This window comes from Jiangella mangrovi, assembly GCF_014204975.1.
GTDB lineage: Bacteria > Actinomycetota > Actinomycetes > Jiangellales > Jiangellaceae > Jiangella > Jiangella mangrovi.
This window is the reverse complement of sequence record NZ_JACHMM010000001.1, coordinates 1,148,910-1,206,580: the sequence shown is the minus strand read 5'-3', so window position 1 is coordinate 1,206,580 and position 57,671 is coordinate 1,148,910. Positions and strand designations below refer to the sequence as shown.

48 protein-coding genes and 1 pseudogene (2 of these 49 cut by a window edge) are annotated in these 57,671 nt (G+C 73.4%); 24 read left to right on the top strand and 25 right to left on the bottom strand.

All coding sequences use genetic code 11. The features are described from left to right. From HD601_RS05550 to HD601_RS05540, 3 genes are all read left to right on the top strand, one after another. Nucleotides 1-1,013 carry the 3' portion of a Gfo/Idh/MocA family oxidoreductase gene (locus tag HD601_RS05550; RefSeq protein WP_184820046.1) on the top strand. Its footprint begins 463 nt before the window's first position, so only the last 1,013 of its 1,476 coding nucleotides appear in the window; its start codon lies beyond the left edge, outside the window; the stop codon is at nt 1,011-1,013. A gap of 96 nt (nt 1,014-1,109) precedes the next feature. After that, nucleotides 1,110-1,361: a type II toxin-antitoxin system VapB family antitoxin gene (locus tag HD601_RS05545; RefSeq protein ID WP_184820045.1), complete on the top strand. Its 252-nt coding sequence runs from the start codon at nt 1,110-1,112 to the stop codon at nt 1,359-1,361. After that, complete coding sequence (locus tag HD601_RS05540; RefSeq protein ID WP_184820044.1) at nt 1,358-1,774, top strand: PIN domain-containing protein; 417 nt, start codon at nt 1,358-1,360, stop codon at nt 1,772-1,774. The genes HD601_RS05545 and HD601_RS05540 overlap by 4 nt, the downstream gene beginning before the upstream one ends. A 91-nt stretch (nt 1,775-1,865) precedes the next feature. Here the strand turns inward: HD601_RS05540 and HD601_RS05535 are convergent, their stop codons facing one another. From HD601_RS05535 to HD601_RS05525, 3 genes are all read right to left on the bottom strand, one after another. Beyond that, on the bottom strand, nt 1,866-3,125 hold the full coding sequence (locus HD601_RS05535) for a DUF4143 domain-containing protein (protein WP_184820043.1): 1,260 nt from the start codon (nt 3,123-3,125) through the stop codon (nt 1,866-1,868). 140 nt (nt 3,126-3,265) lie between these two features. After that, nucleotides 3,266-5,959, bottom strand: a complete 2,694-nt coding sequence (locus HD601_RS05530) for a carboxypeptidase regulatory-like domain-containing protein (RefSeq protein ID WP_184820042.1) — start codon at nt 5,957-5,959, stop codon at nt 3,266-3,268. 29 nt (nt 5,960-5,988) lie between these two features. Beyond that, a complete protein-coding gene (locus HD601_RS05525) occupies nt 5,989-10,359 on the bottom strand; it encodes a S8 family serine peptidase (protein WP_184820041.1) in 4,371 nt (1,456 codons plus the stop codon). A gap of 117 nt (nt 10,360-10,476) precedes the next feature. On the opposite strand from HD601_RS05525, the gene HD601_RS05520 reads away from it, so the two are divergent. Continuing rightward, nucleotides 10,477-11,472 (top strand): helix-turn-helix domain-containing protein, encoded by a 996-nt coding sequence (locus HD601_RS05520; protein ID WP_184820040.1) that lies wholly within the window; start codon nt 10,477-10,479, stop codon nt 11,470-11,472. Between the two features lie 307 nt (nt 11,473-11,779). Here the strand turns inward: HD601_RS05520 and HD601_RS05515 are convergent, their stop codons facing one another. The 4 genes from HD601_RS05515 to HD601_RS05500 form a co-directional block, all read right to left on the bottom strand. Further along, nucleotides 11,780-12,274, bottom strand: a complete 495-nt coding sequence (locus HD601_RS05515) for a hypothetical protein (RefSeq protein WP_221440563.1) — start codon at nt 12,272-12,274, stop codon at nt 11,780-11,782. A gap of 230 nt (nt 12,275-12,504) precedes the next feature. After that, a complete protein-coding gene (locus tag HD601_RS05510) occupies nt 12,505-14,892 on the bottom strand; it encodes a helicase C-terminal domain-containing protein (RefSeq protein ID WP_184820039.1) in 2,388 nt (795 codons plus the stop codon). Between the two features lie 38 nt (nt 14,893-14,930). Next, entirely contained in the window at nt 14,931-15,071 is a 141-nt protein-coding gene (locus HD601_RS05505) for a hypothetical protein (RefSeq protein ID WP_157574734.1), read from the bottom strand. A gap of 46 nt (nt 15,072-15,117) precedes the next feature. Further along, entirely contained in the window at nt 15,118-15,702 is a 585-nt protein-coding gene (locus HD601_RS05500; RefSeq protein ID WP_184820037.1) for a TetR/AcrR family transcriptional regulator, read from the bottom strand. 59 nt (nt 15,703-15,761) lie between these two features. Here HD601_RS05500 and HD601_RS05495 point away from each other — a divergent pair, with 59 nt between their 5' ends. Together HD601_RS05495 and HD601_RS05490 are read left to right on the top strand one after the other, a co-directional pair. Further along, nucleotides 15,762-16,982 (top strand): NAD(P)/FAD-dependent oxidoreductase, encoded by a 1,221-nt coding sequence (locus HD601_RS05495; RefSeq protein WP_184820035.1) that lies wholly within the window; start codon nt 15,762-15,764, stop codon nt 16,980-16,982. Nucleotides 16,983-17,099: 117 nt separating this feature from the next. Next, the gene (locus HD601_RS05490; RefSeq protein WP_184820033.1) at nt 17,100-18,329 is read left to right on the top strand and encodes an MFS transporter; all 1,230 of its coding nucleotides are present in this window, start codon (nt 17,100-17,102) and stop codon (nt 18,327-18,329) included. Nucleotides 18,330-18,332: 3 nt separating this feature from the next. Here the strand turns inward: HD601_RS05490 and HD601_RS05485 are convergent, their stop codons facing one another. Then, nucleotides 18,333-19,613, bottom strand: a complete 1,281-nt coding sequence (locus tag HD601_RS05485) for a S8 family peptidase (protein ID WP_184820031.1) — start codon at nt 19,611-19,613, stop codon at nt 18,333-18,335. Between the two features lie 94 nt (nt 19,614-19,707). Further along, the gene (locus HD601_RS05480; protein ID WP_184820029.1) at nt 19,708-20,931 is read right to left on the bottom strand and encodes a S8 family peptidase; all 1,224 of its coding nucleotides are present in this window, start codon (nt 20,929-20,931) and stop codon (nt 19,708-19,710) included. 53 nt (nt 20,932-20,984) lie between these two features. Between HD601_RS05480 and HD601_RS35430 the strand changes: the two genes are divergently transcribed. Then, the gene (locus tag HD601_RS35430) at nt 20,985-23,630 is read left to right on the top strand and encodes a CHAT domain-containing protein (protein ID WP_184820027.1); all 2,646 of its coding nucleotides are present in this window, start codon (nt 20,985-20,987) and stop codon (nt 23,628-23,630) included. A 77-nt stretch (nt 23,631-23,707) separates the two neighbouring features. Then, a complete protein-coding gene (locus tag HD601_RS05470) occupies nt 23,708-24,322 on the top strand; it encodes an HAD family hydrolase (RefSeq protein ID WP_184820025.1) in 615 nt (204 codons plus the stop codon). A gap of 4 nt (nt 24,323-24,326) precedes the next feature. Here the strand turns inward: HD601_RS05470 and HD601_RS05465 are convergent, their stop codons facing one another. Then, nucleotides 24,327-24,698 (bottom strand): DUF3037 domain-containing protein, encoded by a 372-nt coding sequence (locus HD601_RS05465; RefSeq protein ID WP_184820023.1) that lies wholly within the window; start codon nt 24,696-24,698, stop codon nt 24,327-24,329. After that, nucleotides 24,695-25,492 carry a HipA family kinase gene (locus HD601_RS05460; protein WP_184820021.1) on the bottom strand — a complete coding sequence of 266 codons (798 nt, stop codon included), beginning with the start codon at nt 25,490-25,492 and terminating at the stop codon, nt 24,695-24,697. Before HD601_RS05460 ends, HD601_RS05465 begins: the two co-directional genes overlap by 4 nt. Nucleotides 25,493-25,621: 129 nt before the next feature. On the opposite strand from HD601_RS05460, the gene HD601_RS35425 reads away from it, so the two are divergent. Continuing rightward, nucleotides 25,622-26,005 (top strand): cold shock domain-containing protein, encoded by a 384-nt coding sequence (locus HD601_RS35425; RefSeq protein ID WP_184820019.1) that lies wholly within the window; start codon nt 25,622-25,624, stop codon nt 26,003-26,005. Nucleotides 26,006-26,010: 5 nt separating this feature from the next. Here the strand turns inward: HD601_RS35425 and HD601_RS05450 are convergent, their stop codons facing one another. Continuing rightward, entirely contained in the window at nt 26,011-27,630 is a 1,620-nt protein-coding gene (locus HD601_RS05450) for an MFS transporter (RefSeq protein WP_221440560.1), read from the bottom strand. A gap of 98 nt (nt 27,631-27,728) precedes the next feature. Between HD601_RS05450 and HD601_RS05445 the strand changes: the two genes are divergently transcribed. Both HD601_RS05445 and HD601_RS05440 read left to right on the top strand, forming a co-directional pair. Beyond that, nucleotides 27,729-28,502, top strand: coding sequence for a DUF3027 domain-containing protein (locus tag HD601_RS05445; protein WP_221440559.1), 774 nt, complete (start codon nt 27,729-27,731; stop codon nt 28,500-28,502). Nucleotides 28,503-28,512: 10 nt separating this feature from the next. Beyond that, complete coding sequence (locus HD601_RS05440) at nt 28,513-31,491, top strand: sacsin N-terminal ATP-binding-like domain-containing protein (RefSeq protein ID WP_184820015.1); 2,979 nt, start codon at nt 28,513-28,515, stop codon at nt 31,489-31,491. A gap of 646 nt (nt 31,492-32,137) precedes the next feature. Here the strand turns inward: HD601_RS05440 and HD601_RS05435 are convergent. From HD601_RS05435 to HD601_RS05420, 4 genes are read right to left on the bottom strand one after another with little or no spacing between them, the layout of a single operon-like run. After that, nucleotides 32,138-33,574 (bottom strand): hypothetical protein, encoded by a 1,437-nt coding sequence (locus tag HD601_RS05435; RefSeq protein ID WP_184820013.1) that lies wholly within the window; start codon nt 33,572-33,574, stop codon nt 32,138-32,140. Continuing rightward, a complete protein-coding gene (locus HD601_RS05430; RefSeq protein WP_184820011.1) occupies nt 33,571-34,665 on the bottom strand; it encodes a hypothetical protein in 1,095 nt (364 codons plus the stop codon). The genes HD601_RS05435 and HD601_RS05430 overlap by 4 nt, the downstream gene beginning before the upstream one ends. 28 nt (nt 34,666-34,693) lie before the next feature. Then, entirely contained in the window at nt 34,694-35,296 is a 603-nt protein-coding gene (locus HD601_RS05425; protein WP_184820009.1) for a dienelactone hydrolase family protein, read from the bottom strand. Nucleotides 35,297-35,343: 47 nt separating this feature from the next. Next, a complete protein-coding gene (locus HD601_RS05420; RefSeq protein WP_184820007.1) occupies nt 35,344-36,813 on the bottom strand; it encodes an NCS2 family permease in 1,470 nt (489 codons plus the stop codon). Nucleotides 36,814-36,950: 137 nt separating this feature from the next. Between HD601_RS05420 and HD601_RS34590 the strand changes: the two genes are divergently transcribed. The 4 genes from HD601_RS34590 (at nt 36,951) to thpR (ending at nt 40,855) form a co-directional block, all read left to right on the top strand. Continuing rightward, nucleotides 36,951-38,279 carry a DUF2530 domain-containing protein gene (locus HD601_RS34590; RefSeq protein WP_184820005.1) on the top strand — a complete coding sequence of 443 codons (1,329 nt, stop codon included), beginning with the start codon at nt 36,951-36,953 and terminating at the stop codon, nt 38,277-38,279. Between the two features lie 168 nt (nt 38,280-38,447). Continuing rightward, nucleotides 38,448-38,939 (top strand): MarR family transcriptional regulator, encoded by a 492-nt coding sequence (locus HD601_RS33455; protein WP_184820003.1) that lies wholly within the window; start codon nt 38,448-38,450, stop codon nt 38,937-38,939. Beyond that, the gene (locus tag HD601_RS05405) at nt 38,936-40,267 is read left to right on the top strand and encodes an MFS transporter (protein WP_184820001.1); all 1,332 of its coding nucleotides are present in this window, start codon (nt 38,936-38,938) and stop codon (nt 40,265-40,267) included. Before HD601_RS33455 ends, HD601_RS05405 begins: the two co-directional genes overlap by 4 nt. A gap of 39 nt (nt 40,268-40,306) precedes the next feature. Beyond that, nucleotides 40,307-40,855 (top strand): RNA 2',3'-cyclic phosphodiesterase, encoded by a 549-nt coding sequence (gene thpR, locus HD601_RS05400; protein WP_184819999.1) that lies wholly within the window; start codon nt 40,307-40,309, stop codon nt 40,853-40,855. 482 nt (nt 40,856-41,337) lie between these two features. On the opposite strand, the gene serC is transcribed toward thpR, so the two are convergent. Beyond that, entirely contained in the window at nt 41,338-42,465 is a 1,128-nt protein-coding gene (serC, locus tag HD601_RS05395) for a phosphoserine transaminase (RefSeq protein WP_184819997.1), read from the bottom strand. A 146-nt stretch (nt 42,466-42,611) separates the two neighbouring features. Continuing rightward, the gene (locus HD601_RS05390) at nt 42,612-43,718 is read right to left on the bottom strand and encodes a citrate synthase 2 (protein WP_184819995.1); all 1,107 of its coding nucleotides are present in this window, start codon (nt 43,716-43,718) and stop codon (nt 42,612-42,614) included. Nucleotides 43,719-43,908: 190 nt separating this feature from the next. On the opposite strand from HD601_RS05390, the gene pdxH reads away from it, so the two are divergent. Then, the gene (pdxH, locus tag HD601_RS05385) at nt 43,909-44,553 is read left to right on the top strand and encodes a pyridoxamine 5'-phosphate oxidase (protein ID WP_221440558.1); all 645 of its coding nucleotides are present in this window, start codon (nt 43,909-43,911) and stop codon (nt 44,551-44,553) included. Nucleotides 44,554-45,576: 1,023 nt separating this feature from the next. Here pdxH and HD601_RS05380 read toward each other — a convergent pair. After that, nucleotides 45,577-46,263, bottom strand: a complete 687-nt coding sequence (locus HD601_RS05380; protein WP_184819993.1) for a hypothetical protein — start codon at nt 46,261-46,263, stop codon at nt 45,577-45,579. Nucleotides 46,264-46,331: 68 nt separating this feature from the next. On the opposite strand from HD601_RS05380, the gene nagA reads away from it, so the two are divergent. The 4 genes from nagA to HD601_RS05360 all read left to right on the top strand — a co-directional run bounded on the left by nagA (nt 46,332) and on the right by HD601_RS05360 (nt 51,536). Further along, nucleotides 46,332-47,486, top strand: a complete 1,155-nt coding sequence (gene nagA, locus HD601_RS05375) for an N-acetylglucosamine-6-phosphate deacetylase (protein WP_184819991.1) — start codon at nt 46,332-46,334, stop codon at nt 47,484-47,486. A gap of 117 nt (nt 47,487-47,603) precedes the next feature. Next, a complete protein-coding gene (locus HD601_RS05370) occupies nt 47,604-49,181 on the top strand; it encodes an alkaline phosphatase D family protein (RefSeq protein ID WP_184819988.1) in 1,578 nt (525 codons plus the stop codon). Nucleotides 49,182-49,232: 51 nt separating this feature from the next. Further along, the gene (locus HD601_RS05365; protein WP_184819986.1) at nt 49,233-50,024 is read left to right on the top strand and encodes an MmyB family transcriptional regulator; all 792 of its coding nucleotides are present in this window, start codon (nt 49,233-49,235) and stop codon (nt 50,022-50,024) included. A 63-nt stretch (nt 50,025-50,087) separates the two neighbouring features. After that, nucleotides 50,088-51,536 carry an aldehyde dehydrogenase family protein gene (locus tag HD601_RS05360; RefSeq protein ID WP_184819985.1) on the top strand — a complete coding sequence of 483 codons (1,449 nt, stop codon included), beginning with the start codon at nt 50,088-50,090 and terminating at the stop codon, nt 51,534-51,536. Here the strand turns inward: HD601_RS05360 and HD601_RS05355 are convergent. The 3 genes from HD601_RS05355 to HD601_RS05345 all read right to left on the bottom strand — a co-directional run bounded on the left by HD601_RS05355 (nt 51,508) and on the right by HD601_RS05345 (nt 53,184). After that, the gene (locus HD601_RS05355; protein WP_221440557.1) at nt 51,508-52,029 is read right to left on the bottom strand and encodes a 2'-5' RNA ligase family protein; all 522 of its coding nucleotides are present in this window, start codon (nt 52,027-52,029) and stop codon (nt 51,508-51,510) included. The two genes, HD601_RS05360 and HD601_RS05355, sit on opposite strands and share 29 nt — an antisense overlap. Before the next feature lie 82 nt (nt 52,030-52,111). Continuing rightward, nucleotides 52,112-52,396, bottom strand: coding sequence for a hypothetical protein (locus tag HD601_RS05350; RefSeq protein WP_184819983.1), 285 nt, complete (start codon nt 52,394-52,396; stop codon nt 52,112-52,114). After that, the gene (locus HD601_RS05345) at nt 52,393-53,184 is read right to left on the bottom strand and encodes an AAA family ATPase (protein WP_221440556.1); all 792 of its coding nucleotides are present in this window, start codon (nt 53,182-53,184) and stop codon (nt 52,393-52,395) included. Before HD601_RS05345 ends, HD601_RS05350 begins: the two co-directional genes overlap by 4 nt. Nucleotides 53,185-53,385: 201 nt before the next feature. On the opposite strand from HD601_RS05345, the gene HD601_RS05340 reads away from it, so the two are divergent. Together HD601_RS05340 and HD601_RS05335 are read left to right on the top strand one after the other, a co-directional pair. Continuing rightward, complete coding sequence (locus HD601_RS05340) at nt 53,386-54,069, top strand: iron-dependent transcriptional repressor DtxR (protein ID WP_184819979.1); 684 nt, start codon at nt 53,386-53,388, stop codon at nt 54,067-54,069. Continuing rightward, entirely contained in the window at nt 54,066-54,386 is a 321-nt protein-coding gene (locus HD601_RS05335; RefSeq protein WP_221440555.1) for a rhodanese-like domain-containing protein, read from the top strand. Before HD601_RS05340 ends, HD601_RS05335 begins: the two co-directional genes overlap by 4 nt. Nucleotides 54,387-54,465: 79 nt before the next feature. Here the strand turns inward: HD601_RS05335 and HD601_RS05330 are convergent, their stop codons facing one another. The 3 genes from HD601_RS05330 to HD601_RS05320 all read right to left on the bottom strand — a co-directional run bounded on the left by HD601_RS05330 (nt 54,466) and on the right by HD601_RS05320 (nt 56,307). Beyond that, nucleotides 54,466-54,726: a hypothetical protein gene (locus HD601_RS05330; protein WP_184819977.1), complete on the bottom strand. Its 261-nt coding sequence runs from the start codon at nt 54,724-54,726 to the stop codon at nt 54,466-54,468. A gap of 81 nt (nt 54,727-54,807) precedes the next feature. Further along, the gene (locus HD601_RS05325) at nt 54,808-55,752 is read right to left on the bottom strand and encodes a ribose-phosphate diphosphokinase (protein ID WP_184819975.1); all 945 of its coding nucleotides are present in this window, start codon (nt 55,750-55,752) and stop codon (nt 54,808-54,810) included. 84 nt (nt 55,753-55,836) lie between these two features. Continuing rightward, nucleotides 55,837-56,307, bottom strand: a complete 471-nt coding sequence (locus tag HD601_RS05320) for a MarR family transcriptional regulator (RefSeq protein WP_221440554.1) — start codon at nt 56,305-56,307, stop codon at nt 55,837-55,839. A gap of 92 nt (nt 56,308-56,399) precedes the next feature. Here HD601_RS05320 and HD601_RS05315 point away from each other — a divergent pair, with 92 nt between their 5' ends. Next, nucleotides 56,400-56,876 (top strand): VOC family protein, encoded by a 477-nt coding sequence (locus HD601_RS05315; RefSeq protein WP_184819971.1) that lies wholly within the window; start codon nt 56,400-56,402, stop codon nt 56,874-56,876. A gap of 125 nt (nt 56,877-57,001) precedes the next feature. Next, a pseudogene (locus tag HD601_RS35420) lies at nt 57,002-57,671 on the top strand (mechanosensitive ion channel family protein) (it continues 154 nt past the right edge of the window).

The window sequence follows — 57,671 nt, the reverse complement described above, 5'->3', positions numbered from 1 at the left end:
AGTGGCACTACCCGCAGGCCAAGGCCGCCATGGAGCACGGCAAGCACGTCGCCGTCGAGCTGCCCATCTCGCCTCACCTGGACGAGATCTGGGACCTCGTGCGCACCTCGGAGCGCACCGGCAAGCACTGCATGCTGCTCGAGAACGTCAACTACTTCCGGCCCGAGCTGCGGATGTTCAACATGGCCCAGGCCGGGCTGTTCGGCGAGCTGCAGCACGCGTCCGGCGGCTACGTGCATGACCTCCGCTGGCCGTACTTCTTCGGCGGGGCGTACTACCCGGAGTACTGGCGGCGGCACTGGCAGACCCGGATGAACGCCCTGCACTACCCGATGCACGGCCTGGGTCCGGTGTCGGCGACCATGGGCATCAACCGCGGCGACCGCTTCGCCGAGCTGGTCGCCGTCGCGTCGCCGCCGATGAACCTCGCCCTGTTCCGCGAGAACGACCCGCGCGTCGGCCCCGACCACTCCTCCTGGGACGACGACGAGTACATCTCCGGCGACCGCCACACCGCCCTCATCAAGACCGCGAACGGCCGGATGATCCGGGTCGAGCACGACGTCAACTCGCCGCACCCCTACAGCCGCGAGACCACTCTCACCGGCAGCAGTGGTGTCGTCGAGCTGGACAACGCCCGCATCTACCTCGAGTCGCTCGGACACACGAACCACTCGTGGCGCACCGGCTCGGCCTTCAACTCGATCATGGCGGAGCACGACCACTGGCTCTGGCCGGCCCTGGAGGACCTCGCCGACCAGTACGGCGGCCACGGCGGCGGCGACTTCATCGCCATCTTCCGCCTGGTGCAGCTCATGCGGCTGGGCATGACGCCCGACATCGACGTGTACGACTCCGCGGCCTGGTGCTCGGTCATCCCGCTCAGCCACGAGTCGATGAAGGGCGGGCGCATCAAGGCGGTCAAGGTGCCCGACTTCACGCGCGGCTACTGGGAGGACCCCCGGCCCACCTTCGACCGCGAACGCCCGGACGACCCCTGGCTCGACGGCTGACGGGTTTCGTCTCCGCTCTCGGCGGGGTGTGCGGGATGCCGGTCCCGCTCACCCCGCCGCTTTCTAGAATTCTCTTCCTCGCGGTAGAATTCTGGCATGGCCCTGAGTATCAAGAGTGACGAAGCGGATCGGCTGGCCCGCGAACTGTCCGGGGTGACCGGGGAGTCTCTGACGACTGCTGTGGTCATCGCGTTGCGCGAACGACTCGACCGTGAGCGTGGCGGATCTCGCAACCGCATCAGCCGGCGGCTGCGTGCGCTTCAAGCCGATCTTCGTGGTCACGAGGTCGTCGATGCGCGCTCCGCTGAGGAGATCCTCGGCTACGACGAGCACGGCCTGCCCCGGTGACCGATGGCGCCCAGGCACTCGTCGTCGACACTTCGGCGGTCGTCGCCATCCTGACCGGCGAGAACGGAGCCGACTGGCTGATCGACACCCTGTCGGCCACGCGGCACCGATACATGGCGTCGGCCACCTACCTCGAGCTCGGCATCGTGCTCGAGACCCGCATGGGACCCGTCGCGACGGGAGCGGCGGCTCGTTTCGTCCGCGATTCCGACATCGAACTGGTCGAGGTCGATCCGGTCATCGCGGAGCGGGCGCTGGAGGGATGGCGGCTGTTCGGCAAGGGCCGTCACCCGGCCGCACTCAACTATGGGGACTGCTTCACGTACGGCGTAGCCGCCGAACTCGGCATCCCGGTCCTCTGCGTCGGCGACGACTTCGCCCGTACCCACCTCGAGGTGCTCCGCCCGTCATGATCACCCCGAGTGCCGCGTCAAGCCACGTAGCGACCACGCGACGGGACAGCGGTTGTCGAGATCGTCCGCACGGGCCTCGCCGTCACCGCCGTCAGAGGTCGTGGTGGTGCCACATCGCGGAGAGTGGAAGTGCGGTCATGCCGTCTCCGAACGGCAGCGACTCGGTACCCAGGTAGAGGACGTAGCCGCCCGCGAACCGGTCGCCCACTCGGTCGCGGAGCCAGCGGAGGTGCCGGAAGTCGCCCGCACCCACCGACGAAGAGGCCTTGACCTCGATGCCGACGATCTGGCCGTTACGCCGTTCGAGGACGAAGTCGACCTCGCGACCGTCGTGGTCGCGGTAGAAGTGCAGCGAGGCGCCGAGGTCGCTGACGGCGAGCAGCCTCGTGAGCTCCGCGTAGACGAAGCACTCCACCATGGCGCCGAGCGAGGAATGCCCGGGCGCTGTGAGGGCGTCGGCATCGACCTGGAGCAGATGGGCCGCCAGGCCTGCGTCGGTGGGATAGACCTTCGGCGTCTTGACCAGCCTCGTCGTGATGTTCGAGGACCAGGGCGAGACGCGGCCCGTCAGGAAGACGGTGTCGAGATGGGTCAGGTAATCGCGCACGGTGGCCTGATTGAGCTGCAGGCTCTGAGCGACATCGGAGACGACGAGCTGGCTGCCGGCCCGCGCCGTCACCAGGGCGAGCAGTCTTGGCAGGATCTCGGCGTGCCGCACCTGGGCGAAGCTCGCGACGTCTCGCAGGACGACCGTGCTGAGGTATCCGTCGAACCAGCCGTGTCGCAGATTCGCGGCCTGCAATCGCAGGACCTCTGGGTAGCCGCCGGTGCAGAAGAGATCGGCGTAGCGGTCGCGGGTCCATGGTGACGTGGCGGCCTGCGTCAGTTGCGCGCTGTCGCCGAACAGCAGCGCACAGAAGTCGGCCGGTGCTCCCGTGCGTTCCGCTACGGCGAAGGGCCAGACCTCGACGAAGACCGCCCGGCCGGCCAGCGACTCGGAGATGGTCGGGACGGTCAGGAACCGCGTCGACCCGGAGAGGATGAACTGGCCGGGTGTGTCGTCGCGGTCGACCACGTATTTGATGGCGACGACCAGGTCGTCTCCGCCGCGCTGGACCTCGTCGATCATCCTCGGCGTCGCGCCGAATCGCACGAATCCCGCGGGATCGGCGAGCGCCGACCGGAGCGTCGTGGCGTCGTCCAACGAGCGGAGTGAGCCGCCTCGGTTCGCTTCGAACAACCTGAGCAGGGTGGTCTTGCCGGCTTGCCGCGGTCCGTTGACCACGACGACCCGGAAGGCGCCGGTCCGTTCCGCCAGCCGGTCTTGCGCCAGCCTCGGCAGATAATTCACGCCACCATACTAATTGAAATTTGGAGAACGTGCTAACAGATTTTACGATCTTGATTCGACGTCCCGAGCCCTTGATCATCACTGATCCAACCACCCATAGGGGGCCGGATCATTGATGATCAGGGGCCGCAGCCCACCCGTCACGGGCAGGCGATGTGGCGCAACACCAGGTCGAGGTCGGTGACCTTGCCGGGCGCGACCCGGGCCGTCACCGTGTGCGGGATCCAGGTGTCGTCGCCGGCGACGACGCGCAACGGGTTCTGCCGCACCGGGAGCCACAGCACGTACCGGCCCTCGGCGTCGGTGCGCAGGGTGTGCGACTCGTCGCGGCCGTCGATCCAGATCTCTGCCCCGGTCAGCGGCACGACGGAACCAGAGCAGGTCCGGCCGCTCAGCGTCCCCGCCACCGCGCCCCATGTCCGCGGCGCCACCGTGTCGAAGCGCACGCCGATCTCGCGCTGGTCGTACGGGGTGTCGTCGCCGCGGACGAGGACGGCGCCGGAGTACGTGCCCGGCCCGTCGGCCGCCGCGCCCGCCAGCGAGACCGTCACCTCCATGCTCTCGCCCGGCGCCAGCGTCTCCGCGGGCCCCGCCGACCCCGCGAGCGACAGCCACGAGGCGTCCCGGTCGCTGCCGCAGTCGGTGTAGCCGGGCAGCGTCTCGACGAACGGGCGGCCGGCGTAGCCGGCGTCGCCGCCGCCGACGCGGTGGAAGCCGCAGGTGCTGCCGCCCCGGGCCAGCGCGTTGACCGCGGCCGACAGCTCGGACCAGGCGTCCGAGACCGGGTCGTAGGAGAACCCGGCGTTGGTGGAGTCGTGGTACCGCCCGCCGCTGACCCCGCCGGACACCAGCAGCCTCCCGTCGGCGACGGTGTGGGCGGCGCCGGAGAGCTCCATCGGCAACGGCGCCACCGCGGTCCAGGTGCCCATCTTCGGGTCGTACGCGTACGCCGCGGTCTTCGTCGGGCCGCGCTGGACCAGGCCGCCGGCGCAGTAGCCCTTGGCCTCGATCGCGCCGCAGGCCGGCTCGGCGATCGGCTCGGGATAGTCGGCCACCTGCTCCCACTCCCGCGCTGCGGGGTCGTAGCGGAACACGTCGTCGGTGCCGCAGTCCTCGTCCTCGTCGCTGAAGCAGCCGCCGACCACGTACATGAGCCCGTCGAGCACGAAGCTGCCGGCCATCTGGACGGGGACCGGGGAACCCGGCTCGGTGGTCCAGCTGTTCGTCGCCGGGTCGTAGACGTCGGTGCCGGGGGAGATGCCGTTCTCGTAGATGCCCGGCTCCCGCCCGCCGGTCACGTAGAGCCGGCCGCCGACGAACTCGCCGGCGGGAGCGCCGCGGCCGTGCGGCATGGCCGGCAGCGGTTGCCAGCCCTCGCCCGACGCCGGGTCGAGGACGAAGCCACGGGTGGTCGCGTAGTCGAAGCCGGACTCGCCGCCGACGGAGTAGAGGCGCCCCTCGTGCAGTCCGGCGACGTTGTCGACGATGTTGATCGGGTAGTCCGGCAGCGCCTCCCAGGCCGGCGCGCCCGGCCCGGCGGAGATCGACGCCGACGCCGACCCCGTCGTGCGCGGGTGCCCGGTCGTGTTCGGCACGAACGACACCGGCCGCTCCGCCAGCGTGACGGCGGTGGGCGCGGTGCCCTCGTTGGTGACGGTGACAGTGGCGGTCGCGTCCGCGCCGAGGTCCGCCGACGACGACACCGACGACACGCTGGTGGTCAGCAGCCCGGCGCCGAGTGCGAAGTCCGCCGTCGCCGTCGTTCCCGCTGCGATCCGGACCGCCGACGACCCGTCCTGGTACTGCAGCCGGCTCGCCGTCACGTCGTGCGAGCCGGTGCCGGGCACGAACATCCAGTAGAACCCGTCCCCGTCGGTCGTCGCGGCAGCGTCCGACCCGGCCTCCACAAGAGAGCCCGCCACGGCCGCACCCGTGTTGCCGTCCGTCACATGCCCGGCGAGCAGCCCGCCGTCGACGGGGTCGCAGCTGCGGTTGCCGACGAACACGTCGTCGAGCTGCCAGCCGTTCGCCGCGGTGTACGGCCCCTCGTGGTAGCGGAACCGCACCCGCACGTCGGACCGTCCGGCCGCCTGCGGGACCGGCACCAGCTCCGTCGCCGGGCCGTACACCGGCTCGACGCGGTGCCAGACCGTCTCCCAGCTGACGCCGCCGTCCAGCGACAGGTCGACGTCGGCGATGCCGCCGGGCTCGTCCCAGACCCAGGTGTCGAAGTGGTGCGCGAACCCGATCGCCGGCTCCGCCACGCCGGTGAGGTCGAGCACGGGCGTCACCAGCGCGGTGTCCTGCCGGGTCACGTAGCCGTAGAACTCGCCGTCGACGATCGCGAACCCGGACCGCCCGCCGGTGAGGTTGCCGCGCTCGCCGGGGTCGTCGAAGCGCCAGTTCTCGCCGTCGCCGACCTCGTCGGTGACGGTCCAGCCCGCGGGCAGTCCGTCGTCGAAGCTCGCGGCGACGCCGTCGGACGCCAGCGCGTATCCGGGGGCGAAGCAGCGGACCGGGTCGACCTCGAGCGCGACGTCCGCGTCCGAGCCGGAGAGCGACACCGTCGTCGCCGGGTACCCCGGGTAGCGGCTGGTCACCGTCGCCGTGTGCTCACCGGGCGGCAGGTCGAGCGAGAACGCGCCGGTCACCGGGTCGGTCACCGCGCTCATGCCGTCGACCGTCACGTCCGCCCACAGCGGCCAGCCCTGCCCGGACCCGTCGCGGACGGTTCCCTCGACGGTGACGGCGTCGGCTGCGGCCGCCGCCGGGGTCAGGGCCGCGGCCGTCAGCGCGGCCGAGACCACCGCCGTCATGCCTCGCCGTCGGTTCATCGGTGCTCCCTGTCGTTCGCGCCGGGCGGTCATCGGCCGCATCCGGTCTGGCGGAGGGTGAAGTCGCGGACGGTGTCGCGGCCGGCCCGCACCCGCAGCTCGGCGGTCTGCGGCTGGTAGCCGCTCTTGACGACGACGGCGTCGACGGGATTGGCGGCCCGGTCGAACCAGGTCGCGTACCGGCCGTCGGGGCCGGCGACCAGGGTCCGCGAACCGGTCGCGCCGTCCAGCTGTACGACGGCGCCGGGCAGCGGTGCCGTCGCCCCGGCGCAGGACCGGCCGAGCGCGGTCCCAGTGAGCCGGCCCCACGTCGACGGCGCCGACACCGTCAGGTGGACGGGGACCGCGGCGGCGTCGTACGGGGTGTCGTCGCGCAGCACCAGGGCCGCCGACACCGCGCCGGGCTGCTCCAGCGCCGACGCGTCGAACGTCAGCGTGACCTCCGCCGCCTCGCCGGGCGCCAGCGTCAGCGTCGGCGGGTCGGCGGCCAGCCAGCCGACGGCGTCGCCGGAGCCGCAGTTCGCCCAGCCCGGCAGGACGGCCGTGGCGCTGGTCGTGCCGGGGCCGGTGCTGCCGCCGACGGTGTGGAAGCCACAGGCGCTGCCGGCCCGGTACACCGGCTGCGGGGCGTTCGGGATGGGCGCCCAGGTGTCGGTGGCGGGGTCGTAGGCGAACCCCTCGTTCGTGACGACCCCGGCGTCGTCGGTGACGCCGCCGGACACGATCAGCCTGCCGTCGGCCGCCGCGTACGCCGAGCCCCACAACCCGATCGGCAGCTCGGCCAGCTCGGTCCAGGAGTCGGCCGCGGGATCGTACACGTAGGTGGACGTGAGCTCGTTCAGCCCTTCGCCGCGTGCCCCGCCCGCGCAGTAGAGCTTGTGGTCGATGGCGCCGCAGGACACCAGCGCGGTCTCCTCGGGGTAGTCGGCCACCTGCTCCCACCGCCCGGCCGCGGCGTCGAGCCGCAGGACGTCGGTGCTGCCGCAGTCGCCGGGGCAGCCGCCGACGACGTAGAGCATGTCGTCCAGGACCGCCGAGCCCGCGCTGGTCACGGCCTTCGGCATCGCCGGGCCGGGCGACCAGGTGTCGGTGCGCGGGTCGTACACGTCGACGTCGACGCGGGTGGCGCCGGTGCTGCTCCAGCCGCCGGCCGCGTAGAACCGGCCGTGCAGGAAGCCGCCCATCGGCCGCTGCCGGGCCCGTGGCAGCGGTGCGATCGGCTCCCACTCGCCGTCGCCGTCGTGCACGTAGGCGGCGCTCGTCGCGCCGGACCCGGTCGCGCCGCCGACGGAGTACAGGCGCCCGTCCAGCACGTCGACCGCGCTGTCCCAGACGGGGGACGGGTAGTCGGCCAGCAGCGCCCAGGGGGCGATCGGCTCGCCAGCCACTGCGGTGCCGGCGGCGCCGGTCGCTTCGCTGCTGGTCAGCTCGGGTCCGGCGGTGAAGGTGCCGGACACCCGCTGGACCGGCGCGCCGGCACCGGTGGCCGACGGGGCGCTGACGCCGGGCCGCTCGGTGAGGTCCAGCGTGGCCGGGGCGCTGCCGTCGTTGGCGACCGTGACCGTCGCGGTCGCAATCCCGCCGAGGACGACCGCGCCGTCGACCCGGTCCTCGCGGAGGTCCAGCCGCCCGGCCGGCAGCGCGAACTCGACCGGCGTGACGGCGTCCGCCGCGACGTCGACGGTGCGGGTCGCGTCGGTGTATCTGGTCCGCGCGCCGGTGAACGCCTGCTCGCCGGGACCGGGGACGAAGGTCCAGAAGAAGCCGTCGCCGAGGCCCGGGTCGTCCGGCGTGGCGACGGTGGTGACGGTCAGTGCGGGGTCGGCGACGGTCACCGTCGCCCCGACGATCGGCGTCTCGGTGTTGGCGTCGACCACGTGCCCGGTCAGCAGCCCGCCGTCGACCGTGGCGCAGTTGCGCTGCCCGAGCACGACGTCGTCGACCTGCCACCAGCCGTTGTAGGCCGAGGCGAAGGTGAACCGCACGCGCACGTCCGGCTGGCCGGCGGCCGCCGGGATCGGCAGCTGCAGCTCCTCCTCGTAGATGCCCTCGAAGCCGCTGTGCGACCAGACGGTCGACCAGGTGGCGCCGCCGTCGACGGACAGGTCGACGCCGATGTTCGCGTCGGACGAGTAGTCCGTCCTGAACCAGAGCGCCGGCACGTCCACCCCGGTGAGGTCGATGACGGGCGAGACGAGGTCGGTGTCCTGGCGGCCGTCCGGACCGTAGAGCGGGCTGAAGACGGAGGCGAAGTTGCCCTCGCCGCCGGTGCGGTTGTAGTCGTCGTGCGGGAACCGCCAGACCTGGCCGTTGCCCACGTGGTCGGCGACGGACCAGCCGGGCGGGGCGGTGTCGGGGTCGAACGTCTCGGTGTACGTGACGACGCGGTCGCGCTCCTCGTAGCCGGGCGCGGTGCAGGCGTACCCGTCCGCGGCCAGCGCGACGTCGTGGGTCGCGGCACCGGTGAGGTCGACGCTCGTGGCCGACGGCGTCAGCCCCGGTGCGAGCGCCTCGACGGTGACGTCGTAGCGGTCGCCCGCGGGCAGCTCGATGGCGTACGTGCCGTCGACCGGGTCGGTGTAGTACGTGCCGTCCGGGACGCCGTCGACGGTGATCGTGGCGTAGAGCGGCCAGCCGTGGTCCGAGCCCTCGGTGACGGTTCCGGTGAGCGTCGCCGTCGGCCGCGCCGTCAGCGCCAGGTCCAGCGTCGTCGCCTCGCCGGTGCGGACGGTCGCCGAGCCGGCGCCGTCGTCGTACCCGAAGAGCGACCCGGTCACGTCGTAGTCGCCGACCGGCAGCTGCACCGACCACGTGCCGTCGGGCGCCGTGCTGAGCCGGCGGTTCGCCGGGCCGGCGATGGCGACGGAGACGCCGCCGAGGCCCGTGCCGTCCGCGTCGGTGACCGTGCCGCGCAGCACCCCGGTGTCGCCGCGCGGCGCCGCCTCGATCGCGGCGTAGACGTTCAGCCGGCCCTCGCCGAAGACGTTGTTGTTCGACGGGGTGCCACCGCAGCTGGTGTCGTCGGTGTCGATCGCCTTCTCGTCCAGCAGCGCGCGTGTGGCGTCGATGTCGCCGATCACCGCCGGCGCCGACGACCACAGCAGCGCCACCGCGCCGGACACGTGCGGCGTCGCCATCGAGGTGCCGCTCCAGCTCGCGTACGTGCCGCCGGGGAGCGACGAGCGGATCAGGACGCCGGGCGCGGCGATGTCCGGCTTGGTCTCGCCCTCGAAGCCGGGGCCGCGGCTGGACTGCGGGTCGATGACGTGCTCGATGTCGTACATGCCGGCGCTGTACGTGCCCGCGCCGTTGCCCGGGTTCTCCGCCGAGCCGCAGGACGGGCCGGAGTTGCCGTTGGCGAACGCCGGGAAGATCCCCGCCGCGACCCACGCCTCGACCAGGTCGTCGTACCAGCGCGCGGTCGTGCCGCCGCCCCACGAGTTGTTCACGATGTGCGGGCGCAGGTCCGGCCGCGGGTTCTCGCCGTCGAGGTCGGTGGGCGCCAGCATCCACTCGCCCGAGGCCAGCAGCGCGAAGTCCGTGCAGCCGTCGCTCTCGCAGCCCTTCGCCGCGATCCAGCGGGCGCCCGGGGCGACGCCGATCTGGGCCCCCTCGCCGGTGCCGGTCATGGTGCCGGTGACGTGGGTGCCATGGCCGTTGTTGTCGCACGGCTGCGGCGTGCTGCCGGCACAGACCTTCGCGGGGTCGTACCAGTTGTACTCGTGGTCGAACGTGCCGTCGCCGTTGCTGCCGCGGTACTGGCCGGCCAGCGCCGGGTGGTCGAACTCGACGCCGGTGTCGATGCTGGCGACGACGATGCTCTCGCCCCGCGTGCCGAAGTCGGCCCACACGTCGTCGGCGCGGATGTCGGCGACGCCCCACTCGACGGCCTCCGCCGTCGCGGCGAGGGGTGCGACGTCCTGGCGCGGCTCCGGCAGCGCGTAGGTGCGGGCCGGCTCGATCTCGGCGACCTCCGTCCGTCCGGCCAGCCGGGTGGCCAGCTCCTCGGTGCCGTCGACGACGTAGATGACGTTCGAGGCGTGGAAGGCGCGGTACTCGACACCGGCCGCGTCGAGCTGGCGGCGGACCGCGCGCTGGCTGCGGTCGGCGGTCCGGCGCAGGGCCTCGACGACGGCGGCGCCGCGGTCCGCCCAGTCGTCGACGGCGGCCGCGGCGGCCAGGTCGGCGCGCTGCTCGAAGGAGATCAGGAAGTCGGCCGTGGCGCCGTCGTCGAGCTGGCGCGACAGGGTGGTGTCGAGCTTGTCCTCGGGCGCCTGCGGCGGGGGTGTGGCTTCGGCGGGTTCGGGGGCGGCCGCCGATGGTGCCGCCGTCGCCGCCGTCAGGGACAGCAGGGCCAGAGCGGTCGCGAGCCAGCGGCGACGGGGGGAGTCGTGCCTCACGGGGGTCTCCTGGGGTGGCACAAAGGGGGCGATGCCGACGTTTGCGGGTGAACGTAACGGTCGCGGCCGGTGCCAGGCACCACTTCACGTGTGACGCACTAGAGTCACGTCACACTTATGACACTGCAGAGCGACGGCGCCGCGAGCCGCCGACGGCTGTCGGCCATCGGCCTGAGCGAGGCCGAGGAGTCGGTCTACCGCGCCCTGCTCGACCTCGGCCCTGCCACCGGCGCCGACCTCGCCGCCCGGCTCGGCACCGACGAGCGCGACGTGCTGCTCGCCGTCCAGTCGCTCGAGGCCGCCGGGCTGGCCGGGCGCACCACCACCCGGCCGCCCCGGTTCACCGCCGTCCCGCCCGAGGTCGCGTTCGAGCCGCTGCTCTTGCACCGTCAGCAGGAGCTGCAGTCGGTCCGAGCCGAGGTGCACGAGCTGCAGCACCGCTACCGCGAGAGCATGCTCGTCTCGTCCGCGGCCGACGCGCTGCAGCTGGTCACCGAGCCGGCCGCCATCGTGCAGCGGTTCGAGCAGCTGCAGCTGTCGGCGCGCTCGGAGGTGCTGGTCTTCGACAAGCCGCCGTACGTCGGGTCCATCGAGGGCAACATCGACATCGAGCTGCGCATGCTGGCGCAGGGCGTGCGCTACCGCGGCCTGTACGACCGGCAGGCGCTCGAGGAGCCGGCGAAGGTGCGGGCGCTGACGGAGCTGCTGGCCGCCGGCGAGGAGGCCCGGTGCATGGCCGAGCTGCCGATGAAGCTCGCCATCGCCGACCGCGAGGTCGCCATGATGCCGCTACGGGTGCGCGAGAGCACCGGCGCCCTGGTGATCCACGCGTCGTCGCTGCTGGACGCGTTGTGCGCGCTGTTCGAGACGCTCTGGAACTCGGCGGCGACGGTGAACCTCGACCGCCCCGACGGCGTCGACGACATCCTCGGCCCGGACGAGCACCTGCTGCTCGGCCTCGTGGCGTCGGGCATCAAGGACGACGCGATCGGCCGCCAGCTCGGCGTCGGCCGGCGGACCGTCCAGCGGCGCATCACCGAGCTGCAGGAGCGCCTCGGCACGACGACCCGCATCGGCCTCGTGGTCGAGGCCGCCCACCGCGGCTGGATCTGATACCCCCGGCGATGCCGTATTCGACGAGCGACTCGGGCGTTGTCGACGGTGCGGCATCGCTGCGGAAACGATGCGCCATCACTGTCGCGGACACGACAGTGATCTCACATCGTCGGTGCAACGTTCCCTCTCCGTTCACGCCCGCCCCACACGACCGCGCCGCCGGCGAATCGTCATGAGCGCCAGGCCCTTCTCCCTGGCGAGGCACACTCCTGAGGACGTCCGCGACCGATCTTCGGAGGGAGTCGAGTAGCGGAAATTCTGTGATCGTAGTAACAGATTTGGCGATCTTGGTCCGCTCGACCCCTCAGGACGTGCGGGCGGCGCTGGGCGGCCAGACGACGGTAACGGGGGTGCCGGCGTCGACCGCGAGGGCGACGGCGTCGGAAGTGCCGCCGGAGCCGTCCGCCGCGCGGCCGTCCCAGACCGCCACCAGCAGGTCGCTCCGGTCGATGACCTCGCGGCTGGCCGCCAGGTAGGCCGCTCGGCTCGAGGTCCGGAACGGCAGGGTCGTCACCGTCGCCGCCCGCGCGAGGAGGTCGTCGAACTCGGGCCGATCGGCGTCCTTCACGATCGCGTCGCGGTAGTCGGCCGCGGGCAGCACCACGTCGACCGCGCCGCCGAGCTCGAGGACGACGTGCGCGAAGATCCGGTCGGCGCCGCGGGCGAGGCAGGTCGCGCCGCGGAACTCGCCCGCGCCGTATGGGGCGAGCGTCGCGCGTAGCGCCCCGGCCACGAGGACGCGCGTCGCCTCCGGCAGGTCCATGTGCCCCGTGACCCCGATGACCGGCACGTGAGCCATCCCCCTCCTTGCGACCGCTGGTGCCCGCACGGGCCCCGATCATGGTCGATCATCAAGAGCGGGCTCACGGCGACGCCGGCCCCAACCATTCCACTCGCGCGCCGGGCACCTCACCCGCTCCCATACCGCATCGCCGCCGCGGACAGGCGACATTCAGTGCTCTGGCGGGTGAGGTGTGCCCGTGGCGAGTGAGGTGGTCGGGCCGAACGGCATGACACGAGACGGCGGGGTCAGGCGGCGTCGACGGGGGCGACGCCGCTGATGCGGTGGACGGCGAAGGAGCGGACCTCGCCGCTGCGGTGGTCGAAGGCCGACAGCCAGCCGCCCTCGATGCGGGCGGGGTCGACGAGCCGCTCCGTCGTGGAGCCGTGCTGGTCGACGTAGCCGATCCAGACGGTGGCGCCGGTCTCGAGTGCCTCGCGCAGGTCGGCCAGGGTGGTGGCGGCCGTCGTGCGGCCCGGGCGGGCCGGTGCGCCGTCGGCGGGGCGCTCGGCCCGGGACCGGTCGCCGGCCCGCAGTGCGCGGACGGCCGCGCCGAGCAGGGTCTCTTCGGGCGCGGTCAGTTCGGCGAGGGCGGGCCGGGGCGCGAACCGGGGCGTGGCCCGGCGCGGCTCCGTGCGGCCGATGACGATGGAGCCGTCGGCGGCCTCGGGGACCGGGCTGAAGCCGAGCTGGCGCAGCCGTTCGACCAGCGTGTTCGCCGCGATGCTCGACGCGAGCACCGTCGGGGCCAGTCGGCGCAGGCCCAGGCTGGACGAGCGCGGGTCGGCCATGATGGCGGCCAGCACGGTCTCGTCGTCGCAGCGGACGAACGCTGACGCGGCGCCGACGCGCAGCTGCCCGTGCGTGCGGGCGACGTCGTCGACGAGGTACGTGAGCGGCTGCGGCACGGGCGTGCGCGAGATGGTGGCCAGGAACGCGTGCACGTCGGCGGCCGTGCGCCCGGCGTCGAGCGCCCGCCGCAGCGATCCGGCCGTGAACCGGTGCACCGAGGCGCCGCCGCGGCTCTCGACGTCGGAGAGCAGGCCCAGCTCGCGCTCGAGGTCGGCCCGCAGCGGACCGGGCGCCACCGCCGTCAGGTCGGCCTGCAACAGCACGTGGTCCAGCGGTTGCGGCAGGCTCGCGCGCACCGCCTCGGCCGCCGCGACCACGGCGCGGTCGCCGGCCCGGCCCTCGAGGAACGGCCGTACGAACGAGGCCAGTGCGCCCATGCCGGTGAGCCCGAGCTGCTCGGCCTCGCGCAGCGTCCACCGGACGAGGTCGTCGCGGAACCGGCCGGCCCGGCGCGGCCGCCGCCACTGCAGGACGGCGAGCACGCCGACGAGGTCGGGCGCCCAGCCGGCCGGCAGCGCGGCCAGCTCCTCGAGCACCAGCCGGCGCACCTCGGGCGCGGCCGGCCGCTCGAGGTCGCGGCCGAGCGGGGCGATGGGCCGGTCCTTCTCGTCGCGGCTGCCGGCCAGCCCGGCGACCCGGCTGGTGGTGAGCCAGGCGTGCGCCAGAGCGGCCCAGCGGCGGGCCGGCTCCTCGCGCCGCCACACGTCGAACTCCGGGGTGGGCAGCCACACCTCGTCGAGGTCCTCGCTGGCGCCGACCAGCCCGGCGGCGTAGGCGACCTCGGCGATCAGCGCGCCGCCGGCCTCGTCGGTGTCGAGGAGGTCCGGCAGCCGGCGAAGGTCGCGGACGCCCAGCCCGCCGGTGCGCAGGACCGGCGGCGGCTCGGCCGCCCATGTGTCGAGCAGCAGCTCGACCTTGCGGGTGAGGTCGAACGCCCCGGCGCCGGCGGTGCGGTCGACGGTGACGGGCGTGCGCTCGGTGACCGGCGGGACGGGCGGCGCCGGCTGCGCCTCGGCGTGCACCAGCCCGCCGCGCAGGTGCAGCGCCACCTCGCGGGGCAGCACGACGGTGGTGGAGTCGACGGGCACCAGCAGGCCGACCGACAGCAGCAGGTCGATGGGGGTGCGGGCGGTCGCGCGGTCGGCCTCGCGCAGGGCGTCGTCGATGCGGCCGGTGGGCGGTCCGGGGGTGAGCGCGGCGAGCGCCGAGCGGGCGTCGTCGGTCAGCTCGGCCAGCAGCGCCGTCAGCGCGGCGTCGTCGGACAGCAGCGCAGCGACGGCCTCGGCGTCGCCGGCGTGGTCACCGGTCGCGGACAGCCCGAGGCCGCTCATGACGGCCGCGAGCCGCGACGGCGCCAGCGCGAGCAGCGCCTGGCGGGCCGGCGGGCCGAGCCCGGCGGGGTGCGGCCCGACGATCTCGTGCACGATGCGCGGCAGCCGCAGGTCGTCGTCGGGCCCCCAGAGCAGGGCCTGGGTGCGCAGCGTCACCAGGGCCTTGTCGACGGTGGCGTCGGCCACCCCGAGCGCGGCCCGGACGGCGTCGGGCGAGACCGGCGCCGGCGCGATGACCAGCGCGTCGACGACCTGCAGGGTGAACCGGTCGAGCCGGTCGAGCGCCCGGACGGCGGAGGCCCGAGTGGTCGCCCGCGACGCCAGCTGAGAGACGTCGGCAGGAACGGGAACCAGGAGGTCGGGCCGGGCGCGCAGCAGCGCCGCCAGCTCGTCGTCGGCGCGAGCGCGCAAGTCGTCGGCGAGACTGCGCGGAGCCGAGTCGTTCCCGGTCATCCGCTCTACGGTACGGCGTGCATCTGGCGTGCTGCGAATCAGAGCTTGCGGAGACGCTCCAGGAGCTCCGCACTGCGCTCGGCGGCTTCGACCCGGGCCTCGATATCGGCCGCCTTCAGCTCCGCGGTGATGTCGGGATCTACGGGAACCTCGAGGGGCTTGCGTCGTTCGACAGTCACATGCGCGACATTACCGGCCCTCCGGAAGTGGATCCAAGTCCCCGTCTCATCGTGCCGTGAGAGCGGTCAGGACGTCGTCCAGGTAGGCCTGCCGCTGCTCCGGGTCCGCCGGCAGGACGCCGGGCGTGGAGTGGGCGAGCTCCGCGTGGCCGAGGTAGGCGCTGTACGCGAGCAGCGCCCGCCGGTGCGCGGCGTCCGGCGCGAAGCCCATGCCCTCGAAGAGGGTGACGATGAGGCCGACCCGGGCGCGCGTGACGCGGTCCAGCGCCGCCGCCACCCGCGGATCGGCGGCTGACGCCAGCAGGGCCGGCCCGACGGGGTCCCGCTCGGCGATCGCGACGACCCGGGTGACCAGCCGGCGCAGCCGTCCCGCGGGCTCGTCGGGAAGCGCCGTGATCTCGCCGATGACGTCGGTCGTCGTGCGCTCCTCCCACCGCGCGAGGGCGGCGTCGAGCAGCGCGTCGCGGTTCGCGAAGTGCCAGTAGAAGCTGCCCTTGGTGGTCCCGAGCCCGACGGCCAGGGGCTCGACGGCGACCGCGGCCAGCCCGCCCTCGGCGATGGCGGCCAGCGCCGCGTCGGCCCAGTCGTCGCGGGTCAGCCGGCGGCGGGTCTTCTGCTCGGGCACCTCCATACGGTAGCGTACGGAACCACCATACGGTTACGTATGGTTCGGGGTGAGGGGGTCCGTCGATGGCGTACGACGTGATCGTGGTCGGTGCCCGCGTGGCCGGTGCGGCGACGGCGATGCTGCTGGCCAGGGCGGGACTCCGGGTCCTCGCGGTCGACCGGGCCGGGTTCCCGAGCGACACCGTGTCGTCGCACCAGGTGCACGTGCCCGCAGTGGCGCGGCTGGCCCGCTGGGGCCTGCTGGACCGGCTGGTCGCGGCCGGCACCCCGCCCACCCGCGAGGTGTGCTTCGACGCCGGCACCGTGGCCTTCACCGGGCGGTTCCCCGCGCACGACGGCGTCGACGCGCTGTACAGCCCGCGGCGCACGCTGCTCGACGCCGTCCTCGTCGACGCCGCCAGGGCGGCCGGCGCCGAGGTGCGCGAGCGGTTCCGAGTCGAGGAGCTGGTCCGGTCCGACGGTGCCGTGGTCGGCATCCGCGGCCGGTGCGGTGTCGCGGCGACATCGGTGACGGAGCGGGCGCCGCTGGTGATCGGCGCCGACGGCAAGCGCTCGTTCGTCGCCGCTTCGGTGGGCGCGCGGGTCCGGCGCAGCGCACCCGTGCGGACGTTCGCGAGCTACGGCTACTGGTCCGGCGTGCCGCTGGCCGCGGGGGAGATGTACCACCGGCCCGGGCGCGTGGTGGCGGCGTTCCCCACCAACGACGACCTGACCATGGTCTACGTCGCGGCGCCGCTGGCGGAGTTCGAGGCCGCGCGGCGCGACCTCGCGGCCCACCACTTGCGCAGCCTCGACCGCTGCGGCGACCTGGGTTCGCGAGTGCGCGGCGCCGTCCGCGTAGAGCGGCTCCGCACCACGCCCGACCAGCCGAACGCCGTCCGCGCCGCGCATGGGCCGGGCTGGGCGCTCGCCGGCGACGCGGGCGCCGTCCTCGACTCGGTGACGGCCCAGGGCATCTCGCACGCCCTCGCCGACGCGGAGTCGCTCGCGGCCGCCGTCGTCGCCGGGCTGGGCGGGACCGTGTCGCTCGCCGTCGCGCTGGCCGGCCACGAGCGGGAGCGCGACCGCCGCCTGCTGCCGATGTACGACCTCACCCTGCGCCTCGCCGAGCTGCGGCCGCGCCGCACCGACCACGCGCTGTTCGCCGCGCTCGCGGACCGGCCCGCGGAGATCGAGCGCTTCCTCGGCGCCCTTGCCGGCGTGGTCCCCGCCGACCAATTCTTCACGCCACGGGTGGTGTTGCGGCTGCTCGCCGCGGCCGGTCTCGATCGGCTCCGTGGTTGATGTCCAGAAGCTCCCGCTGCGTTGCGTTGTGTCCGATCCTCGGGTCGGCCAAGATGCATTGCCATGACTCAGCTCGACCCCCGGCAGGCGCGGACCCGCTACCTCATCCTGCTGGCCTTGCGCTGGCTGCCGTCCGGCATGTTGTTGCCCGTCCTGACGCTGCTGCCGCTGGATCGCGGCCTCACCCTGTCCGAGCTCGGGATGGCGGCAGCCGCTCAGGGTTTCGTGGTGTTCCTGCTGGAGCTTCCCACCGGTGGGTTGTCGGACTCACTCGGGCGTCGTCCGGTGATGGTCGCCGCCGGCTTGATCAGCCTTGTCGGGCTGGCTCTCATCCTCACTGCGGACTCGTTCGCCGTTTTCGCCTTGGCGTTCGCGGTTCAAGGTATCTATCGCGCCCTGGACAGCGGGCCGCTCGAGGCCTGGTACGTCGACGCCGTCCAGGCGCGTGATCCAGACGCCGACCTCTCCGAGGGTCTGTCGCGGGGTGGCACCGTCGCCGGAGTGGCGATCGGCGGCGGCGCTCTTCTCGCGGGCGCTCTGGTGGCTCTGGGCCCGATCGGCTCGATCGAGCCCTTGGCGGTACCCGTGGTCGTCGCCGCTGTATTCCGGGTCGTGTCGGTACTCGCCACCATGAAGCTGCTGGTGGAGCCGGGCCGCTCGATGAGTTGGAGCGCGTCGATCACTGCGGCCGGCGAGGTGCCGGGGGTCATCAGCGGGAGTCTTCGGCTCCTGCGGAGGTCGCGGATCCTCCAGGCACTGGTCTGCATCGAGCTGTGCTGGGGCATCGGCGCGATCGCCTACGAGTCCCTCACGCCGATCCGGATCGCCGAGGTCCTCGACGACGCTGACCGTGCCGGCGCGATCATGGGCCCGGCCGCCGCGGCGGCCTGGCTGGCCTCCGCCGGCGGAGCAGCGCTGACCCCGATGCTCTCTCGCCGGATCGGTGTGGCCCGGACGGCGGCGGCGACACGACTGGCGCAGGCGGTCTTCATCGCGACCATGACCCTGTTCGCCGGGCCGATCGGACTGGTGGTGGCCTTCCTGGCCTGTTATCTGGCCGACGGCGCCTCGAGTCCGATGCACATGACGCTGCTGCACAAGGAGGTGACCGGCGAACACCGGACGACCATCCTGTCGTTGAGCTCGATGGTCTTCCAGCCGGCTTCGGCGCTCGGTCTGCTCCTGCTGACGAACGTCGCGGAGGCGGCGTCGGTGACGAGCGCGATGCTCGTCGGGGCGGTCGCTGTCGCGCTGGCCGTGCCGCTCTACCTGCCCGCGTTCCGGGCAGAGCGACGGAGCGAGCTGGCCGGCGACGTGGAAGGGCCGCCGGCCGGCTCGATCAGCTGATGCTCAGTCGGCCAGCAGGCGGGGGCCGACGCCGGCCAGTTCCGCCGTCGCTGCGTCGGCCAGGACTCGGTCGCGGGCGACCGGCGCGCTGACTCCGTCCTCGATCATGCGCCGGGCGATCATCCCTGCGACCGCCGGCGTGGCGAAAGATGTTCCGGACCAGACGGCGTGGCCGTCCGTGAACTCCGCGGTGACACCCCCGTGGTACTCGTAGGTGCCGTTCGGGAACGGCACGGTGACGTTGTCGCCAGGGGCGTAGACGTCGACCCAGTCGCCGTGGTTCGACCAGTCGGCGCGCGCCGAGCCGTCCTCGGTCAGGCCGCCGACGCTCGTGACCCAGTCGAAGGCCGCAGGCCAGAACTTCTCGCCGGAGCCGTTGTTGCCGGCCGCCGCGACGACGACGGTGTCCGGGTGCGCGGCGAGCACCTCGTCGCGGAACGCCGCGAAGGCGACCGAGGCCACGTGCTCCCGGGTGTACATGCCGGCCTGCAGGCTCACGATGTCGGTACCGGACTCGACGGCCGCGGTCAGCGCATCGACGACCGATACCTCGTCGACCGCGCCGCCGACCAGGCAGCTGTCGACGTGAACCGTCGTCGACTCGGCGCCTGCGACCGCGAGCAAGCAGGCAGCCGCGGCGGAGCCGTGGCCGCCATAGGGCTGGATCTGGTCGGTGCCGTCGGCATGGACCTGTGCGTCCGGGCGCGAGTCGGCGCTGACGGCGCTGAAGCGCGGATAGCCGGTCCCGTCGGCAAGTGCATGGACGAAACCGGTGTCGACGACGGCGACATCGACCCGGCGGTCGCCGGCCGGCTCCGGAAGGTCGCGGACGGGGCCGCTCGCCGGCACCGGCTCGGTGGCCGGGCACATCGACATGTGCACCTGGGAGTCGAGGACGTGGTTGGGGGTGACGAGGTCGTCGCGGCCGAGTGCGGAGGCCAACGCGTCCGCGAGATCGGCGGCGTCGCGATCGCCGATCTCGAGCACGCGGAGTCCCACCGGACCCGTCACCACGTCGGGGCGCGGCTGGCCGATCGTGTCGAACGCCTCGAGCGCCGCGAGGAGGTCGGCGGCGCGGCAGACGAGCTGGCCCTGGCGGTACAGGTACTCGATTCCGACACCGGACCGATGCCAGCGCACACCGAGATCGAACGCGTCCGGCCGTCGGGCGATGTTGCGGTGCAGCCGCTGGATCTCTTCCATCAGCCGGTGATTGGGGTCGAACATCGCGTCGGGCGACGCGGCGCGGATCGTGATCGTGGTCGGGGAGGAATGCGGCGCCATGATGACTCCTGCTGGTCAGGTGGCGAGGGTAGATTTCCGCAAGGTACCCCCGCCACCGTGACCGATCAAGACCGCTTCGTCATTCTTGTCGGGTTCAGACGATGAGGCGAGGGCCGGTGTGCGGCAGCGCGCCGATGGCGGCCTCCTGCAGCACGATGTACCGCGCGACCGGCGCGGAGACCTCGCGCTCGATCATGCGCCGGGCGATCAGCCCGGCGACGACGGGGGCGGCGAACGACGTGCCCGACCACAGCGCGTGCCCGTTGGTGAATCGCGCCGAGGTCTCGTCGATGTAACCGTAGCGGCCGTTCGGATAAGGGATGACGGTGTTCTCGCCCGGCGTGTACGCGTCGACCCAGTAGCCGAAGTTGCTCCACGGCGCTCGGTAGTCGCCACCCCGAGTGAGGGCGCCGACCGCTGTCACCCAGCTGTAGGCCGCGGGCCAGAACGGGACGTCGGTGCCGTGGTTGCCGGCCGCAGCGACGATGACGGTGTTCGGGTGCTTGCTCACGACACGGCGATACAGCATGTCGAACGACTTGGGCGTGTTGCCGGGTCGTGCGTAGAGCCCCGCCTGCACGCTCACGACGTCGGCGCCCCCGCGCACCACCTTCTCGAGGTCCTCGACGATGGCGAGCTCGTCGACCGCGCCGCCGAGCAGGCAGTCGCGCACCTCGACCTTGACCGATTCGGCCCCCGAGACCGCCAGCAGCCGAGCCGTCGCCGCCGTGCCGTGCCCCCCGTACGGACGGATCTCGTCGGTGCCCTGCACGTAGACGTCGTCGTCGGGCTCGAACTTCGTCACCGCCGAGAAGCGGCCGAAGCCGGAGTCCTCGGCGGCGTCGGCGAAGTAGCCGGTATCGACCACGGCGATCTTGGGCCTGCCCGCGCCGACCGGCTCACCCAGCACCGGGATCGGCGCGTACGACGGCACCGGCTCGGTCGCCGGACACATCGCCACATGGACCTGGGCGTCCAGGACATGGTTCGGTGCGACGATGCGCTCGTCGCCGAGGTGGTCCGCCAGCTTGGCGGCGATCTCGTCGGCGTCGGCGTCGGGCACGTGAAGGACGGCGAGGCCGACCGGGCCCTCCGTCACCTCCGGCCGGTCCAGCCGCAGCTGCTCGAACGCCTCGAGGACGGTGTCGAGGTCGCGCTCGTCGCAGATGAGCTGGCCCTGGCGGTACAGGTACTCGATGGCCGTCTCATCCCGGTTCCAGCGTGCGGCCAGTTCGAAGCCCCGGTCCTTCGTGCGGCGCGCGCTGTTCTCACGGAGTCTCTCGAACTCCTGGTGTAGCCGTTCGCGATCTTGTTGCATCTGATTCCCCCAGCCATGATTCGGGCAAACGACTACATGTCTAGCATCAGGGCGTGACCTCGGGAAGCACGTCGACACCGGTAGAAGCGGATCAGTTGCCCGCGCTGGCCATGTCGCGCCCCGAGGAGGCGCACAGTTGGTCCGAGTCGGTGCTCGGCCGGAACTCGCCTGCCGTCGATCGCACGTATGCGCTGCAGGCCCTCGCCATCATCCAGCGCGAGCGTGGCGAGCATGCGCGGGCGATCCGGACCGCGCGGCGAGGCATCAGGCTCAGTCGTGAGCACGGCCTGGCTCAGCGGTCGTCCGACCTCGAGGCGAGCCTCGGCACGATTCTGGCCCTGACCGGTCGCGCTAGAGACGCTGCCGCAGCCTTCGACAGCGCGCTCGTGTCCGCGGGGGAACTGGACCGGGCTCGGATTCTGGTCCGCCGTGCAGCGGCGGCATACGTCCTCCGTGACCTCGCCCAAGCCAAGGAGGACGGCCGAGCGGCCGCCGAGAGTCTCAGCAGTCTGGGCGACTCGGGCTGGGAAGCCCGCGCACGGATCAACCTCGCCGCCGCGCAGGTCGGGCTCGGGCAGTTCCTCGAGGCCGATGTCGAGCTGGCTCGGGCGCAGGGCCTCGCCGAGGCCGACGGGCAGCACTATCTCGCCACCATCGTGCTCCAGGACCGCGGCGACTGCGCACACCGGATGGGCGACCTGCCGCGGGCGCTGCGCCTGCTGTATGACGCGCGCCGCCGGTACGAAGAGCTGGGCGTGGTGCCGCCCGAGGTGGTCCGCGACCTCGCCGTCGTCCAGTTGGCGGCCGGGCTCACCGAGGACGCCGCCACCACGGCCGACGAGCTGGTCGCGGTGCTCGACGGCGCGCGGGACAGTGCCCTGCGCCGCTCCGACGGGTTCATAGCGGCCGCCATCGTGCACCTGGCCGCCGGCAACGCCGACCGCGCCGCCGACCTCGCGAACCGCGCCGCCCGGTCCAGCCGCCGCCAGGGCCACGACGACGCCGAGCGGCATGCGCGCGTCGTGCTGCTCCGCGCCCAGGCCGCCGCGGGCGCCGTCACCAAGCGGCACGCGCGGGCGGCCGCGGGGCTGGCTGCGGAGCTGACCGACCGCTACGCCTCCGAGCGGCTCGACGCGCTGGTGCTGGCCGGCCGGCTGGCGCTGGCCACGGGGCTGCCGGAGCTGGCGGAGGAGTCGTTGCGCACCGCCGCCACCGGACGCCGCGGCCGCGGCTCGGCGCTGCGCCGGGCCACCGGCTGGTATGCCCAGGCGCTGCTGGCCGAGGCCGCCGGCGACCGCCGCGCCATGCTGCGGGCCTGCGGCCGCGGGCTGGACGTCCTCGACACCCACGCGCTCTCCCTGGGCGCCACGGAGCTGCGGGCCCGGGCGACGGTGCACGGCAGCGAGCTGGCCGCGCTGGCCACCCGCCGGGTCGCCGTCGACGGCTCCGCGCGCGAGCTGCTGCGCTGGACCGAGCGCTGGCGCGGCAGCCTGCACTCGCTGCCCTGGCCCGAGGCCCGCCACGACGCCGAGCTGGCCGCCCAGCTCGGCCGGCTGCGCGCCGTCGGCAGCCTCATCGGCAGCCACGCCGACGAGGCCGAGCGGCGGCGGCTCGAGGAGCGGATCCGCCGGCACGTCCACGGCCGCGACGCAGGCGGCGCCGGCGTCGTCGCGACGCACGCCGACCCCGTCGCCAACGGAAGCGGTAGCCGTCGCCGCCTGGACGTCCGGGAGCTGCTCGACGCCCTCGGTGACCGCACGCTGCTGAGCATCGTGGGTCTGCGCGGCGGCCGCTTCCACGTCGTCGTCGCGCGCGAGGGGCGGCTGCGGCACGTGGTCGCGGGCGACTCCGAGGCGGCGCTGAACGAGGTCGAGTACGCCAAGTTCGCGCTGCGCGGGGCGGCGGTGGCCGCCGACGCCGTCGCCGGGGTGCTGCTGACGGCCGCCGAACCGGGGCTGGCGCGGTTGCAGGAGACGATGCTCGGCCCGGCCGTCCGCGAACTGGGGGACGGGCCGGTGGTGCTGGTGCCGCCGTCGACCATGCAGGCCGTTCCCTGGGGTGCGCTGCCGGCCCTGCGTGAGCGCGACGTGACGGTGGCGCCGTCGGCCACCGCCTGGCTGCGTGCGCGCACCGCTACGCCGCCGGCCGAGCGCCGGGTCGCGCTGATCGCCGGCGCCGACCTCGCGTCGTCGGGCGCCGAGGTCGGCGTGCTGGCCGGCGTCTATCCCGACGCGGCGGTGCTGACCGGCGACGACGCCACCGCCGACGCCGCGCTGGCAGCCCTGGACGGGTCCTGGCTCGCGCACGTCGGCGCGCACGGGCGCTACCGCGGCGACAACCCGATGTTCTCCTCGCTCGAGCTGGCCGACGGGCCGCTGACGGTGTTCGACATCGAGCGGCTGCAGTCACCGCCGTACCGCCTGCTGCTGACGGCGTGCGAGTCCGGCGTCGGCTCGCCCACCGGCGCCGACGAGCTGCTCGGGCTGACCACGTCGCTGTCGGCGCTGGGCACCGCGGGGCTGCTGGCCACCGTCGTCCCCGTCAGTGACGCCGCCAGCGTCGACCTGAGCCTCACCGTGCACGGGCGGCTGCGCGAAGGCGACGACCTCGGCGCGGCGCTGCTGGCGGCCCGGCGGAGCGCCGGCGGGGCGCGCGACCGGGCGACGGCGTGGTCGTTCCTGGCCCTCGGCGGCGCGTGACCGGCGATGTGACCGCTGAAACCTCCGGGTGACCTGCGTTACACGATTGTGAGCAAAGGGCGCGTATTGTCATGATCATGCCCCTCACCGTCGGATTCGATCTGGACCTCACCCTCGTCGACTCCGCGGACGGCATCATGGTCTCGATGACCGAGGCCTTCCGTCAGGTGGGCGTCACCATCGAGCCCGAGCAGCTGCTGCCGATGATCGGCCTGCCGCTCGACGTCACCATCCGCACCTTCGTCCCCGAGGCCGACGTCCACGAGGCCCGGCGCATCTACCGCGACCTCTACCTCACCATGGGCATCCCGGGCACGAAACCGCTGCCCGGCGCCGTCGAGGCCATCGACGCCATCCACGCGCACCACGGCACCGTGCTGGTGGTCAGCGCCAAGATCGAGTCGGCGGTCCGGGCGGTGCTCACACATGTGGGCCTGCCGGTCGACGACGTCGTCGGCGAGCGGTACGCCGAGACCAAGGGCGCGGCCCTGCGCGAGCGCGGCGCCGACGTCTACGTCGGCGACCACCCCGGCGACATGATCGGCGCGCGGTCGGCCGGCGTCTACGCCATCGGCGTCACCACGGGCACGCACGACGCCGTCGCGCTGCGCGAGGCCGGCGCCGACGCCGTCTTCGCCGACCTGCTCGACTTCCCGTACTGGCTCGACGACTTCGTCGGCAACCCGACCTGAGGCTCTAGAGCACCAGCCGCCGCAGCAGCCGATCCAGCTCGGCCGCCGGGTCGTCGGTGAGCCCGGCGTGCACCGGCCCGGTCTGCACGACGGTGCTGCGCGGCGCCGTCAGCCAGCGGAACCGCTCGCCGATCGCCGTCGCGCCCACGGGACCGGCCGCCTCGGGGTCGGTGGCGTGCGCGTAGGCCTCGACGGCGGCCGCGATGGCGTCGACGTCGGCCTCGGAGTCGAGGGCTCGCAGCCGGTCGGCGTCGACGTGCGTCGCCGCGTCGAGGTAGCCGGCCTTCTGGCTGTAGACGATGACGCCGGCGTTGACGAACTCGGCCCGCTCGACGCGCGGGACCACCCGGAGGACGGCGTACTCGAACGCGATCATGCGGCCGCCCTCGGCAGCCAGGAGGCCGATGCCGCGGCGCGCGCGGCGAGGTGGTCCACGTAGTGCTGGCGGACGGTGTCCGGCCCGGCTCCGGGGAGGGCCGGGACCTCGGGCAGCCAGTCGTCCGGCACCAGCGCCAGGATCTGGGCCAGCACCGACGGCGTCACCTGCGGCGCGAGCTCGGCGTCGACCGCCGCCAGCCGGTCCGCCGCGAACGCCAGCACGTGGTCGTCGATCGCGTACGGCCGCACCGCGAACGCGTCGACCCCCGGCCAGGTGTGCTGGAACAGCAGCGCCGCGCCGTGGTCGATGGCCCACAGGTTCCCGTGCCAGGTCAGCAGGTTCGGGTTGCGCCAGCTGCGGTCGACGTTGACGGTGAGCGCGTCGAGCCAGAGCACCCGGGCGGCGTCGACGGCGTCGGCCCGCCGCCCGTGCCCGTCGTAGCCGAGCGAGCGCGGCAGGAAGTCCATGCCGAGGTTGAGCCCCACGCTGGCCAGCAGCAGCGCCTGGATCTCCGGGTCCGGCTCTCGCCGCGCGATCGCCTCGTCGAGGTCGGCCAGCACGAGGTCGGGAACCCGGATGCCCAGCCGCCGGGCCAGCTCGCCGACCACGATCTCGGCGACCAGCGTCTTCGGGCCCTGGCCTGCGCCGCGGAACTTCACGACGTACGTGCCGAGGTCGTCGCCCTCGACCAGGCCGGGCAGCGACCCGCCCTCGCGCAGCGGCTCCACGTAACGGACCGCGCGCACGACCGGCAGCCCCGACTGCACCGGCACCGCAGCAAGCTCGACCATGGTCGACGACGGTACGTCATCGGATTGATCGCCCCCGAAGAGGCCGACGGGCCGTTCTCGGCCTTAGGCTTGTGACGTCTCCCGGCTACGGGAGGATTGTCCGGTCCCCCCGACACGAAGAGGTCCGCCGTGCCTACCGGCAAGGTCAAGTTTTTCGACACCGAGAAGGGCTTCGGCTTCCTCTCGAAGGACGACGGCGGCGACGTGTTCGTCCACTCGTCCGCGCTGCCCGCGGGTGTCACGGCGCTGAAGCCGGGCCAGCGGGTCGAGTTCGGGGTGGCCGAGGGCCGCCGGGGTGAGCAGGCGCTCTCGGTGCGCGTGCTCGACCCCCTCCCGTCGGTGTCCGCGGCCACCCGGAAGAAGCCCGACGACTTCGTGACCATCGTCGAAGACCTCATCAAGCTGCTCGACGGCCTGTCGAACACCTACCGGCGCGGCCGGCACCCCGACCCGAAGACGGCGCGCAAGGTCGCGACGGTCCTGCGCGGCGTCGCCGACGACCTCGAGCTCTGACCCGCTCAGTCGTCCGGCAGACGGGCGGGCGGCGGAGCGGGGGCCGACGGCGGCGGCGTGCGGTCGGCGGGGTGGCGGTCGGGACGGCGCCGCTGCGGGCGCACCCGCAGCGCGAAGACCAGCCCGCCGACCATGACCAGTGTCGCCACGCCCATGCCCACCCAGGGGATCAGCGGCAGCACGATGCCCACGGCGCCGCCGGCCACCCAGCCCAGCTGCAGCAGGGTCTCGGAGCGCGCGAACGCGTTGGAGCGGTTCTTCTCCGGCACGTCGCGCTGCACGATCGCGTCGAGTGACAGCCGGCCCAGCTGCTGGGCGAACCCGGCCGCCAGGCCGATCAGGATGACCGTCAGCAGGTTCCAGAACAGGGCCGTGACCAGCGTGCTGGCCGCGCCGAACCCGACGAGCACGATGATGGTGCGGTCGGGACTGCGGGCCTGCACCAGCGCGCCCACCGAGGACCCGATGGTGCTGCCCAGCCAGGCGCCGGCCGCGACGATGCCGAGCAGGACGAGGTCGTCCAGCCCGGCGACCGGTTCCTCGCGCAGGACGAACGCCATGAACATGGTCATGAAGCCGGACAGCCAGCGCAGCGCGGTGTTGGCCCGCAGCGCGCGGACGACCGCCGGGCCGACCCGGAACTTGCGCTTCCCGCTGCGCGACATGCGGTGCTGCTCGTCGTCGTCGCCCTCGGTGAGCGACGCGCCTTCCTCGCCCTCGGAGAGGTCGACCCGCTTGGGCAGCAGGATGGCCAGGATCGTCGTGCCCATGTAGGCGAAGAACGCCGCCCGCAACGGCCAGTCGTCGCCGATCTGCGCGAGCGCCAGCCCGATGGGCGCACCGGCCGCCGTGCCGAGCGTCGCGGCGAGCTGCAGCCGCGAGTTGGCCGCCACCAGCGTCCAGCCCTCGGGCAGCAGCCGGGGCACGGCGGCGGCCCGGGTGACGGCGTACGCCTTCTGCCCGACCAGCACGCCCAGCGCCGCGGGGTACAGCCACACGCCACCGTCGATGACGGCGTCGGCGGCCACCCAGGCGAGGAAGCCGCGCGTCGCCGCCGTGAACCCTATGGCCCAGCGCCGGCCGTGGCTGAACCGGTCGAGGAACGGCCCGAGGACCGGCGCGACCACCGCGAACGGGGCCATGGTCAGCAGCAGGTAGAGCGCGACGTTGCCGCGCGCCTCGGACGTCGACGCCGAGAAGAACAGCGTGCCTGCCAGCGCCACCGTCACCAGGGCGTCGGCGAACGCGCTGGCGGCGTTGAGCTCGATGAGCCGCGACAGGCCGGTCTGGCCGGCTCCCTTGGCCTCGGCCGCGCGGTGCAGCCGGGTGGCGCCGCCGCGGGCGGCGCGCGAGGTGCCGGCGGCCGCGGTGCGGGCGGCCCGGCCGGTGGCCCCGGCGGCGCGGCGCACCCGCTGGCCGGCGCTGGGCGGGGGCGGCATGGTGCGGGTGGAGTCGTGCGGCGGCTCATGCGGCGGGTCCTGTGGCCGGGCGCCGCCCGTGTAGTCGTCGGCCCCGCCGGACGCTGCGCGGTCGGCGAACGGGGACTCGTACCGTCCGCCGTCGTCGCGCGCGCCACGCCGCCCGCCCTCGTCGGGCGGACCACCGAGCGGATCCGTCTCTGCCACACACCCATCCAACCTCATCGGGGCGGCCGGCTCCGATGATGTCCTTCCTTCGGGCGCGATGTGTCGATCATGGCCGGAGTTTGCGACAATCGACCACTGTGACCGCCGCATCGCCCCGAGCCCGCTCCGTCAAGGCCGACTCCGTCCTCGTCAAGGCAGCTGAGGACGCGCGGGCCGCCGCCGTCGACATCGGCAGCGAGGACGCCGTCGGCGCGCACCTCGGCCACGACGCCGAGGGCGAACGCGTCGTCACCCACTACTTCGCCTGCGAGCTGGCCGGCTACGTCGGCTGGCGGTGGGCCGTCACCGTCACGCGGGCGTCGCGGTCCAAGGCCGTCACCGTCAGCGAGTGCGTGCTGCTGCCGGGCGCCGACGCCGTCCTCGCCCCGGCCTGGGTGCCGTGGGACGAGCGGGTCAAGCCCGAGGACCTCGGCCCGGGCGACCTGCTGCCGGTCTCCGAGGACGACTACCGCGTCGAGCCCGGCTACGTCACGGCCGACGACCAGGACGCCCTCGAGGTGGTCCAGGAGCTCGGCCTCGGCCGCGAGTGGGTGCTGTCGCGCGAGGGCCGCGACGACGCCGCCGTCCGCTGGTTCGAGGGCGACACCGGCCCGCACACCGACATCGCCAAGGCCGCTCCTGGTCGCTGCGGGAGCTGCGGGTTCTCGGTGCAGCTGGCCGGCACCATCGGCCATGCGTTCGGGGTCTGCACCAACGAGCGCACCCCGTTCGACGGCAAGGTCGTCGCGCACACGCACGGCTGCGGCGGGCACACCGACGTCCGGCTGCCGGCGCCCTCCGAGGACGCCCCGGAGCCGGTGGTCGACACCCTCAGCTACGAGCTGGTGCCGCTGGAGCTCGACGCCCCGTAACGTCGCCGTCGTGGACGACGTCTTCGACACCGCGGCGCTGCGCTCGCGGGTGCTCGCCGCCTGGTCCGCGTCGCCGGCCCGGTTCCGCGAGGACGCCAACGCCGAGGACGAGCTGGCCCGCGGCGCCTACCGCGACCGGGTGGTCGTCGAGCTGGCGCAGAACGCCGCCGACGCCGGCTCGCGGGCGGGGCTGCCGTCGCGGCTGCTGCTGTGGCTTCGCGGGTCCGTCCTGACGGCGGCGAACACCGGCGCCGTCCTGGACGCTGCTGGCGTCGAGGGGCTGTCGACGCTGCGGGCGTCCACGAAGCGCGACGGCGACACCGTCGGCCGGTTCGGGGTCGGCTTCGCCGCGGTGCTGGCGGTCACCGACGAGCCGCGAGTGCTGACGGCGGCGGGCGGCGGCGTGCGGTGGTCGCGCTCCGAGGCGCTGTCGGCGGCGGCCGAGCTGCCCGCGTTGACCGGTGAGCTGGCCCGGCGCGGCGCCGCGGTGCCGGTCCTGCGCTTGCCGTTCTCCGTGATCGACGACGGCGTCAGCGGTGCGGTCCCGGCGGGCTACGACACCGCCGTCGAGCTGCCGCTGCGCGACGACGACGCGGTCCGGCTGGTCCGCGGGCTGCTCACCGAGGTCGACGACGCCCTGCTGCTGGCGCTGCCCTGGCTCGGCGAGCTGGTCGTCGACGTCGACGGCGCGCAGCGGCGGCTTTCCGCGGGGCCGCCGGCGCAGCTCGCGCCCGCGCTGGTCGAGCGGCGCATCGGCGAGCGGCTGTGGCGCATGTGTTCGCGGGCCGGGGCGGCCGCGGACGAGCTGCTGGCCGACCGGCCGTTCGAGGAGCGGTCCCGGCCGGGGTGGTCGGTGACGCTCGCGGTCCCCGTCGTCGATGCCGACGGGGTGCTCTCGCCGGCCGCGCTGCCGCCGTCGGTGTCCCCGGTCGTGCACGCGCCGACGCCCACCGACGACCGCACCGACCTGCCGGTCCTGGTGATCGCCGGGTTCCCGCTCGACTCCTCCCGTCGCCGGGTCGCGCCCGGCCCACTGGCCGATCTGCTCGTGGCGGCGGCCGGCGAGGTGTACGCCGAGCTGGTCGCGTCGTTCGCCCGGCCCGGTGCCGATGCCGCGGCCGTCCTCGGGCTGGTGCCGGCGCCGCTGGGCGTCGACGTGGTCGACAACGAGCTGCGGCGGGCGGCGCGGGAGGCGCTGACCCGGACGCCCTTCGTCCCTGCCGCCGTCGAGGGACTGCTGCGACCCGACGAGGTCACCCTGGTCGACGGGCTGAGCCGCCTCGGCGACCCGGGGGTGCTGAGCGGTGTGGTTCGCGGCCTGCCGGCCCGGGACTGGTGGCGGGCCGACGTCCTGCCCGGACTCGGCGCGACCGTGACCCCGCTGGCCGACGTGGTCGACGAGCTGGCCGGCGAGCGGCTCGAGCCGGCCGGCTGGCGATCGCTGTACGACGCGCTGGACGGCTCGGACCAGGAGTCCCTCGGGGCATTGCCGGTACCGCTGGCCGACGGCCGGCTGGTCCGCGGGCCGCGCGGGCTGCTGGTGCCCGGCGAGGTGAGCCCGGAGCTGCTGGCGCCGTTCGACCTGCGCGTGGTCCACCCCGACGCCGTGCACCCGCTGCTGCACCGGCTCGGCGCCGTCGAGGCGACGGCGGCCTCGGTGCTGCGCGACCCCATGGTGCAGGGCGCCGTCGCCGACCTCGCCGAGAGCGACGGCGACCCCGTCCCGCTCGCCGAGGCGGTGCTCCGGCTGGTGGCCGAGTCGGGCCTGTCCGTCGCCGAGGAGCCCTGGCTGGCAGGGCTGCCGCTGGCGGACGCGACCGGCGCCGATGTCGCGGCGCGCGAGCTGCTGCTCCCCGGGTCGGCGCTGCTGGACGCGCTCGACGCCGACCCGGCCGAGTTCACCATCGCGCCGTCGCTGGTCGAACGGTTCGGCCCGGCCGTGCTCCGCGCCGTCGGCGTGCGCGACGGGTTCGCCGTCGTCCACGACGCCGACGTGACGCTCGAGCCGGACACCTGGCACGACCTCGACGACGAGGACGCCTGGATCGACGACGTGCTCGCCGGCCTCCCGCGCCAGGACGTGCCGCCGCTGATGGACGACTTCGCCGCCGTTGCCGACCTCGACCTCGTCCGCGACGATGCCTGGCCCCAGGTGCTGGCCTGGCTGGCCGCCGACACGGGGGCTCGCGCTTGTGTCGTCGACCCGGTACTGCTGACGCTGGGCGACGGGAGCCGCCGGTCGGCGCCGTCGTACACCGCGTGGTGGCTGCGGCGGTACGCGCGCGTCGGCGGCCGGGCGCTGACGGGACTGGCGCTGCCGGATGCGGCGCCCGTGGTGCGCGCCGTCCTGCCGATCGCCGACGTCGCGCTCGACGACGCGTTCGCCGCCGCCGTCGGGCTGGCCCACGAGCCCGACGACCTCGACCCCGACGCGGTGCTGGCGCGGCTGGCCGAGGACTTCGAGCTGCCCGCGGCGGCGTTGGCGCAGGTCTACGCCGCGCTCGCGGGGCGCGACCCGGCCGGTGTGCAGCCGCCGTCGAGGGTCCGGGTGGCCGTCGGCGCCGGCAGCCGCGTGGTGCCTGCGGCGTCGGTGGTGGTCTGCGACGGGCCGCACTGGCTGCAGCTCGGGCTGACGGCGGTGGTCCCGGGCCCGGCCGCGCTGGCAGACCTGCTCGACGTCGACCTCGCCTCCGAGGTGCACGACGCCGCGCTGTCCGGTGACGGGTGGATCCAGCCGGTGCCGTCCGTGGTGGCGGCGGTGCTCGGCTCCGCCCCTGCGACCTACATCGAGCACGACGACCTGCTGGTCGACGGCGTCGCGGTCGACTGGTGGGTCGACGGCGACTCCGCCGTGCACGCGGCGACCACGGACGGCCTGGCCCGCGGGCTGGCGTGGGCGACCGGGCGGTGGGACCTGAGATGGGTCCTGGGCGAGGCGTTGGCCGACCCTGGCGCGTTGCCTGCTCTGTTGGCCGAGGAGTCGTTCTGAGGGTTTGCGTTGGGCGGTGGGGTTCGGGGGATGCCGTCCCCGCCCGCCTCGCTCGTTCCTCGCTCGGACGCCCGCGCCTACCCCTGACGGCATCCGCCGAACCCCACCGCGTTCGTTCCCGGCCGCCGCTCACAGGCTCAGCCGACCGTGGCCAAGTCAGGGTGCGGGCAGGTCGGCCGGGCCTGGCCGATTGGGTGATCGGGTCGAGTGGGCCTTGGCTACGTGGGTCGGGTCTAGTGGCGAGCGGGAGTGTCGGTGCCCGCCCGTAGGGTGGGCACCCTCCCAACCGGGCGGGGACCAGACTCCAGCCGGTCGACGACGCGCTGAGGCCGGGCTCGGTCCGCAGGCGCGCAGGTGCGGCGACCGTGCCTTGATGTCCCGCGGGGCTCGTCACACCTTGGCACGCCTGAGCGTCGTGCTTGGCACGCTCGGGCGTCGCTGAGGTGCCCCAGATGTCCGTATTGGAGCGACGCCCAGGCGTGCCAAGGCAGTCCGGCCGCCCCAGTCGGCCCGGCTGCCCCGGTCGGCCGGTCGGCTCGGTCGACGTCGATCGACGCTGTCGGTGCCCGCTCGTAGGGTGGGCACCCTCCCAACCGGGCGGGGACCGGACTCGAGCCGGACAGGTCATGGGCGCCGGCGGCTGGGGTCAGAAGCGGCGGCCGCCGCCGGAGCGGCGCGACGAGCGCCGGCTGGAGCCGCCGCCGAAACTGCGCCGGCGGCTGCGCCCGCTGCTCGACCCGCCGCCCCAGCCACCACCCGAGCCGGAGCCGGACGAGCCGTCGCCGGATGACGTCATGGCCGAGCTCGCCGCCTTGCTCAGCGACCGGCCCATGCTGGCCAGCCGGGCACGCGGGCGCCGGGAGTCCCAGCGGCTCCACAGCGACCCGCGGGCCCGCGCGTGGTCGTCGTGAGGGAAGCGCCACGAGCCGGTCGAGCCGGCCGAGCCGTTCCAGTAGCCCTCGATGTAGGCGACGAGGTCCTCGCCGCCCTCCCAGTAGCTGCGGCTGCCGGCCTGGCGCGCCGCGGGTGCCTCGCCGGCGTCGAGCCGGGCAGCGTCCTGGTCGCACACCGGGACCTCGCGTTGCACGCCGCCGGCCGGTGACCACTGGCGCCGTTGCGTGCTGGGGCCGTGCCGCGGGTCGAAGAAGCAGGGCGGCGTGGGCTCGGGCACGGGCCGGCCCTGTTGCAGGGCCTCGAGGCAGGCGATCTTGTAGCGCGCGGTGCCGAGCAGCGTCGTCACGGCCTGGACGTCGCCGTCGGTCTTCGTGGCGTCGAGGCGGTGCCGGGCCTTCTCGACGGTGTCGAGGATCTCCTTCGTCAGCGCGGCCTGCGTGACGTCGGACGTGGTCGGCAGGTCGGACACGCGGTCGGACAACTCGATGACCTCTTCGGTCAGCAGCGGCCGGACGACGTCGAGGTGGCGCTGCTCCTCGGTCCGGCGCCGGCGTCGCGCGCTGAGCGCCGTGGCGCCCCACCAGCCGCCGCTGATGCCGGCCGCGCCCGCCGCCCACGGCGCGGCGTCGCGGTAGAGCGGGTGGTCGACGTCGGAGGAGCGCTCGATGAACCGGTCGATCATGGGCCCGTAGTTCGGCGCGCAGCAGTCGACGGCCTGGTCGATGGCGTCCTCGACGTAGTAGGTGGGGCCTTCTTCGCTGTGCTGGACGGCGAACAGTCCGCGGCCGTCGTACGAGGAGTCGGCCACCGACATGACCGCGTAGACGCCGTCGACGCCCACGCGGTCGTACATCTGCGACGCGAGCTCCTCGCCCTCGTAGAGCAGTGTGCGGCCGAACAGCCGCTCCTGGCCCTCGGGATCGAGCTTCCACGCGGGCACGACGGCGATCCGCATCCCGTTGCCGGGAGCCTCGGCGGCGGCGTCGTCGAGCTGGGCGGCCTCGACGTCGCCGATGATGCCGCCGGCGTCGGGATCGATCCAGACGCCCGGCTCGGCCAGCTCGACCGCCACTTCGTCGAGGTAGCGCTCGACGTCGGCCTCGTCGGCCGCGGCCGGGGCGGCGCCCGCCCACAGCGCGGCGACGGCGGTCAGCGCGGCGGTCCCGGCGAGCCGGGCCGCGGACCTCATCGGGCCGCTCCGGCCAGCCGGTCGCGGCAGGCGGCGCAGACCGGGATCTCGCGGGCCCGGCCGCCGGGAGGGGTGTACATCCAGTCGGTCACGGACACTCCATGGCGCTGGTCGAAGAAGCAGTCGGCCCGGCGCGCGGGCAACGGACGACCGGCCAGCCGCGCCTGCGCGCACGCCAGGCGCCACCGACCGTACTCGACGGTCGATCGGAGCGCGCGGAGCACTTCGTCGCCGGGGGTGCCGTCGACGGCGCCGCCGGCCTCGGCGTAGGCGTCCATGGCGGCCTGGGCGTCGGCGGCGACCGCGGGATCGGTGACGTCGAGGTCCGCGGCGTCGAGCTCCTCGCCGAACCGGGTGACGTCCTCGCGGGCCAGCCGCTGCCGCTCGTCGAGGGAGTCGGCCTCGTCGTCGAGCACGTCGAACGAGGGCCGGTACGTCGCTGGACCCTCGGCAGCGTCGGCGGCGTCAGCTCGCCGCCGTCGCCACCAGACCAGCGCACCGGCGGCGAGCGCCAGGACGACGAGGACGACCACCACGGGCAGCACCCAGCCCCTGCCGCCGGGCTCCTGGGGCGCGCCCGGCACGCCGAGCTCGGTGAGCGCGTCGTCGAGGATGGCGACCTGCTGCGAGCGGGTGTGCCGGTCGACGGCCGTCTCGACCGCCGCGGTCACCCCGGAGTCGACGCCGTAGTCCGCGCCGTACGTGGCCGCGCCGGCGAACACCGCGATGTAGACGCCGTCGGGACCGCCGGCCGCGGAGACGGCCTCGAGGAACGCCTCGGCTCGGGCCCGGTTCGAGTCGCCCGGCTGGTCCGACAGCGCCGTGGCCGGGACGACGGCGAGGTAGACGGCCGGCGAGTGCCCCTCGACCCGGCCTGCCAGCCGCTCGGCCTCGTCGGAGGGCACGATGCCGTCCTGCGTCGCGTCGACGTAGACCGGCGCGGACTCCCACGCCTCGGCGACATCGGTGGCGACGCCGTCCGCCGTCGCCTCAGCCGTGACCACGACGGCACCGGCGGCTGACACCGTCGCGCCGACCCCTGCGATCGCGGCCGCCACCAGCAGCGCGACCGCCGTGGACGTCAGCCGCATGAGTCTCCTCGTCAGGATCGGTGGCCGGTCAGCGCCCCCGATCCTCACACGCCGCGAGGAACTCGAGCGCACGCCCGTGCATGGTGGCAGCGGCCTGCGCGTCGTACTCGCTGGTCAGCGACGCATCGGCGAACAGGTGCGCCGACACGCCCGGGTAGCCGTAGTAGTGGTAGGACGCGCCGGACGCGCTGACGGTCTCAGCGAACTCACGGTTGGCGTCGTCCTCGCGGAACGGGTCGAGCTCGGCCTCGTGCACCTGCACCGGGACCGACGACGGCCACAGCTCGGCGCCGACCGCACGGACCGGCACCGACCCGTGGAACGAGAGCGCCCCGGCCGCGCCCGGCCGAGAGGTGACCAGGTGCACGACCGAGAGCACGCCGTTGGAGTACCCCGCGTAGACCACGCCGGGCCCGACGCCGTCGACCGCGGCGTCGGTGCGGCGCAGCAGCTCGTCCTGGCCGCCGTACTTGTCGAGGAACTCGAACGCCTCGTCGTAGCCGTCGAAGACCGCGCCGCCGTAGAGGTCGGGCACGTGCACGACGTGGCCCGCCGCCCGCCACTGCTCCGCGGTCTCGAGCACGCCGGGACGCAGCCCCAGGACGGAGTGGAACAGCACGATCTCGGTCATGGATCCAGGTGTACCGGACGGCACCGACAATGTCGGGGCGACACGAGTCAGCTCACGCCGAGCAGATCCTCGATCGGCGTGATCGCGAAGTACACCACGAACAGCGCCGCCACGATCCACAGCAGCGGGTGCACCTCGCGGGCCTTGCCCTTCGCGATCTTGATGATCACGAACGAGAGGAACCCGGCCCCGATGCCGGTGCTGATGGAATACGTGAACGGCATCAGCGCCAGCGTGAGGAACGCCGGGATGGCGATCTCGGCGTCGTCCCAGGCGATCTCGCGGACCTGGCCCATCATCAGGAAGCCGACCAGCACCAGCGCCGGGGCGGCCGCCTCGTTGGGCACCATGGCGACCAGCGGCGCCAGGAACGTCGCCAGCAGGAAGCAGACGCCTGTCACGACGCTGGCCAGGCCGGTGCGGGCGCCCTCGCCGACACCCGACGCGGACTCGATGTAGGACGTGTTGCTCGACACCGACGCCGCGCCGCCCGCCGCCGCGGCGACGGAGTCGACCAGCAGGATCTGCGTGGTGTTCGGCGGGTTGCCGTCCTCGTCCAGCAGCTCGCCCTCGCCGCCGACGGCGACCATGGTCCCCATCGTGTCGAAGAAGTCGGCCAGCATCAGGGTGAACACGAACAGCAGCACGCTGACGACGCCGACGGACTCCCACGACCCGAGCAGGCTGAAGTCGCCGATCAGCGAGAAGTCCGGCAGGTCGACGATCTGGTCGGGCCACTGCGGCGCGTTGAGGTTCCAGCCGCCCGGGTTCTCCGACGACGTGCCCAGGTCCGCCACCGTCTCGACGACCACCGCGAGCACCGTGGTCCCGATGATGGTCCACAGGATCGCGCCGCGGATCTTCAGCGCGTACAGCACGATGACGGCGATCAGGCCCGCGCAGAACACCGCGACCGGCCAGGTGGTGAGCGAGCCGCCCTCGCCCATGCCCACGGGCGGCGCCGGGGTCCCCGTCGACCGCACGAACCCGGCGTTCACGAAGCCGACCAGCGCGATGAACAGGCCGATGCCGACGCTGATGGCCGTCTTCAGCTGGCGGGGGACCGCCCCGAACACGGCCTGGCGGAACCCCGTCAGCACCAGGATCAGGATGACCAGGCCCTCCATGACGACCAGGCCCATGGCGTCGGCCCAGGTCATCTGCGCCGCCAGCCCGAACGCGACGAACGCGTTGAGCCCGAGGCCCGCGGCCAGCGCGAGCGGGAAGTTCGCGACCACGCCCATGGCGATGGTCAGCACGCCGGCCACCAGCGCCGTCGTCGCCGCAACGGCCGCGAGGTCGGGGACGTCGCCGCCGCCCAGATAGTCGCCGTCGACGTCGGCGACGGTGCCGATGATCAGCGGGTTCAGCACGATGATGTAGGCCATCGTGAAGAACGTGACCAGGCCGCCACGCACCTCGCGGCCGACGGTCGAGCCGCGCTCGGTGATCTTGAAGTAGCGGTGGATGGCGGTCGGCTCGGTGGGCTCGGTGGTGGTCGTTCCGGTGTCGCTCATGGGGCCTCCGGGCGGCTCGGCGGGGGACGGACGCAGCCGGTTTGGCCGTGAGGATGCCAGAAGATCGCTCGCGAGCGAAGGCGGCGGGCTGTGGATCGGCTCGCCGCGATGTATCCGAGCGGGCTAGCCTGGGGTTCATGGCGAAGCGTCGGCGGCGGTCCCCCGGGGAGCCCGAGGTCGAGGCGGTCGAGCCCCACGAGGTTCAGCCGCTCGACGTCGACGGCGTTCGCACGGTCGCCGTCGTCACCGTCCTCTGGGCGGTCGCCTTCGTGCTGCTGGCCCTGCGCATGGACACCCTGCAGGCCGAGGGGCGCGGCTGGTGGGTCTGGACCTGCCTCGCCGGCGTCGGGCTCGGGCTGCTCGGCCTCGAGTACGCCCGCAAACGCCGCGACGCCATCGAGTTCGAGCGCGAAGAGGCCGAGGCGGCACTCGCCGAGGGCTTCGGCGACGGCGCCGACGGCGGTGAGGTGCTGACGCGCGGCGAGGTGATCGCCCGCGGCGCCGAGGCCGACGTGTCCGGTCCGCGCAGCGCGCCCGACTCCGTCACGCGGCCCATCGACACCGGCGACGTGCCCCCGGTCCGGCCCGAGCCCGCGCGCCCCGACGCCACCCGCGTCGACCTGCCGCCCACGCGACCGGCCACCCGGCCGGGTCCCGATCCGCGCGGCGGCCGCCCCGACACCACGACCCACGGCCGGCCCGGCTGGTCCGGCGATCAGGCCGGCGGCCAGCCGGGGGGCCAGCCCGGCGGCCCGGTTCAGACGCCCGGCGCGGCGGAGCGCCCGACGGCGCCGTCGACCCGGCCCGGTGCGCCGGCTGCCCGCCCCGGTGCGGGCGAGGGTCCGGCGGCGCCTCAGCGGCCCGCCGCCGGAGCATCACGACCCGCTCCGGGTGAACGACCGGCGGCAGGAGCACAGCGTCCGAGTGCCGGCCCCGATCGTCCTGGTCTCGGTTCGGATCGCCCGGGTCTCGGTTCGGACCGTCCGGGCGCCGGTGTGCCGCCGCGGGCCGGCGCGAACGAGAGCCCGGCCGCGCCGCCGCGCCCCGCCACCGGCGCACCACGTCCGGGTGCCGCCGCGCCGCAGCGCCCGGCCGCCGCGCCCCGGCCCGCGTCCCCGCAGCCCGCACGGTCCGAGCGCCCGGCCGCCGCCGCACCTCGGCCCCGCGCCGACGAGACTCCCGCCGCGCCGCCGCAGCCCGCGCTGCCGCGGCCCGCGACGCCCCAGCCCGCGCCGTCCGAGCGCCCGGCGGCCCGCCGTGGCACGCCGCCGGCCTCGGAGCTCTTCGGCGAGCCCGTCAGCCGGCCCGCCGGCCCGGTCGACGACGACGAGCCGCTGCTCGACACCATGTTCGGCGGCGGTCCCCGTCGTCCCGCCGCCGAGGAGCCGCCGGCCGACGCCGACGACACCACCGAGGGCGGCAGTCAGTATCGCGGCCGCCGAGCGCGCCGCTCCGACACCGCCTGACCACCTCACGCCCGACGCGCCGCCGGCCATGCCGGCGGTGCTCACCAGTGCGCGTCGCGGCGCTCGACCCTGCGCTCACACCGCCGCAAACCCACCCATGTTGTGCCAGGAGTCATCGTGTCCAACGCCACTGGCCGTTAGCAAAGGTAATGAGTTAGACTAAGGAAAGTGCCAGCGACGAAGACCTCTCAGAACACCGCGCCCCAGGGCCAGCCGGCGCGCTCGGGCTCGGCGCAGCCGCGTACCCAGGCCGGGCTGGCCAGCTCCCTCCGCATCGCCGTCGGACGGCTGAACCGCCGGGTCCGCAACCAGCGCGAGGACGACTCCCTGACGCTGAACCAGCTGTCCGCGCTGGCCATCCTCGAGCGCAAGGGCCCGCTGCCGGTCGGCGAGCTGGCCGCGTGCGAGCGCATCCGCCCGCCGTCCATGACCCGCATCGTGTCGGGCCTCGAGGAGCTGGGTCTCGCCGTCCGCGAGCCCGACCCGGTCGACCGCCGGGTCACCAACGTCCGCATCACCGAGGCCGGCAAGGCGCGCACCACCGCCGACCGCAAGCGTCGCGACGCCTGGCTGACGCACAGGCTGCGCGACCTCACCCCCGACGAGCGCGAGCGGCTGCGCGCCGCACTGCCCGTGCTCGAGAAGCTGGCCGGCCTGTGAGCCCTACCTTCCATTCCCTCCGGCACCGCAACTACCGGCTCTACTGGTCGGGCATGTTCCTGTCCAACGTCGGCACCTGGATGCAGCGCATCGCGCAGGACTGGCTGGTGCTGGTCGTGCTCGGCGGCGGGGCGCAGGCCGTGGGCATCACCACCGGCCTGCAGTTCCTGCCGTTCCTGCTGGTAGCGCCGTTCGGCGGGCTGCTGGCCGACCGGTTCGACAAGCGCAAGCTGCTGGTGTTCACCAACGCGTTCCTCGGCCTCGTCGGGCTCACGCTCGGCGTCCTGACGCTCACCGGCGTCGCCCAGATCTGGCACGTCTACGTGCTGGCGTTCCTGCTCGGTGTCGGCAGCGCGCTCGACAACCCGGCCCGGCAGGCGTTCGTGTCGGAACTGGTGGCCAAGGACGACCTCACCAACGCGGTCGCCCTCAACAGCGCGTCGTTCAACGCGGCTCGCCTCATCGGGCCGGGCGTGGCGGGCATCCTCATCGGGCTCATCGGCACCGGCTGGGTGTTCATCCTCAACGGCGCCTCGTTCGTCTCGCCGATCCTCGCGCTGCTGCTCCTCCGCGGCGTCGGCAGCCGGCCCAGGCGCGACGAGGAGCGCGCGGGCGCGTTCTCGCAGCTGCGCGAGGGTGTGTCCTACGTGCGGTCGCGGCCCGACCTGCTCATGGTGTTCACCATCATGTTCGGGCTCGGCACGTTCGGCATGAACTTCCAGATGACCATGGCGCTCATGGCCACCGACGTCTACGACAAGGGGCCGGGCGAGTACGGCCTGCTCGGCTCGATCATGGCCATCGGCACGCTGTCCGGTGCGCTCGTCGCGGCCCGGCGCCGGGTGCCGCGCCGCCGGCTCATCGTCGGCGGGGCGGTCGTCTTCGGCGTGTTCGAGGTGGCGGCCGGCCTGATGCCGTCGTACGTCCTGTTCGCCGTCTCGCTGGTGCCGGTCGGCATCATCGCCATGACGGTGCTCACGGCGGCCAACGCCTACGTGCAGACGACGGTGCCGCAGTACGTCCGCGGCCGGGTCATGTCGCTGTACATGATGATCTTCATGGGTGGCACGCCCTTCGGCGCGCCCGTCATCGGCTTCGTCGCCGAGGCGTTCGGCGCCCGCTGGTCGCTGCTCGGCGGCGGCATCCTGACCGCCGCGTTCGCCGTGGCCGCGCTGCTGATCCTGGCGCCGAAGAGCGGCGTCATCGTGCGTACGCGGCTGCGGCCCCGGCCCGGCCTCGTCATCGTCACCACCGCCCCGGCCCCCATGCCGGCCGACGTGCCCGGGCCCGTCCGCGCCGGCACCCGCGACGCCGTCAGCGCCGCCTGAATCGTCACAGCCGCCGCCCGCGTGGAATCGTGGGCGGGCATGCGGCTGTTCGCGGCCATCGAGCCGGCACCCGAGGCGCTGGCGCATCTCGACGCCGTCGTCGCCGGGGTGCGCGACGACGTGCTGCGCTGGGCCCACCCGGCCGGCTGGCACCTCACGCTCGCGTTCTACGGCGAGGTCGCCGAAGAGAAGCTGCCCGAGCTGACCGAGCGGCTGGGGCGGGCCGCCCGCCGGCATCCCGCGACCCGCGCACGCCTCGCCGGCGCGGGACGGTTCGGCACCTCGGTCCTGTGGGCGGGGGTCGACGGCGACGGCGTCGCCCTGCGTGGGCTGGCGGGCTCGGCCCGGGCGGCCGGACGGCGCACGGGTGTTGGCCACGAGGACACGCAGCGGTTCCGCCCGCACGTCACCCTCGCCCGAGCCCGTGGCGCGGCCGACCTGCGGCTGTACGTCGAGCGGCTGACCGGCTACGAGGGGCCGGAGTGGACCGCCGGCGCCGTCACGCTGCTCCGATCGCACCCCGGAGGGCCCGGCCGCGGTCCGCGCTACGAACCGCTCGCCACCCTGCCGCTGACCGGCACGAGCTGACGCGCGAACGCACCGCCGTCAGAGCGCCGCCGCGATGGCCACGATGATCAGCATCACGACCAGGGCGGCGGTCACCAATTGCCGGGTGGTCTTCGGCCGCACCGTGGTCGCCTCCTTCGCCGATCGTCGCGCTCAGCCTACGCGCCACCCGGGGACCGCCGGCCGCCGCCGTCGGCACCCGGAATCGTCGCCGTCGTGACCAGAATCGTGACTAGTTGATCAACAGTCGTGGAAACGGTCTCATCGGCCGATGATCATGGCTCCGGCCTGGGCAAACCGGCGCACTACTGCAGTGAAATGCTGACCGCGCGGATGAGCAGTAGACGTCCGAACGGATGATCCCCAGGATGATCGCCGAGCCCTATGGTTGTCCCAGGAACACGACGGGGGAATGCGGTTCCTGCAGAAAGTGGAACCAACAACGCGCCCGGCCGCTGACACGAATCGCGGCCGGGCGTTGTTATTGCCGAACAGTTCTCGGGCTAGGCGCCGAGCTTCTCGACCACGAAGTCGATGGACGCCGTCAGGGCCTCGACGTCGGCGGGGTCGACCGCCGGGAACATCGCGACGCGCAGCTGGTTGCGGCCCAGCTTGCGGTACGGCTCGACGTCGACGATGCCGTTGGCGCGCAGCACCTTGGCGACGGCGGCGGCGTCGACGCTGTCGTCGAAGTCGATGGTGCCGACGACCAGCGAGCGGGCCTCGGGGTCGGCGACGTACGGCGTGGTGTACGGGGTCTTCTCGGCCCAGCTGTACAGGTGGCTCGACGACGCGGTGGTGCGGCCGACGGCGAACTCGAGGCCGCCGTTGCCATTGAGCCAGTCGAGCTGGTCGGCCAGCAGGAACAGCGTGGCAACCGCCGGGGTGTTGTACGTCTGGTCCTTGCTGGAGTTGTCGACGGCCGTCGGCAGGTCGAGGAACGCCGGGACGTAGCGGCCGGTGGCGGCGATCTCCTCGACGCGGGCCAGAGCGGCCGGCGAGAAGGCGGCGATCCACAGCCCGCCGTCCGAGCCGAAGTTCTTCTGCGGCGCGAAGTAGTAGACGTCGGCCTGCGAGGCGTCGACCGGCAGGCCGCCGGCGCCGCTGGTGGCGTCGACGAGCACGAGCGCGTCGTCTGCGGCGCCCGCGACCCGGCGGACCGGGGCCATGACACCGGTCGAGGTCTCGTTGTGCGGCCACGCGTAGACGTCGACGCCGTCCTCGGCCACCGGCACGGGCAGCGAGCCCGGCTCGGCCTTGACGATGCTGGGCTCGTCGAGCCACGGGGCGGTCTTGGTGACGGTGCCGAACTTCGACGAGAACTCGCCGAACGACAGGTGCTGCGCCTTCTGCCGGACCAGGCCGAATGCGGCGGCGTCCCAGAACGCCGTGGTGCCGCCGTTGCTCAGGACGACCTCGTAGCCCTCGGGCAGGTTCAGCAGGTCGGCGACGCCCTCGCGGACGCGGCGGACGAGGTTCTTGACCGGCGCCTGCCGGTGCGAGGTGCCCAGGACCTCGGCGCCGTGGGCGGCGAGGTTGGCCAGCGCCTCGGGGCGGACCTTGCTGGGGCCCGAGCCGAAGCGGCCGTCGGCGGGCTTGAGGTCGTCGGGGATCTGCACAGTGTCGGTCATGGATGCGCTCCGTGTCGGGTGTCCGGCGGGTTACGGAAGTGTGACGACACTGTCAGGTAGGCCATTGTGCCGCATGTCACCGGACATGCGTGCGCCGGTCCGTCGACTGACACGGACCGGCGCGAGGCGGACTACGTTGGTGCTGGTCAGGCGGCCCAGGTGGGGTCCCAGCCGGGAACGGAGTCGGGCGTGCGCTCGCCCGGGCCGGTGTACATGGCCGACGGGCGGACCAGGCGGCCGGTCTTCTTCTGCTCGAGGATGTGCGCGCACCAGCCGGCGGTGCGGGCGGAGGTGAACATCGACGTGAACATCGAGGCCGGGACCTCGGCGAAGTCGAGCACGATGGCGGCCCAGAACTCCACGTTGGTGGCGAGCACGCGGTCGGGCTTGCGCTCGTGCAGCTCGGACAGCGCGGCCTTCTCGAACGCCTCGGCGACCTCGTAGCGCGGCGCGCCCAGCTCGCGAGCGACCCGGCGCAGCGTGCGGGCGCGGGGGTCCTCGGCGCGGTAGACCCGGTGGCCGAAGCCCATGAGCCGCTCGCCGCGGTCGAGGATGCCCTTGACGTAGCCGACGGGGTCGCCGGTGCGCTCGATCTCTTCGATCATGGCAAGCACCCGCGAGGGCGCGCCGCCGTGCAGCGGGCCGCTCATGGCGCCGACGGCGGCCGACAGTGACGCGGCGACGTCGGCACCCGTGGAGGCGACCACCCGCGCGGTGAACGTCGACGCGTTCATGCCGTGCTCGGCGGCCGACGTGAGGTAGGCGTCGACGGCGGCGGTGTGACGGGGGTCCGGCTCGCCGCGCCAGCGCACCATGAACTGCTCGACGATGCTGCCGGCCCGGGCGACGACCTCGTCGGGCACGGGAGCCTCGCCGGCCACGTGCCGGGCCGACTGGGCGACGAAGCTCAGCGCCGTCGACGCCGACCGGGCCAGCTGGTCGCGGGCGTCGTCGTCGCTGGTGTCGAGCAGCGCCTTGAAGCCCCACAGCGGTGCCAGCGTGGCGAGCGAGCTCTGCACGTCGACCCGGACGTCACCGGTGCGAATGGGCAGGTCCAGGTGCTCGGCGGGCGGCAGGCCGGGGTCGAAGCCGCCGTCGACCAGCAGCCCCCAGACGTTGCCGAACGGCACCCGGCCGACGAGGTCGTCGATGTCGACTCCGCGGTAGCGGAGCGCACCACCTTCCTTGTCGGGCTCGGCGATCTGCGTTTCGAACGCTACGACACCCTCAAGGCCATGCTTGACCTCGGTCATTGACATCTCCATTCGTGGTGCGCTCGCGGGCCCCCACCCCCATCATGCCCCGCAACTGGTGGCACTCCACAAGTTGCGACAATGTGAATGTGCGGTTTCCCACAGTGGCCTTGGCCACGTCCCTGTGATTGTCCCGGTCAGCGGGCCACCGGAGGGCGTTCTGTCTGCTCGGGGTGACAGAGTGGAGGCCGTGGAGGAAGGACTGCCCCGGATGCGCCGGCGCTACACCGCCGGACGGCTGCTCGAACGCGACCTCGCCCCCGATCCGTTCGACGAGTTCCGGGCCTGGCTGCACGACGCCGTCACCGTGGGCATCGCCGAGCCGAACGCCATGGTGCTGGGCACCGTGGGGCCCGACGGGCAGCCGAGCAGCCGGTCCGTCCTGCTCAAGGGCATCGACGACGGCGGCTTCGTCTTCTTCACCAACACCGGCTCGCGCAAGGCGGCCGAGATCGCCGGCAACCCGCGGGTCTCGCTGTGCTTCCCCTGGATCGCCATGGAACGCCAGGTCCTGGTCTGCGGCTCGGCGTCGACGGTGTCACGTGCGGCCACGCTGGCCTACTGGCGCACCCGGCCGCGGGAGTCGCAGATCGGCGCCTGGGCCAGCCGGCAGTCCAGCGTCATCGCGACGCGCGAGGAGTTGGAGGCGGCGGCCGTTGCCGTGGCGGAGCAGTACCCCGACGAGGTCCCGCTGCCCGACTTCTGGAGCGGCTTCCGGGTGGTGCCCGCGTCGGTGGAGTTCTGGCAGGGCGGGGTGGCGAGGCTGCACGACAGGCTGCGGTACCGCCCCACGGCCGACGGCGCGGGCTGGATCGTGGAGCGGCTCGCTCCCTGAGGTTCTGCGGGTCTCGTGTGGTTGGGTGGGGTTTCCCGTCCCCCTGCTGCCCATTCTCTTGGCCGCGGGGACCCGCCTCAAGTCGGCGCCCTCTGTGGTTGCTTTGCCGCTGTGGTTGGGGGGCTTCGACTTGACCCGGGTCCCCGCGGCCTAAGAACGGGCAGCTATCAGGGGGACGGGGGAGTCTGGCGACGGGCGGGGTTGCGACTTCACGTGCGTGGGCCGACTTCACTATGGAGGACCGTCTTCTTCGCTCCGGCGGGGTCGCGGAGGACGGTTCTGCCAAGTGAAGTCGGCTGGTCGTAGTGAAGTCGCCCTCGGCGACTCGTGGCGGTCCAGGATGTGGGATTTGGGGGCGTTTTCTGGGCCGCCCACCACGTTTACCCGTGCATCACGAGGCATGCATGCCTCGTGATGGTCGGGTAGGCCTAGTGATGTAGGCGATCCTTGATGATCAACGCTGCCCACAGTCCGGCGAAGCGGGACGAAACGGACGCGAGGCGTGCCCAGGGTCTCCCCGTCCCCCTGATAGCTGCCAGGTTCTTGGCCGCGGGACCGCGGGTCAAGCGGTCTTCTCTGGCGCGAAGCGCCCGTTGGTCCGCTTGAGGCGCGGGCCTGCGGCTAAGAGAATGGGCGCCAGGGGGACGGGGGAGCCGACCTCAAACCTCGGCCAACCTCAACACCCAACAGGGCCCAGAAAATAGGACGACCCGTGGGCTGCTTCCACTCCGCTGACCAACACGGTCGGCGGCCGTGGCCCGGACGGACCAGCGCCGGGAGCCCACGGGTCGGGTGACTGCTCGGTAGTGCCAGCATTCCTGCCGGCGAACCGCGGGGGTCACCCCCAAGTCCTGCGACGAGCAGGGCTGCTAGCGAGCAGCCACCTCACGAGTCCGATAGCTATTCATCTACTGGACCACCTCCTCTCCGTGTGCCTCCCACGTTAGGCGGCGACCGGTTCCCGCGGCAATGTCTTTTTCGCGGGGTGAACGCGGGAACAAAACCGGCGGCGAGGGTCAGGACTCAGGCGAGCGCGATCCACGTCGACCGGGCTCGGCCGAGCACCCGGCCGTCGGCGCCGTAGACCGTGGAGTCGGTCCAGGTCTTGCGGCCCTCGGTCCCGACCAGAGCGCCCATGACCAGGCACGTCTCGCCCGCCGACGGAACGCCGGAGACGAGCGCGGTGATGCGGCCGAGCACCCTGGGGCGGCCCTCGATGGGCGCTGACCAGCCGCCGGGGCAGTCGAGCGCCGCCCACACGAACTCGGCCGAGCCGGCCACGTCGGCCCCCACCGACCACGCGCACGCCGTCCGCCCGTCACCGACCCGGCCGGGGAACAGCCGCAGGCCGTCGCCGGGGGAGCGGTCCGGGCCGCAGACGAAGCACTCGGGGAACGGGTGCGCCGTGAAGCCCGGGTATCCGGCCGAGATCGCGGCGACCTCCGACGCGGCGACCGGCTCGACGGCGGCGAGGTCGCCCTCCGAATCGGCACCGACGGCCACCGCCACCAGCGTCGACCCGTCCAGCAACTCCACCCCGCCACCCTCGGCCGCGGGCCGCACCGCCAGCGGCGTCTCGAGCGGCGGCGGCGTGCGCAGGGTGACCGTGACCGGCCCGTCGCCCGCCCGCGCCGCGAGCCGGCCCGCGACGTACCCGCCGTTGCCCGACGTCGTGGGACCGCGGAACCGCGACTGCACCGTCAGCGTCATGCGGCCTGAGCCTAACCGCCGCGCGATACGGTGCGGTCCGACACGAGACCGAACCGGGAGGAACGCGGATGTCGGTGATCACCGGCGCGAGGATGGTCACGCCCGAGGGCGTGGTGGAGGACGGCTGGCTGCGGGTCGACGGCGGCCGCATCGCCGCGCTGGGCCAGGGAACGGGACCTGAGCCGACCACCCCGACGGACCGCGACCTCGCCGGACGCTGGCTGGTCCCCGGCTTCGTCGACATGCACACCCACGGCGGTGGCGGCGGCACCGTCGTCGGCGCCGATCCCGAGGCGATCCGCACCTTCGTCGCCACCCACCGCCGCCACGGCACGACGTCCATCGTCGCCAGCCTGGTCAGCGGCGCCTACGACGCGCTGGAGCACGACGTCCGGGCGCTGGCCGAGCTCACCGACGACGGCCTGATCGCGGGCGTCCACCTCGAGGGGCCGTGGATCTCGCCGGTCCGCAAGGGCGCCCACGACGCCACGACCCTGCGCACGCCCGAGCCGGCCGCCGTCGAACGCCTGCTCACCGCCGGCCGCGGCGCCGTCCGCATGGTCACGCTCGCGCCGGAGCTCGACCACGGCCTCGACGCCGTCCGCGCGGTCGTCGCCGCGGGCGCCGTCGCCGCCGTCGGGCACACCGACGCCACGTACGACGTCACCCGTCAGGCCGTCGACGCCGGCGCGACCGTCGCGACGCACCTGTTCAACGCGATGGCGCCGGTGCACCACCGCGACCCCGGGCCGATCGTCGCGCTGCTCGAGGACGAACGGGTCACCGTCGAGCTGATCCTCGACGGCGTCCACCTGCACCCCGCGGTCGCCCGCATGGTCCGCGCGGCGACGGCGTCAGCGGCCGGTCACGCCCGGATCGCACTGGTCACCGACGCCATGGACGCCACCGACATCGGCGACGGCGACTACGTGCTCGGCGGGCTCGCGGTGCGGGTCGAGGACGGCGTCGCCCGGCTGGTCGAGGGGGGCTCCATCGCCGGCAGCACGCTGACCATGGACCGCGCGTTCCGGTTCGCCGTCGACCAGGCCGGGTTCACCGTGCCGGAGGCGGTGCGCGCGACGTCGGCCACCCCGGCCCGGCTGCTGGGCATCGACGGGCGCACGGGCGCACTCGCCACGGGACTGGACGCCGACCTCGTCGTCCTCGGCGCCGATCTGACCGTCGAGGCCGTCATGACCCGCGGGAAGTGGAGCACTCCCTAGCCGGCAGCAGCCGACAGCGTTCACCGGGCGGGCATCTGCCGATCACGAGTTCGCGCCGCTCGCGTTCACGGCCCGCCGGTTGCATCGGGGCACCCTCCGCAGAAAGGCGTGCCCCCGATGTCCCACGGACCCCTGCTCGGCCGCCGGCAGGTGCTGGCCGGCGCCGGCGCCCTCGCCACCATCGCCTTCGTCCCGACGCTCGCGAACGCCGACGAGCGCATCCTCGACTACCCGTTCACGCTCGGCGTCTCCTCGGGCGACCCGCTGCCCGACGGCGTGGTGCTGTGGACCCGCCTCGCGCCGCAGCCGCTGGAGCCCAACGGCGGCATGACCTCGCGCAGCGTCCCCGTCCGCTGGCAGGTCTCCGAGACCGAGAGCTTCCGCCGTCTGGTCCGCCAGGGCGTCGACCTGGCCAAGGCCGAGGACGCGCACACCGTGCACGTCGACGTGCGGGGCCTGAAGCCGCACCGCTGGTACTACTACCGCTTCATCGTCGGCGGCGACGTCTCGCCGGTGGGCCGCACCCGAACGGCCCCGGCGCCGGGCACGACGCCGCCGGTCAGCTTCGCGTTCGCGTCCTGCTCGAACTGGGAGCAGGGCTACTTCACCGCCTACCGGCACTTGGCCGGTGAGAACCCGGACGTGGTCTTCCACCTCGGCGACTACCTCTACGAGGGGCAGGGCAACCCGAACGCGCTCCGCTCGCACGTCGGCCGCGAGATCCAGAGCCTGGACGACTACCGCCGCCGGCACGCGCAGTACCGCACCGACCCCGACCTGCAGGCCGCGCACCTGGTCGCGCCGTGGATCGTGACCTGGGACGACCACGAGGTCGACAACAACTACGCCGCGCTGCTGCCGACGAACACCGACTCCAACCAGGGCAACGGCTCGCTCGAGGACTTCACCCGGCGCCGGGCGGCCGCCTACAAGGCGTACTGGGAGCACATGCCGCTGCGCGCCGACCGCCGTGCCGTCGGCGCCGACCTTCCACTGTACCGCGGGTTCACCTACGGCGACACCGCCCGGTTCAGCGTGCTGGACACCCGGCAGTACCGCACCAACCAGCCCTGCAACGACACCTACCCGGCGATGTGCGGCGGCGACCTCGACCCGTCGGCGACCATCCTCGGCTCGGCGCAGGCGACCTGGCTGGAGCAGCAGCTGGGCGAGTCGACCGCCGTCTGGAACGTCGTGCCGCAGCAGGTGCTGTTCGCGAACCTCGACCTCGAGGCCGGCGGCGCGATCCCGGGCGACGACCGCGACGCCGGGCTCACCGACGCCTGGGACGGCTACCGGGCGTCGCGGCAGCGGCTCATGGACTACGTCGTGGACCGCGAGGTGGAGAACTTCGTCGTGCTGACCGGCGACATCCACGCCCACTTCATGTCCGACCTGCGGCAGAACTTCGAGAACGAGTCGTCGCCGGTCATCGGCACCGAGCTGGTCTGCACGTCGATCACGTCCGGCGGCAACGGCACCGACCTGTCCTCGTACTACACCTCCGTCCTGCCGGAGAACCCGCACCTGCGCTACAACAGCAACCGCCGCGGCTACGTGTCCTGCCGGCTCGACCGCGACACCTACGAGGTCGACTACCGCATCCTCGACCAGGTCTCGACGCCGGGCGCGCCGCTGCGGACCGGCGCCTCGTACGTCATCGAGGCCGGGAACCCCGGGGCGCAGGAGGCCTGACCCGTCGTGCGACGGCGGAATCGCGGCCGGCAGCGGCGCTGTTGAGAGGGTGTGCAACGAGCCCAGCTGGCCGACTTCCTCCGCTCCCGCCGGGCGGCACTCCGACCCGACGACGTCGGGTTGCCGCCCGGACCGGGGGCGCGGCGCACGCCGGGTCTGCGCCGCGACGAGGTCGCCCTGCTGGGTGGCATCTCGGCCGACTACTACACCCGGATCGAGCAGCGACGGGGGCCGGTGCCGTCGGGCCAGGTGCTGACGTCGCTCGCCCGCGCGCTGCGGCTGACCGACGGCGAACGGGCGTACCTGTTCGACCTCGCCGGCCGGGCCGCACCACCGCGAGCCGGCGGACCGGACGACGGCCCGGGCGAGGTCGCACCCGGCCTGCGCCGCGTCCTCGACCGGCTGGGCGACGACGTGCCGGCCATGGTGTCCGACGCCGTCGGCCGGACGCTGCTGCAGACCCCGGCCGCCAGGGACCTGCTGGGCGACGAGTCGCGGCACACCGGGGCGGCGCGCAGTCGGGCCTACCGCTGGTTCACCGACCCCTCCGAACGCATGCTCACGCCGGCCGAGGACCACGCGGCGCACTCGCGGTCCCTGGTCGCGGGATTGGCGACGGCGTCCGCTGCGGCCGGTCCGCGCTCACCCGCCGCCACGCTGGTCGCCGAGCTTCGCCGTCGCAGCCCCGAGTTCGCCGCCGTCTGGGCGACCCAGCCGGTGCCGGACGCGGTGTGCCCGCCGAAGCGGCTCGTCCACCGGGACCTCGGAGTCATCGACGTCCGCGGCGACAATCTGATCGACCCGGACCGGTCCCAGGTCCTGACCGTCTTCACCACCGGCTGACGGCCGGCTGAGGGGGATCGACCGGGCATGGTTCGACCGGCGGCACCGCCACAGGGTGGAAGCATGACCAACGCACTCACACTCGTCCCCGCACCGCACGAGCTCGACATCGCCGGGCACTGGATCGGCGGCGCGACCGCCCCCGGCGACGGCCCGACCATGGAGGTCGTCAGCCCGGTCGACGGCGCCGTCGTGGCGACCGTCCCGCGAGGCTCCGCCGCCGACGTCGACCGCGCGGTGGCGGCCGCCCGCGCCGCCCTCCCGGCGTGGTCCTCGACCAGCCCTGCGGACCGCGGCGCCGTGCTGCACCGGCTGGCCGGCGAGCTGGAAACTCGCCGCGAGCGGATCGCCCGCGCCATCACCGCCGAGATTGGCGCCCCGATCGCGCTCGCGCGGGCCGCCCACGCGGGCTTCCCGGTCGCCGTCACCGAGGCGGTCGCGAGCCTCGCCGGCACGATCGCCTGGACCGAGGAGATCGGGAACTCCCTGGTCGTCCGCGAACCGGTCGGCGTCGTCGGGGCGCTCACGCCGTGGAACTTCCCGCTCCAGCAGGTGATCACGAAGATCGCGCCGGCGCTGCTGGCCGGCAACACCGTCGTGCTCAAGCCGGCCGAGACCGCCCCTCTGACCGCGCCGATCCTGGCCGAGGCGGCGGCCGCGGCGGGCCTGCCGGCGGGTGCGCTGAACATCGTCCACGGCGTCGGCGCGGTCGTCGGCGAGGCGATCACCACCCACGCCGGCATCGACATGGTCTCGTTCACCGGGTCCACCGCCGTCGGCAAGCGCGTCGCCGTCGCGGCGTCGGACACCGTCAAGCGGGTCGCGCTGGAGCTGGGCGGCAAGACCGCGAACCTCGTCCTGCCCGACGCCGACCTGGAGCACGCCGTCGCCGAGACGCTCGCCTACAGCTGGACCAACAGCGGCCAGGCCTGCGGCGCGTGGACCCGGCTGCTGGTCCCGGCCGACCGGCACGACGAGATCGTGGCCGCGCTGGTCGACGCGGCCCAGGCGTACACCGTCGGCGACCCGTGGGACGAGACCACCCGGCTCGGCCCGCTCGCCTCCGAGGCCCAATGGGAACGGGTCAACGCCTACATCGAGCGCGGCGTCGCCGCCGGGCTGGACCTCGTCCACGGCGGGCCGGGGCGGGTCCCCGGCCTCGAACGGGGCGCGTTCATCCGCCCGACGATCTTCGCGAACGTCGACCCGCGGTCGGTCGTCGCTCAGGAGGAGATCTTCGGCCCGGTGCTCAGCGTGATCCCGTACCACTCGGAGGACGAGGCGGTGGCGATCGCCAACGGGACGATCTACGGCCTCGGCGCCGCGGTCTTCGGCGAGCGCGACCACGCCCTCGCCGTCGCGGGGCGGCTCGAGGCCGGCCAGGTCTACGTCAACGGTGGCCGGTTCAACCCGCTCGCGCCGTTCGGCGGCACCAAGCAGTCCGGCACCGGCCGCGAGATGGGCGTGGCGGGCGTCGAGGAGTTCACCGAGCTGAAGGCGATCCAGCTCTGACCCCGAGGGGCCAGCTGGTCAGGATCCGGGTCCGGCCCGGCTCGTACCACGCGAGGTCGACGCGGTCGGCCACGCAGCGCACCGGCACGGAGTCGCCGAGCCGGTCTCGGGTGGACTCCACCGAGACGTCGGCCGAGCGCTGGTCGAGGGTCACGTGCGGCACGATGTCGGGGAACTGCCCGCCGTACGGGGGACATTGCGGGAACGCCGAGACGAACCGCTCGGTCAGCGCACGGAACGGGTCGTCGGGCTCCGGCGCGAGGTAGATGATGCCGTTCGGGAACGTCTCGAGCCGGCGCAGCTCGAACGCGATCGGCTCGGTCCCGGCCAGGATCGCCCCGACCGTGGCCAGCTCGCCCGCCGTCGGTGCGGGCAGGAACGGTGCCAGCACCGTGACGTGCGCGTGCGTGAACGCGGGGTCGGCCGACAGGTATGCGGGGTCGTAGTGCTCGAACCGGCCCCGGACGAACGACTCCACGGCAGGTACGGGCACCTGCAGGACCGTGAAGCCGGGGCTGATTCCCTTTCCCTCGGGGGACTCGCCGCCGCCTGGGACCTCGCGGTCGGCGACGGGGTTACTCGTCGGCCCAGGCGCGCAGCACGTGCGCCGCGGCCTCCTCGGCGGTCCAGCCGTAGGCGTCGGCCTTGCGCCGCAGCCGCTTGCGGTCGCGCTTGGACAGCGGGACCGTCAGCTCGGCGTCGTCGTCGCCGGAGTGGGTCTTCTTCTTGTGCTTCTTGACCGCCTTGGCGACGGCGGCCTCGTCGACGGCGAGCGACGACAGGTGGCCGCCGGTGGAGCCCACCGTGCCGTCGGACCGGCGCACCAGCGCGGGCCGCGGCGCGGGCATGGAGCCGCTCATCGGGAAGCCCCCTTCGAGAACGGGCCGGCGCCGACCCCGGCCGATCGCATGATCAGCTCGAGGTACCCGGCGAAGACCCGGCCGGCCTCGCGGGCGCCCGGCGACGGCCAGCGCTGGACCGGCAGCCCGGCGCCCTGGGCCCGCGAGATGGCCGAGCGCTCCGGCAGGACGGGGTCGATGACGAGGTCGCGGTAGGCGGCGATGAGCTCGTCGAGGCGGAACCGGTGCTCCGCGGACCCGGCTCGGAAGCGGTTGACGACGATGCCGGCCGGCCGCAGCCGCAGGTTGTGGGCCCGGCGGACGGCGTCGACGGCATCGAGGGCCTGCTGGGCGCCGGCCAGGGCGAACGCCGTCGGCTCCGTGACCACGAGGGCGACGTCGCTGGCGGCCAGCGCGTTGCGGGTCAGCTCGGCGAGGCTCGGCGGGCAGTCGAGCAGGACGAGGTCGGCGTCGCGCAGACCCGCGAGGGCGGTGCGCACGTAGTGGCGGCCCGGGACGCCGTCGGGCGGATGGTTGCGCCGTTCGAGCGCCGGCTCACCGGCCAGGAGACGGACCTGCTCGCCCCAGCCGCTGACGGCGAGGGCGTCGCCGATGGCCACCGGGTGGTCGCGGGCCAGCACGTCGTTGGCGGTGAACTTCACGTCGCCGGGGGAGAGCACCGTGGTGGCGTTGCCCTGCGGATCGAGGTCGACGACGACGCAGCGCAACCGCTGTGCCAGGGCCGCTCCGGCCAGCCCGAGGGCGACCGACGTCTTACCGACGCCGCCCTTGAGGCTCAGGACGCTCACAACCGGCACCCCGTGATCCTCCCATGAGCGAGCACCCGGCGTCTTGGTCCAGTGCCGCTGACCTGAGCGGAACCGGAAAACGAGACGCGGTCGCGATAAGCTCGGACGTATCAACCCCAACCCCGGCGGGTTGCGCGGGACCGAGGGCACCACGAGGCCCAGGTCATTTCGACTTCTGAGTGATGCGAGGAGAGCCGTCCGGTGAGCGACCTCATCGATACGACAGAGATGTACCTCAAGACGATCTTCGAGCTCGAAGAGGAAGGCATCGTCCCCCTCCGGGCGCGCATCGCCGAGCGACTGCACCAGTCCGGCCCCACCGTCAGCCAGACCGTCGCCCGCATGGAGCGCGACGGCCTGCTGCACGTCGACGAGGACCGCCACCTCGAGCTGTCCGAGAAGGGTCGCCTGCTCGCCATGCGCGTCATGCGCAAGCACCGCCTGGTCGAGCGCCTCCTGGTCGACGTCATCGGGCTCGACTGGGAGCTCGTGCACAACGAGGCCTGCCGCTGGGAGCACGTCGTCTCCGAGGCGGTCGAGCGGCGCCTGGTCGACCTCCTGCACGAGCCGGCGGCCGACCCCTACGGCAACCCCATCCCGGGGCTGGCCGAGCTGGGCAGCGCCACGGTGGTCGAGGACTTCCGCTCCGGTGTCCGGCAGCTGCGCCAGGCCGGCACCACCGACGGCGCCGAGGTCACCGTCCGGCACATCGGCGAGCCGCTGCAGGTCGACGAGAAGCTGCTGGCCAGCCTGCGCGAGGCCGAGATCGTGCCGGGCCGCACCGTGCGGGCCACCACGACCGACAACGGCGTGCAGGTGCGCAGCACCGAGACCGTCGAGCTGTCCGCGGCCGACGCAGCGCACATCTTCGTGAGCATCCCGTGAGCGCCGGCGAGGTCAGCGTCGACGAGCTGGTGACGCAGTGGAAGGACGGCGCGGCCATCGTCGACGTCCGCGAGCCGGGCGAGTACGTCGAGGCGCACATCCCCGGCGTGCAGCTGATCCCCATGGGCTCGGTCATCGAGCAGATCGACGACATCCCGCGCGACCGCACGGTCTACGTCGTGTGCGCGGTGGGCGGGCGCAGCGGGCAGGTGGCCGACTACCTCGACGCGCAGGGCTACGACGTCCGCAACGTCGCCGGCGGCACCAACGCCTGGATCCGCGCCGGGCACCCGGTCGAGACCGGGCTGCCGGAGTAGCCACCGCACCATCCGAAGACACCGAGGAGCGGGCGGCCAGGCGGCCGCCCGCTTCGTCGTTGCTGGGAAGGGTGGAGTCTCAGAGCCGGCGGACGTGCCGCACGAGCATGGCCGGCGTGCCACGGACACCGCGGCCCTGCGGCGCCACGACGCCGGTGATCTCGACGTCGTCGCCGAGCTCGGCGGCGTTGTCGAACGGGCCGAGCAGCTCGAAGCGCTCACCTGAGGCGTCGAGCTCGATGAACCCCTCGCGCTGGGCGGGCACGAGCGTGCCGCGGCGGGTGACAGCGGTGAGCGGGTCGGCGAAGTCCGACATGGTCTCGAACTGACTCCTCGTCATGAGGACTGAGTATGGAGCGCGAAATCGGGCGCCGTCCGGGAAATGCCCGTATTGGTCCCGGTGATGCGGGTGAGCTAGATCTCACGCGTCGTGGAAGAGCGCGCTGACCGACTCGCCGTTGTGGATCCGGCGGATCGCCTCGGCCAGCAGCGGGGCCACCGAGAGCACCGTCAGCTTCGGATGCGTGGTGCCGTTGGCCAGCGGGACGGTGTTCGTGCAGACGATCTCCTCGACGTCGGGCTGGTCGCCGAGCCGGCGCAGAGCGTCGTCGGCGAACAGGCCGTGCGTGCAGGCGATCCGGATGGACCGCGCCTCGCGCTCGCGCAGCCGGTCCATCAGCTCGATCAGCGTGCTGCCCTTGGCGATCTCGTCGTCGAGAACGATGATGTCGCGGCCGGCGACCTCGCCGATGATCGCGGTGATGGTGACCTTGTCGTCGGCGAAGCGCTGCTTCGCGCCGGCCGCCACGGGGACGCCCAGCATGCGCGCGAACGCCGACGCCGGCTTGGCGTTGCCGAGGTCGGGCGAGACGACGACGGTGTTGGAGAGGTCGTGGCCCTGGAAGTGCGCCGCGAGCTCGCGCAGCGCGTGCAGCTGGTCGACCGGGACGCTGAAGAACCCGTGCACCTGCGGCGAGTGCAATGTCATGGCCAGCACGCGGTTGGCGCCCGCCGTGGTCAGCAGGTCGGCCATGAGCCGGCCGCCGATCGAGATGCGCGGCGCGTCCTTCTTGTCCGACCGGGCGTAGGCGTAGTGCGGCATGACGACGGTGATGCGTGCGGCCGAGGCGCCCCGGGCGGCGTCGAGCATGAGGAACAGCTCGACCAGGTGCTCCTGCACCGGCGGCACGATGGGCTGGATCAGGAACACGTCGTGCTCGCGGCAGTTCGCCTGCAGCTGCACCTCGAGGCAGTCGTTGGCGAAGCGCTGGATGCGGACGGGGTTGAGGGCCGCCCCGAGCTGGGCACAGATCTCGGCGGCCAGTTGCGGGTGGGCGCTCCCGCTGAATACGGCGATGTCGCGCATGGTCTCAGGCCCTCTCTCGCGTCGTGTCGGCGTGGTCCGGGGGCGTCGCCGGCAGGCTGCTGCCGCCGTTGCGCAGCAGCATTGTCACAGGTGCGGAGCCCGGCCGTCCTGCGCCGCGACGATCGCCGAGACGATGTCGCCGAGCTGCTCCACCTGCTCGGGCGTGAGCGGGTCGAAGAGGATGCCGCGGACCTCCTCGACGTGGCCGGGCGCGGCCGCGGCCAGCACGGCGAACCCGTCGTCGGTGAGCGAGGCGAGCGTGGTGCGGCCGTCGGTGTCGTGCTTGCGGCGGCGCACCCAGCCGGCCTGCTCGAGCTTGGCGACGGCGTGCGACAGCCGGCTGGGGGACGAGCTGACCATCTTGGCCAGCTGCGACATGGTCAGCTCGCGGTTGGGCGCCTCGGAGAGCATCGCGAGGATGATGTAGTACGCGTGCGGCATGCCGGCGTCACGCTGCAGCTGGCGGTCCAGCGACGCCCACAGCAGCTGGTTCGCCAGCAGGTAGTGCCGCCACACCTTCTGTTCATCGTCACTCAGCCACCGTGTTGCCTTCACGTCATCCAGCATACGATGATGGTTGAGAGTTCAACTTTCTGCGTCGGGCGCGGACGAGGGGATGTGCCCGGCGTAGGCGGAGAGGGGTTGTCATGGAGGTCAAGGAACTCGGGCACGTCGTGCTCTATGTGCGCGACATCCAGCGCTCGGTGGCGTTCTACCGCGACGTCCTGGGCTGGCGGCAGGTGCTGCCCAAGCCCGGCGGCGACGGGTCCGGCGCGCTGCCGGCGCCGTTCGCGATGTTCAACGCGCCGTCCGGCCGCACCCACCACGAGCTGCTGCTCATCGAGGTCGGCCCGGACGCCGCCGCCCTGCCGGCCGGCCGCCGGGTCGGGATGTACCACTTCGGCCTGAAGATCGGCACGTCCGACGACGAGCTGCGCGAGGCGCTGCGCACGCTGCAGGAGGCCGGTGCGACGGTGCTCGGCGCCACCGACCACGTGGTGACGCACAGCCTCTACATCGCCGACCCCGACGGCAACGAGATCGAGCTCTACGTCGACGTCCCCGGCATGGACTGGGACGACGCTGAGCTGCTGGCGTCGCCGCCGCGGGCGTTGCGGCTCTAGCGCGGCCGTCCGGTCCGGGCCGGTTGGGATCGCATCGCCGGGGTATCGGCGCAGCATGCCGGAGGGCACGGGTGCGGCCGCCGAGCGGCGGCGGGCAGGCCCGGCCCGGAAGGATGTGAGCCCGGATGGACATCGAACAGTCCTGGAACAACGCGCTCGACGCCGTGATCACCTGGTTGCCGAGGTTCGTGGCGTTCCTGGCGATCCTGCTGATCGGCTGGCTCGTGGCGAAGGCGCTGCGCAAGCTGGTCGACGTGATCCTCGAGCGGGTGGGCTTCGACCGTGCGGTGGAGCGCGGCGGCGTCCGGCGGGCCCTGGCGCAGTCGAAGTACGACGCCAGCGGCCTGATCGCGACCCTGGTCTACTACGCGGTGCTGCTGCTCGCCCTGCAGATGGCCTTCGGCGTCTTCGGGCCCAATCCGGTGAGCGACCTGCTCTCCGACATCGTGGCCTGGCTGCCGCAGGCGATCGTCGCGGTGGTGATCGTCGTGGTCGCCACGGCGGTGGCCAGTGCACTCGGCGACCTCGTCGGCGGCGCGCTGAGCGGACTGAGCTACGGCCGTCTGGTCGCCCGATCGTGCAGGTCTTCGTCATCGCCCTCGGTGTGATCGCGGCGCTGAACCAGATCGGTGTGGCGACGACCGTCACCACCCCGGTGCTGATCGCCGTGCTGGCCACCGTCGCCGGTGTGATCATCGTCGGCGTCGGCGGCGGGATGCTGCGGCCCATGGAGCAGCGCTGGGAACGGTGGCTGAGCCGAGCGGAACGCGAGATGCCCGAGGCGCGGACCCGCAG

Excerpts from the sequence above, each read along its gene's own strand:
- HD601_RS05500 (WP_184820037.1), bottom strand. The coding sequence starts at position 15,702 with ATGGAGGTGCCCGAGCAGAAGACCCGCCGCCGGCTGACCCGCGACGAC.
- HD601_RS05465 (WP_184820023.1), bottom strand. The coding sequence starts at position 24,698 with ATGATCGCGTTCGAGTACGCCGTCCTCCGGGTGGTCCCGCGCGTCGAG.
- HD601_RS05330 (WP_184819977.1), bottom strand. The coding sequence starts at position 54,726 with ATGACGAGGAGTCAGTTCGAGACCATGTCGGACTTCGCCGACCCGCTC.
- HD601_RS05390 (WP_184819995.1), bottom strand. The coding sequence starts at position 43,718 with ATGACCGAGGTCAAGCATGGCCTTGAGGGTGTCGTAGCGTTCGAAACG.
- HD601_RS05510 (WP_184820039.1), bottom strand. The coding sequence starts at position 14,892 with ATGACCGGGAACGACTCGGCTCCGCGCAGTCTCGCCGACGACTTGCGC.
- HD601_RS05485 (WP_184820031.1), bottom strand. The coding sequence starts at position 19,613 with ATGGCGCCGCATTCCTCCCCGACCACGATCACGATCCGCGCCGCGTCG.
- HD601_RS05425 (WP_184820009.1), bottom strand. The coding sequence starts at position 35,296 with ATGACCGAGATCGTGCTGTTCCACTCCGTCCTGGGGCTGCGTCCCGGC.
- HD601_RS05380 (WP_184819993.1), bottom strand. The coding sequence starts at position 46,263 with ATGACGCTGACGGTGCAGTCGCGGTTCCGCGGTCCCACGACGTCGGGC.
- HD601_RS05350 (WP_184819983.1), bottom strand. The coding sequence starts at position 52,396 with ATGAGCGGCTCCATGCCCGCGCCGCGGCCCGCGCTGGTGCGCCGGTCC.
- HD601_RS05530 (WP_184820042.1), bottom strand. The coding sequence starts at position 5,959 with ATGAACCGACGGCGAGGCATGACGGCGGTGGTCTCGGCCGCGCTGACG.
- nagA (WP_184819991.1), top strand. The coding sequence starts at position 46,332 with ATGTCGGTGATCACCGGCGCGAGGATGGTCACGCCCGAGGGCGTGGTG.
- HD601_RS05315 (WP_184819971.1), top strand. The coding sequence starts at position 56,400 with ATGGAGGTCAAGGAACTCGGGCACGTCGTGCTCTATGTGCGCGACATC.
- HD601_RS05470 (WP_184820025.1), top strand. The coding sequence starts at position 23,708 with ATGCCCCTCACCGTCGGATTCGATCTGGACCTCACCCTCGTCGACTCC.
- HD601_RS05515 (WP_221440563.1), bottom strand. The coding sequence starts at position 12,274 with ATGGCTCACGTGCCGGTCATCGGGGTCACGGGGCACATGGACCTGCCG.
- HD601_RS05495 (WP_184820035.1), top strand. The coding sequence starts at position 15,762 with ATGGCGTACGACGTGATCGTGGTCGGTGCCCGCGTGGCCGGTGCGGCG.
- HD601_RS05430 (WP_184820011.1), bottom strand. The coding sequence starts at position 34,665 with ATGCGGCTGACGTCCACGGCGGTCGCGCTGCTGGTGGCGGCCGCGATC.
- HD601_RS05370 (WP_184819988.1), top strand. The coding sequence starts at position 47,604 with ATGTCCCACGGACCCCTGCTCGGCCGCCGGCAGGTGCTGGCCGGCGCC.
- HD601_RS05545 (WP_184820045.1), top strand. The coding sequence starts at position 1,110 with ATGGCCCTGAGTATCAAGAGTGACGAAGCGGATCGGCTGGCCCGCGAA.
- HD601_RS05360 (WP_184819985.1), top strand. The coding sequence starts at position 50,088 with ATGACCAACGCACTCACACTCGTCCCCGCACCGCACGAGCTCGACATC.
- HD601_RS05420 (WP_184820007.1), bottom strand. The coding sequence starts at position 36,813 with ATGAGCGACACCGGAACGACCACCACCGAGCCCACCGAGCCGACCGCC.
- HD601_RS05325 (WP_184819975.1), bottom strand. The coding sequence starts at position 55,752 with ATGCGCGACATCGCCGTATTCAGCGGGAGCGCCCACCCGCAACTGGCC.
- HD601_RS05520 (WP_184820040.1), top strand. The coding sequence starts at position 10,477 with ATGACACTGCAGAGCGACGGCGCCGCGAGCCGCCGACGGCTGTCGGCC.
- HD601_RS05480 (WP_184820029.1), bottom strand. The coding sequence starts at position 20,931 with ATGCAACAAGATCGCGAACGGCTACACCAGGAGTTCGAGAGACTCCGT.
- serC (WP_184819997.1), bottom strand. The coding sequence starts at position 42,465 with ATGACCGACACTGTGCAGATCCCCGACGACCTCAAGCCCGCCGACGGC.
- HD601_RS05460 (WP_184820021.1), bottom strand. The coding sequence starts at position 25,492 with ATGGTCGAGCTTGCTGCGGTGCCGGTGCAGTCGGGGCTGCCGGTCGTG.
- HD601_RS05435 (WP_184820013.1), bottom strand. The coding sequence starts at position 33,574 with ATGAGGTCCGCGGCCCGGCTCGCCGGGACCGCCGCGCTGACCGCCGTC.
- thpR (WP_184819999.1), top strand. The coding sequence starts at position 40,307 with ATGCGGCTGTTCGCGGCCATCGAGCCGGCACCCGAGGCGCTGGCGCAT.
- HD601_RS34590 (WP_184820005.1), top strand. The coding sequence starts at position 36,951 with ATGGCGAAGCGTCGGCGGCGGTCCCCCGGGGAGCCCGAGGTCGAGGCG.